General features: G+C 34.7%; 49 protein-coding genes and 1 pseudogene (1 of these 50 running past the window's edge). 24 read left to right on the top strand and 26 right to left on the bottom strand.

Features of this window, described 5'->3' with window-relative positions; genetic code table 11:
• Window positions 1-24, top strand: partial view of a GTP cyclohydrolase I FolE gene (gene folE / locus H599_RS19530; protein ID WP_081810546.1) — the 3' portion only. Its footprint begins 525 nt before the window's first position; 24 of the gene's 549 nt are visible here — the last part of the coding sequence; its start codon lies off the left edge, out of view; the stop codon is at window positions 22-24.
• 96 nt (window positions 25-120) lie between these two features.
• Here the strand turns inward: folE and H599_RS0110925 are convergent, their stop codons facing one another.
• From H599_RS0110925 to H599_RS0110885, 8 genes are all read right to left on the bottom strand, one after another.
• Complete coding sequence (locus H599_RS0110925; RefSeq protein WP_026714175.1) at window positions 121-876, bottom strand: GDSL-type esterase/lipase family protein; 756 nt, start codon at window positions 874-876, stop codon at window positions 121-123.
• A 501-nt stretch (window positions 877-1377) separates the two neighbouring features.
• Window positions 1378-1884: a 5'-methylthioadenosine/S-adenosylhomocysteine nucleosidase family protein gene (locus H599_RS19525; RefSeq protein WP_245600514.1), complete on the bottom strand. Its 507-nt coding sequence runs from the start codon at window positions 1882-1884 to the stop codon at window positions 1378-1380.
• A 285-nt stretch (window positions 1885-2169) separates the two neighbouring features.
• On the bottom strand, window positions 2170-2355 hold the full coding sequence (locus tag H599_RS0110910; RefSeq protein WP_026714174.1) for a YgaP family membrane protein: 186 nt from the start codon (window positions 2353-2355) through the stop codon (window positions 2170-2172).
• A gap of 137 nt (window positions 2356-2492) precedes the next feature.
• Window positions 2493-2795, bottom strand: coding sequence for a hypothetical protein (locus H599_RS0110905; protein WP_026714173.1), 303 nt, complete (start codon window positions 2793-2795; stop codon window positions 2493-2495).
• A gap of 78 nt (window positions 2796-2873) precedes the next feature.
• A complete protein-coding gene (locus H599_RS0110900; RefSeq protein WP_026714172.1) occupies window positions 2874-6065 on the bottom strand; it encodes an efflux RND transporter permease subunit in 3192 nt (1063 codons plus the stop codon).
• A gap of 79 nt (window positions 6066-6144) precedes the next feature.
• Window positions 6145-7236: an efflux RND transporter periplasmic adaptor subunit gene (locus tag H599_RS0110895; RefSeq protein WP_026714171.1), complete on the bottom strand. Its 1092-nt coding sequence runs from the start codon at window positions 7234-7236 to the stop codon at window positions 6145-6147.
• 55 nt (window positions 7237-7291) lie between these two features.
• Window positions 7292-8605 carry a TolC family protein gene (locus tag H599_RS0110890; RefSeq protein WP_026714170.1) on the bottom strand — a complete coding sequence of 438 codons (1314 nt, stop codon included), beginning with the start codon at window positions 8603-8605 and terminating at the stop codon, window positions 7292-7294.
• Between the two features lie 151 nt (window positions 8606-8756).
• On the bottom strand, window positions 8757-9398 hold the full coding sequence (locus tag H599_RS0110885; RefSeq protein WP_035141468.1) for a Crp/Fnr family transcriptional regulator: 642 nt from the start codon (window positions 9396-9398) through the stop codon (window positions 8757-8759).
• A gap of 560 nt (window positions 9399-9958) precedes the next feature.
• Between H599_RS0110885 and H599_RS0110875 the strand changes: the two genes are divergently transcribed.
• The 6 genes from H599_RS0110875 (at window position 9959) to H599_RS0110850 (ending at window position 17283) form a co-directional block, all read left to right on the top strand.
• Window positions 9959-10576: a TetR/AcrR family transcriptional regulator gene (locus tag H599_RS0110875; protein WP_026714167.1), complete on the top strand. Its 618-nt coding sequence runs from the start codon at window positions 9959-9961 to the stop codon at window positions 10574-10576.
• A gap of 52 nt (window positions 10577-10628) precedes the next feature.
• Complete coding sequence (locus tag H599_RS0110870) at window positions 10629-11963, top strand: TolC family protein (RefSeq protein WP_026714166.1); 1335 nt, start codon at window positions 10629-10631, stop codon at window positions 11961-11963.
• A gap of 19 nt (window positions 11964-11982) precedes the next feature.
• Window positions 11983-13107 carry an efflux RND transporter periplasmic adaptor subunit gene (locus tag H599_RS0110865; RefSeq protein ID WP_081810549.1) on the top strand — a complete coding sequence of 375 codons (1125 nt, stop codon included), beginning with the start codon at window positions 11983-11985 and terminating at the stop codon, window positions 13105-13107.
• 7 nt (window positions 13108-13114) lie between these two features.
• Window positions 13115-16180, top strand: a complete 3066-nt coding sequence (locus tag H599_RS0110860; RefSeq protein ID WP_026714164.1) for an efflux RND transporter permease subunit — start codon at window positions 13115-13117, stop codon at window positions 16178-16180.
• Window positions 16181-16243: 63 nt separating this feature from the next.
• Window positions 16244-17014: an SDR family NAD(P)-dependent oxidoreductase gene (locus H599_RS0110855; protein WP_026714163.1), complete on the top strand. Its 771-nt coding sequence runs from the start codon at window positions 16244-16246 to the stop codon at window positions 17012-17014.
• A gap of 89 nt (window positions 17015-17103) precedes the next feature.
• Window positions 17104-17283 carry a hypothetical protein gene (locus H599_RS0110850; protein ID WP_026714162.1) on the top strand — a complete coding sequence of 60 codons (180 nt, stop codon included), beginning with the start codon at window positions 17104-17106 and terminating at the stop codon, window positions 17281-17283.
• 104 nt (window positions 17284-17387) lie between these two features.
• Here H599_RS0110850 and H599_RS0110845 read toward each other — a convergent pair whose 3' ends face one another.
• A complete protein-coding gene (locus H599_RS0110845) occupies window positions 17388-18263 on the bottom strand; it encodes a hypothetical protein (RefSeq protein ID WP_026714161.1) in 876 nt (291 codons plus the stop codon).
• A 108-nt stretch (window positions 18264-18371) separates the two neighbouring features.
• Here H599_RS0110845 and H599_RS0110840 point away from each other — a divergent pair, with 108 nt between their 5' ends.
• On the top strand, window positions 18372-19415 hold the full coding sequence (locus H599_RS0110840; RefSeq protein WP_026714160.1) for a formimidoylglutamase: 1044 nt from the start codon (window positions 18372-18374) through the stop codon (window positions 19413-19415).
• 129 nt (window positions 19416-19544) lie between these two features.
• Complete coding sequence (locus H599_RS0110835) at window positions 19545-20795, top strand: DEAD/DEAH box helicase (protein WP_026714159.1); 1251 nt, start codon at window positions 19545-19547, stop codon at window positions 20793-20795.
• A gap of 25 nt (window positions 20796-20820) precedes the next feature.
• Here H599_RS0110835 and H599_RS0110830 read toward each other — a convergent pair whose 3' ends face one another.
• Both H599_RS0110830 and aroC read right to left on the bottom strand, forming a co-directional pair.
• A complete protein-coding gene (locus H599_RS0110830) occupies window positions 20821-22101 on the bottom strand; it encodes a dicarboxylate/amino acid:cation symporter (protein ID WP_026714158.1) in 1281 nt (426 codons plus the stop codon).
• 163 nt (window positions 22102-22264) lie between these two features.
• Window positions 22265-23329: a chorismate synthase gene (gene aroC / locus H599_RS0110825; RefSeq protein ID WP_026714157.1), complete on the bottom strand. Its 1065-nt coding sequence runs from the start codon at window positions 23327-23329 to the stop codon at window positions 22265-22267.
• Window positions 23330-23515: 186 nt separating this feature from the next.
• Here aroC and H599_RS0110820 point away from each other — a divergent pair, with 186 nt between their 5' ends.
• Window positions 23516-24340, top strand: a complete 825-nt coding sequence (locus H599_RS0110820; protein WP_026714156.1) for a UDP-2,3-diacylglucosamine diphosphatase — start codon at window positions 23516-23518, stop codon at window positions 24338-24340.
• Window positions 24341-24456: 116 nt separating this feature from the next.
• Window positions 24457-24939, top strand: coding sequence for a hypothetical protein (locus tag H599_RS0110815; protein WP_026714155.1), 483 nt, complete (start codon window positions 24457-24459; stop codon window positions 24937-24939).
• A gap of 50 nt (window positions 24940-24989) precedes the next feature.
• Here H599_RS0110815 and H599_RS0110810 read toward each other — a convergent pair whose 3' ends face one another.
• The 9 genes from H599_RS0110810 to H599_RS0110770 all read right to left on the bottom strand — a co-directional run bounded on the left by H599_RS0110810 (window position 24990) and on the right by H599_RS0110770 (window position 34085).
• Window positions 24990-25418: a protease complex subunit PrcB family protein gene (locus H599_RS0110810; protein WP_026714154.1), complete on the bottom strand. Its 429-nt coding sequence runs from the start codon at window positions 25416-25418 to the stop codon at window positions 24990-24992.
• A 31-nt stretch (window positions 25419-25449) separates the two neighbouring features.
• Window positions 25450-26598: an N-acetyl-alpha-D-glucosaminyl L-malate synthase BshA gene (gene bshA / locus H599_RS0110805; RefSeq protein WP_026714153.1), complete on the bottom strand. Its 1149-nt coding sequence runs from the start codon at window positions 26596-26598 to the stop codon at window positions 25450-25452.
• A gap of 94 nt (window positions 26599-26692) precedes the next feature.
• The gene (locus H599_RS19520; RefSeq protein ID WP_051590712.1) at window positions 26693-28642 is read right to left on the bottom strand and encodes a serine hydrolase domain-containing protein; all 1950 of its coding nucleotides are present in this window, start codon (window positions 28640-28642) and stop codon (window positions 26693-26695) included.
• Window positions 28643-28662: 20 nt separating this feature from the next.
• Window positions 28663-29145 (bottom strand): hypothetical protein, encoded by a 483-nt coding sequence (locus tag H599_RS0110795; RefSeq protein WP_026714152.1) that lies wholly within the window; start codon window positions 29143-29145, stop codon window positions 28663-28665.
• 16 nt (window positions 29146-29161) lie between these two features.
• Window positions 29162-29707 carry a cysteine hydrolase family protein gene (locus tag H599_RS0110790; protein ID WP_026714151.1) on the bottom strand — a complete coding sequence of 182 codons (546 nt, stop codon included), beginning with the start codon at window positions 29705-29707 and terminating at the stop codon, window positions 29162-29164.
• 13 nt (window positions 29708-29720) lie between these two features.
• Window positions 29721-30512, bottom strand: a complete 792-nt coding sequence (locus H599_RS0110785) for a (Fe-S)-binding protein (RefSeq protein ID WP_026714150.1) — start codon at window positions 30510-30512, stop codon at window positions 29721-29723.
• Window positions 30513-30582: 70 nt separating this feature from the next.
• Window positions 30583-31917, bottom strand: a complete 1335-nt coding sequence (locus tag H599_RS0110780) for a (Fe-S)-binding protein (RefSeq protein ID WP_026714149.1) — start codon at window positions 31915-31917, stop codon at window positions 30583-30585.
• A gap of 6 nt (window positions 31918-31923) precedes the next feature.
• Window positions 31924-32886, bottom strand: a complete 963-nt coding sequence (locus H599_RS0110775; protein ID WP_026714148.1) for an MlaD family protein — start codon at window positions 32884-32886, stop codon at window positions 31924-31926.
• A 47-nt stretch (window positions 32887-32933) separates the two neighbouring features.
• Window positions 32934-34085, bottom strand: coding sequence for an N-acetylmuramoyl-L-alanine amidase family protein (locus H599_RS0110770; protein ID WP_026714147.1), 1152 nt, complete (start codon window positions 34083-34085; stop codon window positions 32934-32936).
• Window positions 34086-34166: 81 nt separating this feature from the next.
• Between H599_RS0110770 and H599_RS0110765 the strand changes: the two genes are divergently transcribed.
• Complete coding sequence (locus H599_RS0110765; RefSeq protein ID WP_026714146.1) at window positions 34167-36902, top strand: putative LPS assembly protein LptD; 2736 nt, start codon at window positions 34167-34169, stop codon at window positions 36900-36902.
• A gap of 44 nt (window positions 36903-36946) precedes the next feature.
• On the top strand, window positions 36947-37327 hold the full coding sequence (locus tag H599_RS0110760; protein ID WP_026714145.1) for a RidA family protein: 381 nt from the start codon (window positions 36947-36949) through the stop codon (window positions 37325-37327).
• Here the strand turns inward: H599_RS0110760 and H599_RS0110755 are convergent.
• From H599_RS0110755 to H599_RS0110735, 5 genes are all read right to left on the bottom strand, one after another.
• Window positions 37317-37691, bottom strand: coding sequence for a methylglyoxal synthase (locus H599_RS0110755; RefSeq protein WP_026714144.1), 375 nt, complete (start codon window positions 37689-37691; stop codon window positions 37317-37319). The two genes, H599_RS0110760 and H599_RS0110755, sit on opposite strands and share 11 nt — an antisense overlap.
• A gap of 6 nt (window positions 37692-37697) precedes the next feature.
• Window positions 37698-38549: an N-acetylglucosamine kinase gene (locus H599_RS0110750; protein ID WP_026714143.1), complete on the bottom strand. Its 852-nt coding sequence runs from the start codon at window positions 38547-38549 to the stop codon at window positions 37698-37700.
• Between the two features lie 138 nt (window positions 38550-38687).
• Window positions 38688-39692, bottom strand: a complete 1005-nt coding sequence (gene gap / locus H599_RS0110745; RefSeq protein ID WP_026714142.1) for a type I glyceraldehyde-3-phosphate dehydrogenase — start codon at window positions 39690-39692, stop codon at window positions 38688-38690.
• Between the two features lie 83 nt (window positions 39693-39775).
• Window positions 39776-40762, bottom strand: a complete 987-nt coding sequence (pfkA, locus tag H599_RS0110740) for a 6-phosphofructokinase (RefSeq protein WP_026714141.1) — start codon at window positions 40760-40762, stop codon at window positions 39776-39778.
• Window positions 40763-41009: 247 nt separating this feature from the next.
• A complete protein-coding gene (locus tag H599_RS0110735; RefSeq protein ID WP_081810545.1) occupies window positions 41010-45386 on the bottom strand; it encodes a translocation/assembly module TamB domain-containing protein in 4377 nt (1458 codons plus the stop codon).
• 264 nt (window positions 45387-45650) lie between these two features.
• Between H599_RS0110735 and tsaD the strand changes: the two genes are divergently transcribed.
• The 11 genes from tsaD (at window position 45651) to cap12 (ending at window position 57316) form a co-directional block, all read left to right on the top strand.
• Entirely contained in the window at window positions 45651-46673 is a 1023-nt protein-coding gene (gene tsaD / locus H599_RS0110725) for a tRNA (adenosine(37)-N6)-threonylcarbamoyltransferase complex transferase subunit TsaD (protein WP_026714139.1), read from the top strand.
• A 3-nt stretch (window positions 46674-46676) separates the two neighbouring features.
• On the top strand, window positions 46677-47384 hold the full coding sequence (locus tag H599_RS0110720) for a 16S rRNA (uracil(1498)-N(3))-methyltransferase (protein WP_026714138.1): 708 nt from the start codon (window positions 46677-46679) through the stop codon (window positions 47382-47384).
• 147 nt (window positions 47385-47531) lie between these two features.
• Window positions 47532-48170: a DUF4159 domain-containing protein gene (locus H599_RS0110715; RefSeq protein WP_026714137.1), complete on the top strand. Its 639-nt coding sequence runs from the start codon at window positions 47532-47534 to the stop codon at window positions 48168-48170.
• Window positions 48171-48180: 10 nt separating this feature from the next.
• A complete protein-coding gene (locus H599_RS0110710; protein WP_026714136.1) occupies window positions 48181-48684 on the top strand; it encodes a TrmH family RNA methyltransferase in 504 nt (167 codons plus the stop codon).
• A gap of 33 nt (window positions 48685-48717) precedes the next feature.
• Window positions 48718-49809, top strand: coding sequence for an AI-2E family transporter (locus tag H599_RS0110705; RefSeq protein ID WP_026714135.1), 1092 nt, complete (start codon window positions 48718-48720; stop codon window positions 49807-49809).
• 1 nt (window position 49810) lies between these two features.
• A complete protein-coding gene (locus H599_RS0110700) occupies window positions 49811-50992 on the top strand; it encodes a class I SAM-dependent methyltransferase (protein ID WP_026714134.1) in 1182 nt (393 codons plus the stop codon).
• A gap of 15 nt (window positions 50993-51007) precedes the next feature.
• Window positions 51008-51577: a hypothetical protein gene (locus tag H599_RS0110695; protein WP_026714133.1), complete on the top strand. Its 570-nt coding sequence runs from the start codon at window positions 51008-51010 to the stop codon at window positions 51575-51577.
• A gap of 509 nt (window positions 51578-52086) precedes the next feature.
• On the top strand, window positions 52087-53130 hold the full coding sequence (gene xerA / locus H599_RS0110685; protein ID WP_026714131.1) for a site-specific tyrosine recombinase/integron integrase: 1044 nt from the start codon (window positions 52087-52089) through the stop codon (window positions 53128-53130).
• Window positions 53131-53244: 114 nt separating this feature from the next.
• Complete coding sequence (locus H599_RS0110680; RefSeq protein ID WP_026714130.1) at window positions 53245-55173, top strand: ATP-dependent DNA helicase; 1929 nt, start codon at window positions 53245-53247, stop codon at window positions 55171-55173.
• A gap of 176 nt (window positions 55174-55349) precedes the next feature.
• Complete coding sequence (locus tag H599_RS0110675; protein WP_026714129.1) at window positions 55350-56381, top strand: nucleotidyltransferase family protein; 1032 nt, start codon at window positions 55350-55352, stop codon at window positions 56379-56381.
• Window positions 56381-57316 carry a CBASS system CD-NTase-associated NAD(+) hydrolase Cap12 gene (gene cap12, locus H599_RS0110670; protein WP_026714128.1) on the top strand — a complete coding sequence of 312 codons (936 nt, stop codon included), beginning with the start codon at window positions 56381-56383 and terminating at the stop codon, window positions 57314-57316. Before H599_RS0110675 ends, cap12 begins: the two co-directional genes overlap by 1 nt.
• Before the next feature lie 238 nt (window positions 57317-57554).
• Here the strand turns inward: cap12 and H599_RS21475 are convergent.
• Window positions 57555-57671, bottom strand: a pseudogene (locus H599_RS21475) (IS91 family transposase); the annotation flags it as partial.

The following is a 57671-nucleotide window of genomic DNA, read 5'->3' as shown; positions in this document are numbered from 1 at the left end:
AGTAAATCGCATCTAATTTTATAACAAACATCAAAATTAGAACACAAAATAATTCAAACAGTCCTCACGAAGTCCCAATAGAGATAAAACTAGATCTTAAGAAAGATATTTCTATTTTTCTCACAATCTTTCAATTATTGATTTCTCAAAATTAATCCATTTCTCATACCCTTCATCATTTAAATGCACACCGTCTTTAGTTAATTCCTTAATCAATTCTCCATTAGTATCTATAAATTGTGCATATAAATCAATAACTTCGTAATAAGCTTTAGTCTCATTTTTTTTAATGATTTTATTTACCTCAAGAATATCTTTTTTCACATATTCTCTTCGACTGGGCAAAAGTGTACGCACATAAATTTTTGTAGCAGGTGATTTACGATGAATTTTTTTGGCAATCTTCAATATGTTTTTGGCTATATATCCGGTTGAGGGAACAATTTTATCATACTTTAAAGAACGATTGTCTTCATTGTGATGAAGGTTAAACAGATCATTAATTCCAATGAGGATAAATACCGCTTTAGGTTTTGAATAAATAATTTCATCCAAGCGCTGCAATACACCATCGGTAAGATCTCCGGCAATTCCGCGATTGCGGATATGATTTATTCCAAATCTTGCACTCCAATCCTTTCCTCCTTCTGTAATACTATTGCCAATAAATACAATTTCGCCAAATTCCAGCGGCTCCTTTTTAAACTCCTGAATACGCTTTGGATAATATTTTTGTGTCCAGTCATTATGATAACGGCTTACGATTTTTTGATTTGGATATAATTTTTCCAAACTTTCTGTTGGAAGCGACAAAGATTGTCCAAAAATACCGTTGCTTAATGCAATAAAAAATAAGGGTAAAAATATTTTTTTCATGATTTTCAATTTATTCTATTTTAACAAAATAGTAATTTTTTAGAATGACCAAAAGTCCTGTTATATTTTCAAACTACTTTCTTAATAAGAGGGTCAATAGCTGTAAAAAGGCCAAATTACGAATGTTTTCTTATATAATTTTTGTTTTTTCTATTCTCCAAATTAAAACTATTTTGATATGACAATCAATTATTTAAAAAATAATTTTAAAAAAAATGAACGTTGTTCAAAAATAAAACATATCTTTGCAGAAGAAATTATTACTTATGAGTGTAGCAGACAGAAAAGCAAGGAAAAAAGAAGCTAATACCATTTCTGTTACCTTTTTTCCAAAAAATAAAAACCTCCAAAATCATTTGACTTTGGAGGTTTTTTATTGGTTCTAAAAATACTTTCTGATTTTTAAAGTTTATCAGAGCTGCACTTATTTATTCCCAAAAGATTTCCATAAGCATAGCTGCTTTATGAACCTGAATAGTCCAGTCTTCAGCAGCGTTATCGTCAGCGCCATCCGAGATGTATTTCAGACACAAAAATGGAATTTGCTCTTTCATGGCAATCCATCGCCAAGGCATAGGCTTCCATATCTACGACATTATATAACACTTCTGAATGTTCCATCTCAAAACTATCGCCCGTTCCGCAGATTCCTTCCTGTAAACCGTCCATTTTTAAACCATATTCTAAAATAGGAGGTAAGCCCGATAGAGGCGTTTCATACAACTGAAAACCTAAACCGCGTACATCCATATCTCTTTGTATGAATTTGGTACAGCAGACAATATCTCCTTTCTGAAAAAAGTTACTTCCAGCCGATCCTAAGTTAACAATTAATGAAGGTCTTTTATTTTGAATGATTTTTGTTAATTCATAAGCGGCATTTACTTTGCCTATTCCTGTTATAATAGTGTTGCACTCTTCAAAAACATCGGCAGCCTCGGAGGTTAAGGCAAAAGAGAATAAAGTATTTTTTATTGAAAATGAGTGATCGGTATTTATATTTATCATCGGTTTTTTTGTTTTTTTGAATATGCAAAAATATTCATTTTTGATCTGTATTCTATTGACCTAATCATAAAACTACGCATTTCCCGATTTATCATTGGCTTCAAAAATTTTCCTTGGATATTTTTCAATTATGTATTTTTAACTTAACTATATGAATAATAAAAGCCTGAATATTTAAGTATTCAGGCTTTTGTTTTTTGGCTTGTTTTTTCAAATAAAAAGCTATTCTAAAAAAAATAAGAGATCTAATCTGCGTTGAAAACTTAAGAATTAAGAATTTAAAAATTAGTCTTTGACACCAAGTTTAGTCAGTATATCTTCAAGTAAACACCATTTGGTAATTGAAGATTGCAATAAGTTGGCTCCAACAAATGCGGTAAACCAAAGGAAATTTTGGTTGACATAAATAGCCAGAAGTAAACTCAACAAGATAAAACTCCCCGCAACGGCTCTAATAATTCTATTTTTCATATGTAAATAATATTTGTTTTTTTATTGGTCATATGTAATTGCTTCGCCTGTTCGTCCCGATAATTATCGGGACTCGAGCCGCATATCTTCATTGGTGGTTTAAACCAATTCCAAGTCATGCTCATTTCATATTTAATTTATTTTTCGATGTTTAATACGGCTATGTGGATTTTTGAAGCAATATCCTGCTTGGAATTCAGTTTTTCTACTTCTTCAAAAACAGTTTCCATTTGTTGGCTTGGTACAAAAGCATAGAACAGGGTTGAGTCGGTTTCTACTGCCTCACCTGCAAACCAGTTGTTTTCGATTTCTTCTGATTCGGTCAAATTCTTATGTCCTTTTACTTCTGTATAAGTAAATGTGTTTACTTTTGTTTTCTTAAGTATTGCTTTAACCTCAGAATCAAAAGCAGTAATGGCGGTTATTAGTACTAATTTCATTTTTAATCAGTTTAAATTTTAAAAAAAATCAGAGTCTGAATTTCAAGTTTTAGATTTCCAAGCCCTGAAAAATATTCATTATTTCTCCCACTTTTTGCGTTCGGTGATGTAATAAATTATCGGCACTACAATAAGCGTTAGTATAGTTGAAATAATGGCTCCAAACACTAGCGAAATTGCCAACCCTTGAAAAATAGGATCAAAAAGGATAATGGATGCACCTATTACAACCGCACCTGTAGTCAGTAAAATAGGGGTCGTACGCACCGCGCCCGCCTCGATAATGGCTTGTTTGAGATTAATACCCTCGTTGAGCCTAATTTCAATAAAGTCAATCAGCAATACCGAGTTTCGAACCATAACACCGGCCAAAGCAATCATCCCGATGAAAGAAGTTGCCGTAAAGTAAGCCCCCAATAACCAATGTCCCAACACGATTCCGATAAGTGACAGCGGAATGGCAAGCATCATCACAATAGGCGTTTTAAAATTTTGGAACCACCCCACAATCAGCATATATATGATGACGATAACCACCATGAATGCCACGCCCAAATCGCGGAATACTTCGAGTGTAATTTGCCATTCTCCATCCCATTTTACCGTGAAATCACTTTCATCGGTGGGTTGTTCCATATATAATTCGTTTACTTTATAGCCTTTTGGCAAAGTTATTTTGGCAAGTTTTTCGTTCATTCCCAAAATCGCATACACCGGACTTTCCAATGTTCCTGCCATATCGGCCGTTACGTAAACTACACGTTTTTGGTCTTTACGATAGATGGTTTTCTGTAAAGTGTCATTTTTTACTTTTACCAAATCACTGACCGGAACCATATTTCCTTGATTCCCTTTGATTTTCAGGTTTTCAATTTCCTGAAGGCTGGTTTTGTCTTTATCGTCAAGCGAAAGGACGATTGCTACATTATCATTTGATTTTTCGTCATACAGATTCGAAACCGGATATTCTTTCAGCAAATAAGTAAGGTTACCAACTACTTGCTGATGAGCAATGCCGTTTAGCATTGCTTTTTCCTTGTCAACTTCCAATTTGTATTCAGTTTGGTTGTCTTCGGTCATCCAGTCAACATCCACGATATCGGGAGTGTTTTTCAAAATAGTTTTCACCTGATCCGCCACTTTAATCTGCTCTTTGTAATCAGGCCCATAAATCTCGGCTACCAAAGTTGACAATACCGGTGGCCCCGGAGGCACTTCAATCAGTTTTACATTTGCGCCATATTTTTTGGCAATTTTCTGAATTTCAGGACGCATTCCTTTGGCAATTTCGTGGCTCTGCGCTTTTCTTTCTTCTTTGTGCAATAGATTCACCTGAATATCGGCCATATTGCTTCCGCCACGCATATCATAATGGCGAACCAAACCGTTGAAGGTAATCGGAGCCGAAGTTCCTATGTAGTTTTGGTAATTCACCACTTCGGGACGTGTTGACAGATAGTGTGCAATTTCCCTTGTCACCGCCGAAGTACGTTCCAATGTAGTTCCCTCAGGCATATCGATAACCACCTGAAATTCATTTTTGTTGTCAAACGGCAGCATTTTTACCAATACCGATTTGGTAAAGAACATTAGTATGGAACCCAATAATAAAATCACTGTTACAACCATCAATATCTTTCTTTTTCCTGAATTTTCAAGAAACGGACGCTCAAATTTGTTGTAAAAACGGTATATCCAACTCGTTTCAAGACCGTGGGTTTCCTTGTGCTGCTGTTCTTCTTTTTCCTGAAGGAAATGATATCCTAAATATGGCGTCACAGTCAATGCAACAAACAAAGAAAGTATCATCGCTATAGAAGCCCCGATTGGCATCGGACTCATATAAGGTCCCATCATTCCTGACACGAAAGCCATTGGTAAAATTGCCGCAATTACAGTGAAAGTTGCCAAAATAGTTGGATTCCCTACCTCATTGATGGCATAAATGGCCGCTTGCTTAAACGGTAGTCGCTTCATTTTGAAATGACGGTGCATATTCTCGGCAATAATAATGCTGTCGTCAACTACAATTCCCACTACAAACACCAGGGCAAAAAGGGTGATTCGGTTTAGGGTATATCCAAGCAGATAGTAAGCAAATAAGGTCAAAGCAAAAGTCAAAGGTACTGAAAGAAAAACCACCAAACCGCCTCGCCATCCCATGGCGAGCATAACCAAAACGGTCACGGCAATAATCGCAATTCCAAGGTGCATCAGCAGTTCGCCTACTTTATCAGATGCGGTTTCTCCGTAATTTCGGGTTACTTCTACATGAACGTCATTTGGAACCAACGATTTTTTAAGCTGTTCTACTTTGTCCAAAATTTTGGCTGAAATTTTCATTGCATCGGCACCTTTTACTTTGCCAATAGAAATCGTGACAGCAGGATATTCGGATTTTGCAGTTTTAAATTTTTCATTGGTTTTTCCATATCCGAAAGACACATAACTTTTTGGTGTTGATGGTCCGTCCTGAACGGTAGCAACTTGTTTCAAATAAACCGGCATGTTTTTGTTTATTCCAACGACAAGATTTTCTACATCTTCAGTATTTGACAAAAACTGACCTGTCGTTAACAAATACTCCTGATCGTTTTTCACAAAACTTCCGGATTGCGAACTCCCGTTATTGGCTTGGATCATTTGCATAATGCTCAAAGGATCCACACCGTTTTCAGCCATTTTATCTTTATCCAAAATCACTTTTACCTCGCGGTTTTGTCCTCCGATTTCTTTGGTGATTGCCACGTCCTTAACTTTCTCTATTTCCGAAGTCAATTCTTCGGCAATTTGGCGTAACTGAAATTCATCTTGTTTTTCGCTCCATAAGGTCAGTGCCAACATGGGTACATCGTCAATAGAACGGGTTTTTACCATTGGTTTATAAACGCCGGTTGGGAACATATTTTCATGTTTTTCCAATTCGTCGTATAATTTCACATACGAACGCTCAACATCCTGTCCCACATAAAATTGGACAATCATCATGGCCTGACCGTTCATGGCCATACTGTGGACGTGTTCAACCCCTTTGATGTTCGAAATTATTTTTTCCAATGGTTTCACTACTCGGCTTTCTACTTCTGCCGGACTTGCTCCCGGATAGCCTACCATGATGTCGGCCATAGGAACGTTAATTTGCGGTTCTTCCTCCCTTGGGATCAGAAACGAACTGTAAACCCCAATAATCATCAACGCTACCATCAATAAGACAGTCAATTTTGAGTTGATAAAAAAATGGGCTATTCTGCCTGAAATTCCTTCTTGCATATTTTTTTTGTTTAAAGTTTATGGTTTATAAGTTTAAAATTGCTGTTCAACTAAACTTAAAACTGCTACTAATTACTGTTTACTGAATACTGATTTTAGCTCCGTTATACAACTTTCCATCGGCCGAAACGATGTATTGCTCTCCTGCCGAAAGCCCTGACAAAACTTCTGCTTCATTACCAAAAGTTTTTCCGATGCGAAGCCATCTCAAAATAGCAACATTTCCTGCACCCACAGTATAAACTCCCGTCAATTGTCCTTGATGAATCAATGCTGATTGAGGTATCAAGACTTTATCGGATGTTTGTGTCGTACTATTTTTATTGGCTACCGGAAATTGCACATTTGCGAACATCCCTGATAAAACTGTTTTATCAGCTCCTTCCAAGTTAATTTTTACCAAATATTGACCTCCGGTATTTTTGGCTGACAAACTCACTTCACTCACTTTTCCGTTCAATGTTTTATTGGTTGATTTGACCAAAACTTTGACCAACATTCCGCTTGTTATCGATGCAATGTCGCTTTCGGCAACCATCGCGGTTACTTGTAGTTTTGAATTTCCTTCAACACTTACTAAAGGCATTCCTGGATTTGCCATATCTCCTTCTTTTACAAAAGTATTCGTCACAATTCCTGAAAATGGTGCCGTGATATTGGAGTAGGCAAACTGTGCCATTACTTCGTTACGCATTTGTTTGGCACCTTCTAATCCGGCTTTTGCCATTTCATAACGGGCAGTCATGTCATCCAATTCTTTTTGCGAAGCGCTTTGTTGTTTAAATAGAACCGTAAAGCGGTCGTAGTCTTTCTTGGCATTGTTGTACCCGGCCGTAGCCTGAAGGATGTTGGCGTCTACTTGAGCTTTTTTGGCCTGTAAATCGGTATTGTTGATGCTCACCAAAAGCTGTCCAACAGTTACTTTTTGACCAACTTTCACGTGAAGCTTGGTCACATATCCCATCATACGAGTGCTTAGGTTAGCGCTGTTTTGGGCTTCAATTTTTCCGCTTGCCGTTATAAATGGGCTGTTGCTGTTTGTGTCCGTGCCGCTTACTTTTACGACGATGGCAGGTTCATTAGCAATAACGTCTTTTTTCTCTCCGTTGCAGGAAGACAGCAAAACCAAAAACGAAATCGTTAGTGTTGATTTTAAAAAGAAGTTCTTCATTATAATATTTTTAAAATTGATATTGATTCTTGTAATTGTCATTGATATTGGCTTTTTATTTGGTTAAAAATTGAATATATTCTTGTGTGAATCGATATTCAAAAATGGCTTGCAGGTTTTCTAATTCCTTTTGGGACTGCAAGGTTTCGGATTGCAGTAAATCTGTTGTTTTTTCCAATCCCTGGGCAAAACGGTTGCTTCTGATTTTGTAGGCTTCCTGTGCTTGCTTAAAAGCCAGTTGAGTTAGCTTTACGTTGTTTTCTGCATCCGAAAGCTGCCGGACTGCTTGGTTTAACTCCATCTGACTTTTGGCTTTATACTGTTCGGTTTCTGTTTGGGCTTTGCTGTAGTCTGCTTTTGTTTTTTCCAATTTTCCAATGGATTTATAACCATCAAAAACATTCCATAATAATTGCGCTCCAACCAAATATCCTTTGGCATTAGTTCCAAATAAATTGTCATCATACATTTCATAACTTCCAAAAGCATTCAATCTTGGGAGTAAATTCATTTTGCTCGACATTACCATCTTTTCATACGCTTCAGATGATTTATCCAATGCCTGAATATCTTTTCTGTTTGTTGGTAATACTGTGTTTACGCTGATAACCGAAAATTCACTTTCAAATTCTTCTGTCGGTTTATACACTTTTTTGGACTGTTCGTCATTTAAAAGAAAACCTAAATAATCCGAAGCATTTTGAACATTTGATTTGGCATACTGCAGTTGATTACTAATTTCGTTTACACGAACCTGTACGTTCAATACATCTGTTTTTTGTAGCATTCCCTGTTTAAAATAGTTTTCAACCAATTTTAAATTGGCTTTGCCTGTGTTTTCAGCCTTTTGCAAAACTTTAACTGCTTTGTACGCCAGTTGCAACTGCATAAATGCTTTGTTTACTTCCAGTTCTAAATATTCTTTGGTACGCTCGGTTTGCAAAGCAAAAGCATCCATTTTTGATTTGGCCGCCTGACGTCCATACAAACCGTCAAGATTGATTAATGGCTGCTGCACTTCGATTTTGGTGGCAAAATTTTTAGTTTGTGAAGGATGGTTCAAAACGTTGGGATTAAAGTCCTCAGGACTAACGATAGCCTGATTTAATTTTGAACCAAAAGCCATCAGCGGATTTGTGGTCAGCATAGCGGTGTGAGACAAATTCACATTGGGAAGAAACAAAGAGTTTGACTGATGATAATCTGCCATAGCCGACTCATAATTTTTCTCGGCAATTTTGATTTGCAGATTTTTTTCGGACATTCTCGGAATCAGGTCTTTTTTTGAAATACGCAAAGTATCCTGACCGAAAGCGGTCCATGATAAGGCTAAGAGCCCGAAGAGAGTAAATATATTTTTATTTTTCATCGTTACTGTTGTTTCATTAATTTGAAGCAAAAGTAAGAGAGAGGGGAAAGGTAGTTTGTAACAATAGTTACATAGGGAACCCATAAAATTTAAAAAGTCCCAAAAAGGGACTTTTACTATAAAATAGATAACTTGTTTGTGAATTAAAATTTTACAATAATTCTATAATATTTCGGTTGAGTTTTATTTTTCCTTCGTCTTCAAGCACCTTAAGCAATCTTGAAATGACCACGCGTGAAGTATTGAGTTCATCAGCAATTTCCTGATGGGTAATTTGCATGATGTTTGTTTGGTTTACTTTTGCTTTTTCATTCAGATGTTTAATCAAACGCTCGTTCATATTCATAAAAGCAAGAGTATCAATCGCATTAAGCATCTCTTTCATACGGTTAGTATAGCTGTCAAAAACAAAGCTTCGCCAGCTTTTGTATTTACCCAGCCATTCTTCCATTTTTTCTACAGGTAACATAAGTACGATGCCGTCTGTTTCGGCAACAGCCCTGATTTCGCTTTTAGTTTTTCCCATGCAGCAGGCCATAGACATGGCACAGGTATCTCCTTTTTCTAAAAAATATAGAAATAACTCTCCCTGATCTGGAGCTTCCCTCAAAATTTTAATGGCACCTTCCAGTAACAATGGCATTTTAAAAATAGTACTTCCTATTTCTATTAAAATATCCCCTTCTTTGAATTTTTTTGTTACTGCCACCGTTGCAATTTCATCAATGAGGGCTTCTTCGAAAATATAACTGTAGTGTTTTTGTATTACTGATTTTAATTCTTGGTGGGTCAATGTATGTTGGTTTATTTCAAATCAATATTTAAGTTTTGACGTGTAATTTGTCGGTCTAATCGGAATTAAAAGTAGAGAAAATTTTGGAAAAAAAGACAGTAATCAAAATTTAGTGAGGACATCTTTCTGTTTTTTTTTTGGGAAGTTTTTTGATATTTGACTTTTGTATGATTTTTTGATTGTTGCAAATTCCTGTAGTTGATCACCTAATTTCAATTCAGGTTGTCTGGACATGTAAACAAAAAATTGAGCAAAAGTTAAGATGTTTTTTTTCTTTCTCATTCTGTAGTTTTTGTTTGCACATCCAAACCAATGATGCTATGGCATATGTAGAAACGGGACGAGTAAAAGGTAAAGTTGTCATTAAAATCAAATAATTATGCCATTTGCGAAAATTATATGTAAATCACTCTCAAAGGACACTATTGATTTATACGGATTTAAAGTTAATAATGGAAGTAATTTAATCTCAAAAAAGTTTAAATCACTTCATTAAAATAATTAAAAAAATGAACGTTGTTCAAAAATAAAACATATCTTTGCAGAAGAAATTATTACTTATGAGTGTAGCAGACAGAAAAGCAAGGGAAAAAGAAGCGTTAAAAATGCTTATTCTGAAAGGAGCAAAAAAGCTTTTTATAGAAAAAGGAATTGAGCAAACAACTATAAGAAACATTGCAGACGAAATTGACTATAGCGTTGGTACTGTTTATGTTTATTTTAAAGATAAAAATGCCATTTTACATGATTTGCATTCTATTGGATTTCAGGAATTAGGAGGTTATTTTAAAGAGCTGTTTAGTATTGAAGATCCAATGGAACGTCTCCGAAAAATGGGTTTTATCTACATTAAATTTGCCCTTGAAAATCAGGAAATGTATGATTTAATGTTCAACCTTAAAGCACCTATTGAATTTCTGACAAACTGCGATAATGAAGATTGGGATGAAGGTGCAACAACCTTTGGTGCTTTAAAAGAAACGGTTCATCAATGTATACAAAAAGAACATTTTAAAGGACATACATTAGAACCATTGACTTTTATGATTTGGAGTTTAGTACACGGTATGTGCTGTTTAGAAATACGCCAAAGAACTAAAGGAGTAAAATTCACAAATCCAGATACTATCCTATATGATGGTTACAATGAGTTTTTAAAAATAATAGATAGATTATAATTTTTTTTATTCAAAAAAATGAACGTAGTTCAATTAATAAACAATGTATAAAATGAAAAATAAAACATTAACACTGCTATTGGTCATTTGTGGATATCTGGGATATTCACAAAGTAAACTAGACGGTTATATTAAAACCGGATTAAAAAACAATGAGGTAATCAAGCAACATAATTTTGACATAAACAAAAGTATGTATGCTTTAAAAGAAGCACGTTCGTTATTCTACCCTAGCGTTTCATTAAATGGAACATATACCAAGGCCGAAGGCGGAAGAACGATTGATATTCCTGTAGGTGATATGCTAAATCCGGTATATAATACTTTAAATCAAATTACAAATTCTAATGCTTTCCCTACGCTACAAAACCAATCGGTATTAATCAATCCCGATAATTTTTATGACGCTAAAATTCATACCACAATGCCGTTGTTGAATTTTGAAATCATTTATAACAAAAGAATTAAGGCTCAACAAACAACTTTACAAAAAATTGAATTGGAAATCTATCAGCGAGAATTGGTTAAGGATATAAAAATTGCCTATTACAAATATTTACAATCGTTAGAAGGGATTAAGATTTATGAAGATGCTTTGGCTCTGGTTAAAGAGAACCAAAGGGTAAACCATTCCTTATTTAAAAATGACAAAATAAACCGTACGGCTGTTTTGCGAAGTGATAATGAAGTCATTCGCATCCAGGCCAACTTAGAAACAGCAAAACAAACCAGTAAAAATGCACAGGCTTATTTCAATTTTTTATTGAATAAAAAACTGGATTCGCCCATTGAAACTGATCTAAACGTAACATTCCCAAGCGATTTGGCTGCAGATAATACAACTAACAGAGAAGAGTTAAAAAAACTTAACGAAGTAAAAGAAATAAATAACAATATCAGTAAACTCACAGAGTCGCACTGGTTGCCAACTTTAGGCGGTTTTGCTGATTTTGGATTTCAGGATTTTGATTTTGATGTAAATAAAGACTCTCGCTATTATTTTGCAGGTTTATCTCTTGAGTGGAACATTTTCTCCGGAAACAAAAACAAATATAAACTTAAACAAGTTGAAGAAGACAATAAAAAAATAAATTCCCAAATAGATAATGTAAAACAACAACTGTTGCTTCAATTTCAAGTTTCACAAAACAACCTTAAATCTGCACTGGAACAATTCAATGCTGATAATAACCAAAAAGCATCTGCCAAAAAATATAATGATGATATAACGAAGCTTTATAAAGAAGGTCAGACTATCTACATTGAACTTTTGGATGCTCAAAATCAGTGGGTAAATGCCCAACTTAATGCAAATATTTCTCTTTATAATTCCTGGATTGCTTTCGCTGAAATGGAAAGAGCTAACGCAACATTTACTTTTAAATAATTCACAAAAACATAAAATTATGAAATCAACGATTATTACATCCGGTCATCTTTCAGGCTCGGGTCACGAATACAAAAAAAATAATTTTACACTTATGAGTAAAAGAACAACAATACTAGTTTCCCTTTTAACTTTACCACTTTTTTTCTCTTGCAAAGACGATAAAAAGGTAAGCCATCCTTTTGAAACTACGGACGTTATTTCAATAAAAACAGCTACAGTTGAATCTTTAGCATTAACAAATAATATAAGTGCATCAGGATTGGTAACTACAGAAAACCAAGCGAATTACTCATTCAAAATTGGTGGTGTTGTTCGTAAAATTTATGTTGAAGAAGGGCAGTTTTTCAAAAAAGGGCAACTTTTAGCAACATTGGATGCTACAGAAATTAGTGCCGGTTTAAATCAGGCTGATTTAAATGTTAAGAAATATGAACGCGATTATACACGAGCTGTTAATTTGTATAAAGACAGTGTTTATACTTTGGAACAGCTTCAAAACACAAAGACAGGTTTAGACATTGCCAAAAAGCAAAAAGAAGCTGTAGCGTTTAATTCTCGTTACTCTAAAATATATGCTACTTCCGATGGTTTTATCGCTAATAAGATAGCAAATGAAGGCGAAGTAGTTGGTCCAGGGTCTCCAATTTTGGCAATAAATGAAACAAAACAAAACAATAATTATCTGCTGAAAGTGGGATTAACTGATAAAGAATGGGCTTCGGTTAAACTAGGTCAGAAAGCTAAAGTATTTCTTGACGGATTTCCTGATGAAGCATTTGAAGCTACCGTTTTTAGAAAATCACAAGCGGCAGATGCAGCTCTTGGGTCTTTTCAAGTTGAACTAAAACTGGACATGAAAAATCAAAAACCAGCTGTAGGAATGTTTGGAAAAGCAGAAATACAAACCGATAAAGCCGAAGATTTTATAGCTATCCCTTATAATTCACTTATTGAAGCCGATGGCAACAAAGCTTTTGTTTTTGTAGTCGAAAACAACAAAGTGAAACGTCAACCCATTACGATTTTCAAATTTGACAATGATCAGGTTTTTGTAAAAGACGGGCTTCAAAAAACAGACCAGATAGTCATTTCTAATAGTGCTTATCTAAACGAACAATCGACTATCAAAATAATTAAATAACAACGTCATGAAGATTACAAACTTTTCAGTTAAGAATTATCAGTTCACACTGATTCTCGCTCTTTTAGTGGCTGTGGTAGGAGTTCTTACTTTATTCACGATGCCAAGGTCAGAAGACCCTGGAACACATCCTCCGCAATATTTAATTACCGTTATTTACCCTGGTACAAGTCCGAAAGACATGGAAGAACAAGTCGTAAAACCTATTGAAAACAAGATTTACGGCTTAGAAAATATCGAAAAAATATTAACAACCGTAGAAGACGGAGTTGCTGCCTTTCAAGTAAAATTCAAATACGGAGTGGATGTTGATAATAAATATCAGGAAATCTCTACCGAAATGAATGCTCTTAAAAGTAGCGAATTACCAAAAGATATTTATCAGATTAAAACGGAGAAAATTTCATCTTCGGATGTAAAAATTCTTCAGGTAGCTTTGGTTTCCGAAAATGCATCTGACAAGAAACTACGTGATGAAGCAGATAAACTAAAGACAAAAATTGAAAAAATAACCAATCTTAAAGATGTAAAATACAGCGGAATTCCGGAACAGGAAATCCGCGTGGATTTGAATTTGGAAAAATTGGCACAATTGAGAATTCCATTGAATGTGGTAATGGGAAGTTTGCAAAGTGAAGCTGCTGACATTCCCGGAGGAAGTATTGATTTAGATACCAAAGTATTCAATGTAAAAACAAGTGGAAAATTCAAAAATGCTGATGACGTAGCCAATACGGTTATTTTCAATGCTAATGGCAAAATCATCTATATGAAAGATGTGGCTGATGTAAATTACAAGTCTGAAGTAGCCTATCATATTACAAGAATTAATGGACATCGATGCGTTTTGGTTACTGCCGGAATGAAGGATAATGTTAACATTAGTGATGTTCAGAAAGAATACCTGCCTATAGTAAATGCATTCTCTAAAGACTTGCCTGCAAACATCAAACTCATTAAAAACTTTGACCAGGCCGATATGGTATCAAAACGCTTAGGGCATTTAGGTTTTGACTTTGGATTGGCAATTCTTTTGGTAGTCATTACATTAATTCCATTAGGAGGAAGAGCATCGCTTATAGTGATGATTTCCATACCTTTATCTTTGGCTTTAGGATTAATTGCCATGAATGCTTTAGGCTATTCTTTAAACCAATTGAGTATTGTGGGCTTGGTGGTTGCTCTAGGACTATTGGTCGATGACAGTATTGTAGTTGTTGAAAATATTGAACGTTGGCTACGTGAAGGACATTCTAAAATGGATGCTGTTTTAAAAGGTACAAAACAAATAGGCATAGCCGTTGTAGGTACTACAGCTACTTTGGTTATAGCCTTTATACCACTGGCTTTTCTTCCTGATATGGCAGGTGAATTCATCCGAAGTTTACCAATGGCGGTAATCACGAGTGTATTAGCATCTATGATAGTGGCTTTAACATTGGTTCCGTTTTTAAGCAGTCGATTCTTAAAAACACATGAACATGAAGGAGGAAACATATTTCTTCAGTATTTGCAAAAGTTCCTTACAAACGCATACAAAAATATTATGCCTAAAGCATTGAAATTTCCAAAAATCACGATTGCCATTTCTATATTTTTAAGTGTAATCGCTTTTGGACTGTTTTCTGTAGCCGGATTTAAGTTATTCCCAACTTCGGAAAAACCAATGTTTTTGATAAATATAAAAATGCCTCTTCAAGCCAATATTTCAGAAAGTGACAGGGTAACTAAAATTGTGGAATCCGAATTGAAAAACCATAAAGAAATTGTGTATTTCACTTCAAATGTAGGACACGGTAATCCACAAATATATTACAATGTGCATCCACAAGATAGAAAATCTGATTTTGCTCAAATTTTTGTGCAATTGGAAGATGAGGCAAAACCTTCAGAAAAAACGATTCTTATACAAGAATTACGTGAAAAATTTAAAAAGCTGCCTGATGCTAAAGTAGAAGTAAAAGATTTTGAACAAGGCACACCATTGGAAGCCAATATCGTTGTACGTTTATTCGGTGAAGACCAGGAAGTTTTACGCAAATTATCTTCTCAGGTAGAAACTATTTTGCGAAATCAGGAAGGTACAGTTTACATCAACAACGAGTTAAACACCTATAAAACGGATGTTAAAGTAAAAATTAATAAAGAAAAAGCAAGAACATTAGGCGTATTAACTAGTGAAATTGATAAAGTAATTCGTCTTGCTGTGGCTGGTCTAAAAATTGGAGATTATATAGATGACCGTGGTGATGCCAGAAACGTGACCATTACTTTACCAAGAGAGAAATTTTCTAATCTTGATGCACTGAAAAATTTATATGTAAATAATGTTCAGGGAACTCCAATAGCACTCAATCAGATTGCAACAGTATCTTTTGAAACTGCACCTACGGCAATCAATCATTTTAACAAATCGCCTTTTTCAAAAGTTAGTGCCATGACAAAAGATGGTTATTTAGCCAATGACCTGCTGGTAGCTATTATACCGAAATTAGATAAACTTGAAATACCAAAAGGATATTACTACAAACTATCCGGAGAAAAAGAATCAGAAGGTGATGCATTAGGAGGTAATTTTCTTGCTGTAATTATATTAAGTACGTTTTTATTCATTGCTGTTTTATTGCTACAATTCAAAACATTTAAAGGAATTATCATCGTACTATCTATCATTCCACTTGGAGTTCTTGGAGGTGTAATATTTTTGATAGCATCAGGAAATCCAATGTCATTGGTTTCTATTATTGGTTTCATAGGTTTGTCTGGAATTCAAGTCAAAAACTCACTGCTACTAGTTGATTTTACAAATCAGTTAAGACAAGAAGGAAAGTCTATTGACGAAGCGATTGCTATTGCTGGTGAAACTCGTTTCCTACCAGTGGTTTTAACATCAGTTACCGCAATCTGTGGGCTGATTCCGCTGGCAGTAAATCCCAATCCTCAAATATCTCCATTGGCGATTGTATTGATTGGAGGACTTATAAGTTCAACAATTTTGGCAAGAATTGTAACACCTGTAATGTATAAATTGATTCCTCCATCTTTGGAAAAATTTAACAATAGCATTAACTAAACCAAGAGCCAGACTTATGATGAGTCTCTTTCTTGAATTACTAACAAAATAAAATTAAAAAACATGAAATTAAAAGATAAAAAAGTATTAATTACAGGTGCCAGTGGAGGCATCGGATTAGAAGTAGCCAAATTGATGGCTGAAAAAAATTATGCAGTAACACTTTTAGCAAGAAGTGAGAATAAATTAAATCAAGCCAAAGCGATACTTCATGGAAATAACCACACAGTACTAGTAGCCGATCTAAACAACTCAAAAGATTTGGTTAGGCTGTCTGAACACATTAAATCAGAACGTTATGATGTCCTAATTAATAATGCAGGTGTTGGAATGTACGGGCAATTTATCAACATGCCGCTTCAGGAACAAATAAATGGTATGCACCTTAATATGGATGCATTGGTAACACTGTCTTACGCTTTCCTGCAAAACGCAAAAAAAGGAGACAGTCTGGTAAATGTGGCTTCACTTTTAGGACATTCTTCTTTTCCGGGAGCAGCTGTTTATGCAGCAACTAAAAGCTTTGTTGCTAATTTTTCCGAATCCTTGTGGTTTGAATTTAAAAAGAAAGGTATTTATGTAATGGGTTTTAATCCTGGAGCAACTAAATCAGATTTTCATTCAAATGCTGGTAAGGAAACCAATTCATATCCCGAATTTGTACTATCCACAATTCATGACGTTGCACAAGATTTAATTACCAGTTTGGAAAGAAGAAGTAAACCAAGAGTAATATCAGGCTGGAAAAACCGCTTAATGTTATTCAACTTCAAGTTTCTTAGCCGTGCTATGGCTATTAAAATAATGGGGCAAATAAGTCCAGGAATGAAATAGCTAATTAACACCCTGGTTCCATATTTCAAAGTCACGGAGATTTTGTAAAAAAGACATTAGAATTTTTGGAAATATAAATAGAAAATAAAATGAAAAACAAAAGACTTCAGTTACTTCAAAGTTTTATTGGAAAACCATTTTCAGGAAGTCCGTCCCCATTCGCCAAATGGCTAAATGGGACGGTGATTGCTGTTGATGAAAATTCAGTTGAATTTCAATTTGAATATAACTCAATTGTAATCTCCTCTACTCCACAAAAAAGCCTGTAAACTCAATATTTAAGGGCTTTTTCATTACAATTTACGGAAATTTAGACACAAAAAAAAAGAGGAGCTTTAAACACTCCTCTTTTTTATATTTGATTGTTATTAAATTATTTCAATTCGAAACTTGACTTAGAAACTAAATCTCCTTTATCAAAAACATTTACATAATAAGTTCCTTTTTGGAAATCTTTTCCTGGTAAATTTTCAGAAACCTGAACTGTTTTGTTTTCATATTTTACAGTACTGGTAAAACTATAAGTCAAATCTTTTCCGTCAAAACTAATGTTTTTCTTTTCACCCAAAACATTATTTTTACTGTCAATCACCTGTACATAATAGGTTTTATCACCAGATTGTGCAATTTCATTTCCGGCAATTGTAAAGCTAATTTTAAGCATATTAGTTCTTCTTGCTTTTTCCGTTTCGATTTCTTTTCCTGAGCTTCTTACTTTATAAGCTGAACTTTGGATGTTTAAAACCGTTAATTTAGAACCTTTTTCAACAACTTTAGCTAATTCGTCATTTTGACCAACTAAGGCTTCATTGAACTTTTTAGATTCGTTCAAAACCACAGCGGTACTATCGCGTTGAGCTTTTACAACAGAGTTTTCATTTTTTAAACCTTCATTTTCGGCCATTAAAGCTTTTAACTTATTTTGTAAAAGGTTCATTTTGGTTTTAAAAGCTGAAAGATCTCCTTTGGATTTTTTCACTTCAGCCATTAAACTTACCACTTTGTCTCTTTCCTGAATTAACTCATCAGACATTGAAGTATTTTCAGCAATTGCAGCATCATAAGTCGCTTTTAATTCTTCTAAATCTTTCAATACCGATTCTTTTTCGCTAACAGTCGTGGTTAATACTGTTTGTACTTTTTCGGTGTCAGAAGATAATTTAAAAATATAAACTAAACTCCCAACTAATAAAACCGCCAATACAGCAATAACTGCTTTAAGACTTGTACTACTTTGCTTGTTTTCCATTTTTTTAACTTTTTTTCAATTTTAATAATATCAAATTTAACAATATAATTTTTAACCTATAACGTAAGTAGAGAAATTATATTATTTTTGAGAAAAAATTTTCTTTTTATGGATAAATTTCTGCCGTTTACAATCAATGATCTTGCTAAAGTAACGAACCATAGAAGTGGCGAAATCAAATTTGGAGAAAAAATGCTTACGGTTCCCATTGGCGAAAATCCAATTTCTTACATCAAAAATACCGAAGCAAAATATATTTTATTAGGAATTCCGGAAGATATTGGTATCAGAGCTAATTTTGGAAGACCCGGAGCGGCTTCAGCCTGGAATGAAGCCATTAAAAGCATCGCTAATATTCAGCACAATCGCTTTTGCAAAGGCAATCAAATACTGGTTTTAGGACAAATTAATGTTTCGGAAGAAATGGCCGAAGTAGAAAATTTAGATTTTAATACTATTGACGACCGCGTAAAACTGAGTCAGTTAGTCAAAAAAATTGACAAAGATGTTTCTCATATTATTTTTAGCATTGTCAAATTAGGCAAAATTCCCATTATTATTGGCGGCGGACACAACAATGCCTACGGAAACATTAAAGGAACCGCTTTAGCAAAAGGAAAACCCGTTAATGCCATCAATTTTGATTCGCATTCCGACTTTAGAATTTTAGAAGGTCGCCATAGCGGAAATGGTTTTTCTTATGCTTACGAAGAGGGTTTTTTAAAAAAATATTTTGTTTTTGGGCTGCACGAAAATTATACTTCTAAAAGTGTTTTAGACTTTATCAAAAAAACCGAAGACCGAATTCGCTTTAACACCTACGACAGCATCAATATCCGAAAAGAAAAAAACTTCACTCAGGAAATGAATGATGCCTTAGAATTTATCAAAAATGATTTTTTTGGTATTGAAGTCGATTTGGGTGCCATTCCTAATATTGCCAGTAATGCCATGACTTTAAGCGGTTTTTCAGTCGAAGAATTACGCCAGTTTATTACTTTTTTTGCTAAAAACAAAAACGCTTCTTATTTACACATTTGTGAAGGTGCTCCTGATTTGGATGTCGATAAAAACAACCATCTCGTTGGAAAATTAATCGGTTATCTGGTTACTGATTTTATCAAATCCAGAACAAGCAAAAACATCCTTTAAAACAAATGGCTTTTAGAATCCTTAATTTAAAACTTCGAAACCGCATTACGCAATAAGCATCCGGAATAATAATACTATCTTTGCAGCACTTATCACTGTAACGCTTACAGGATAATTAACACCAAACTTATGTTATTCGAAGATTTATCACTTTCAAAAAGTATTCAAAAAGCGGTTTTTGAAGAAGGTTACACCAAACCTACCCCTATTCAGGAACAAGCGATTCCCCTTATATTAGCCGGAACTGATTTGATTGGTTGCGCCCAAACCGGAACCGGAAAAACGGCTGCTTTTGCTATTCCGATCATTCATCAATTGCACCGAATAGTTGGTTCTTCCAAAAAATCAAAACAAATCCGCGCATTGGTCATCACTCCTACTCGGGAATTAGCGGTGCAAATTGGTCAAAGTTTTAATACTTATGCCAAATATACGAACCTTACACAGCTGACTATTTTTGGAGGAGTTTCCCAAAATCCTCAGGTAGATGAATTAAAAAAAGGAATCGACATTCTAATTGCAACTCCCGGACGATTGTTGGATTTACACAAACAAGGCTTTGTAAACTTAGATCATTTACACACCTTAGTTTTAGATGAAGCCGATCAAATGCTCGACATGGGATTTGTAAACGATGTAAAAAAAATCGTAAAACTGACTCCTAAAAACCGTCAAACCTTATTCTTTTCGGCCACGATGCCAATTGCCATCAGGGAATTAGCCGAAATGTTCTTAACCGATCCGGAAACAGTTACAGTTTCTCCGGTTTCTTCCACAGCCGAAAAAGTAGAACAACGTATTTATTTTGTTGAAAAAGGCGAAAAAAGAAACCTGCTTCACAGTTTGCTGCACAATGAAAATCTGACAGATGTTTTAGTATTTGCCCGAACCAAACATGGTGCCGATAATATTGTAAAAGCGCTGCGCAAAAAAAATGTAGCCGCCGAAGCCATTCACGGTGATAAATCACAAAGCGCCCGACAACGCGTTTTAGATGCTTTTAAAAATAAAGAAATTGGTGTACTTATCGCTACTGATATTGCAGCACGAGGAATTGACATCGATCAGTTACCTTATGTAATTAACTTTGATTTACCGAATATTCCCGAAACTTATGTCCATCGAATAGGAAGAACCGGACGTGCCGGGAATGGCGGAATTGCAATTTCTTTTTGCGGAAAAGACGAACATGTTTATTGGAAAGATATTCAACGACTCATAAAAGTTGATGTAAAAACCATCACTGATCATCCGTATCAATGGCATTCCGGAAGTCCTGAACAAACGGAAAGCAAACCCAAAAACAATAACCGAAGCGGAAAATCGACTAAATCCAGAAAATCAGATGCTTCTAAGAAAAACAAAAAACGTTGGTACTAAACCAACGTTTTTTGTTTTATATAAATTAAGACTTACTGTTTAGTTTCCCCACCGATTTAGCAACAATCGTCGCCACAGTAGCATCGCTGGTAATATTCACCACTGTTCTGCACATATCCAAAGGCCGGTCGATAGCAAAAATTAAAGCCAATCCGGCCTCAGGAATTCCAGCCTGTCCTAAAACAATTACCAGCATTACCATTCCGGCACTTGGCACAGCTGCCGAACCAATTGATGCTAAAGTAGCTGTAATTACAATCATAGCCTGTGTAGAGAAATCCAATGAATAAGGAAGCATGGCCTGAGCAATAAAAATAGCAGCCACCGCCTGATACAAACTGGTTCCGTCCATATTTACCGTAGCTCCCAAAGGCAAAACAAAACTGGAAACCTCTTCATCAACACCCAAATTATCTGTTACACATTCCATTGTTACCGGAAGTGTAGCGGCACTGGAACTGGTTGAAAAAGCTAATAATTGAGCCGGAGCCATCGCTTTAAAAAACCGTTTAGGACTTACTTTGGCCAATAACATTAGTAAAGTAGGATAAAATAAGAAAGTCATTATTATCAAACCTAATAAAACAGTCAAACCATAAATAGCCAGTGCTTCTAAGGTTGAAAATCCCGGGATTTCAACCATTAAAGCTGCCATTAAGGCAAAAACTCCATAAGGTGAAAACAACATAATAATGTCTATTATTTTCAAAATGACATCATTCATTCCTTTGAAAAAATCAACAACCGGTTTTGCTTTTTCTTCTTCAATTAAAATCAAACCAATACCAATAAGAACCACAAATAGAATAACCTGCAACATACTGGAATTATCTCCCATAGCTGTAAAAATATTATCCGGCACAATATCTACCAATGGCTGAAGAGGACCACTTTCTTTAGCTTTTTGTGCCAACTCAATTTTTTGCGAAGCATCACCGGCAAAATTTGACAACAAACTCTCCCTTGCTTCCTGATTAATATAACTTCCCGGTTTTACAATATTGGCCAAAACCAATCCTAAAGAAACTGCAAAAAAAGTAGTTCCTAAATAAAACAATACCGTTCTCCCTCCTAATCTTGATAGTTTGGAAATATCTTTCAAATCGGCTAAACCCACAATTAAAGAAACAATAATCAAGGGAACGGCAATCATTTTTAATAAATTAATAAAAACAGTTCCAAATGGTTTTATCCAATCCACCACAAAATCTTTCAACTCAAAATTTTTCATTAGGAATCCAAACAACAATCCCAGAACGATTCCTAAAACTATTTTCCAATGCAAAGCCAGGCCTTTTTTCTTCATCCTTAATTTATGTTAGTTTAAATTTTACTAATAAAAAACTCCTCTGTTCTCAGAGGAGTTTTTAACAGTTTCACTGAAAAATTATAATATTTTATCTAGAAACCAAAAGAATATCTCAACAAATCACCTCTTATAGGCAAAAATAAAAAAAATCCTTAGCTTGCTATTTTGCGTAAGTTTTATTTATCAAATAAAAATCAGCCAAAACAATGGCTGCCATGGCTTCCACAATTGGCACTGCACGTGGCACCACACAAGGATCGTGACGCCCTTTTCCCGTCATCTCGGTAATTTCACCTTTATTATTCAATGAATCCTGTTTTTGCATAATAGTCGCCACAGGTTTAAAAGCTACTCTGAAATAAATATCCATTCCGTTACTTATTCCTCCCTGAATTCCACCTGAAAGATTCGTTTTAGTAGTTCCGTCAGCATTGTACAAATCATTATGCTGACTTCCTTTCATTTTTGAACCTTCAAATCCGCTGCCAAATTCAAAACCTTTTACAGCATTGATAGAAAGCATTGCTTTTCCTAATTCAGCGTGCAATTTATCAAAAACCGGTTCTCCTAAACCAACAGGTACATTTTGGATTACACAAGTCACCACACCACCTACTGTATCTCCTTCTTTACGAATTTGTTTGATATAATCTTCCATTGTGGCCGCCATTGCTTCATCCGGACAACGCACCGGATTGCTCTCAATTTTAGAAAAATCTAATTCCTCATAGGATTTATCCAAAGACAACGGACCAACAGCAGAAACATAAGCCTGAATTTTAATATCAGACAACATTTGTTTAGCAATAGCACCGGCTACTACTCTGCTGGCTGTTTCACGGGCAGAGCTTCTTCCTCCTCCGCGATAATCTCTGAAACCGTATTTTTGATCATACACATAATCTGCATGACTAGGACGGTAATTATCTTTTATATGCGAATAATCGTCTGATTTTTGATTGGTATTGGGAATAATAAACCCAATAGGTGTTCCGGTTGTTTTTCCTTCGAAAATTCCGGATAAAAATTGTACGGCATCCGGTTCTTTACGTTGGGTAACTATCGCTGACTGTCCCGGTTTTCTTCTTGACATTTCTAATTCAATTGCATCAAAATCTAATGCAATTCCTGATGGACATCCATCAATAATTCCTCCTAAAGCTTCTCCGTGTGATTCTCCAAAAGTTGTGATTCTAAATAGGGTTCCGTAGCTATTTCCTGCCATTATAAAAAATTTTGAACAAATGTAATATTTTAGTTTTAGCTTTAAAAATTAAAGATTTAAAGATTTCAAAACTTAGACCTAAAACAAAGTCTTCATTTACAATAAGAAACTTTTTTATTAACCTTAACTTTAAATTGAATTCATATTGGCAATGTTAATTTGCATAACAACAAATTAATAAATCAATTGAAAAAAAGAAAAGTTGAAGTAGTTGTAATCTCCGATGTTCACCTGGGAACTTACGGAAGTCATGCTAAAGAATTGCACAACTACCTTTCGTCAATAAAACCGGAAATTTTGGTATTAAACGGCGATATTATTGATATCTGGCAATTTAGAAAATCTTATTTCCCAAAATCACATTTAAAAGTCATCCAAAAAATAATAAGCTTTGCTTCCAAAGGTACTAAAGTGTATTACATCACAGGAAATCATGATGAGATGCTTCGGAAATTTACCGAAATGAACATGGGGAATTTTATACTGGCGGATAAACTTGTTTTAGAACTAAATGATAAAAAGGCATGGATTTTTCACGGTGATGTTTTTGACGCTTCGGTAAATCATGCCAAATGGATTGCTAAATTAGGCGGTTTAGGATATGATTATCTGATTCTGATGAATCGTTTTATCAATTGGTGTCTCAAAAAAATAGGTCAGGAACCTTATTCTTTTTCAAAAAAAATCAAAGCCAGCGTTAAAAAGGCAGTCAAACATATTTCGGATTTTGAAGAAACCGCAACCGAATTAGCCATTGAAAACCATTATGACTATGTAATTTGCGGTCATATTCACGAGCCAAAAATTTTGAAAAAAAACAATAAAAATGGCTCAACAATGTATTTAAACTCCGGAGATTGGGTTGAAAATCTGACTGCTTTAGAATACAACCGAAAAAAATGGAAATTATTTCGTTACGAAGAATCCAAATACGCCGAAACAGAAATCAGCATAGAAAAAGAGGAACTTACTGAGGAACAACTTATTGCATCTATTATTCTTCCCAAATAACGTTTTGTATATAGATTCCGATTAAAAAAAAATGGGAATTCTGTAAAAGATTATAATTATATAATAAATGTCACGTTTAAGAATAATTGTAGATTTGTAATATCAAAACTTAAATTATGAAAAAAATCATTTTATCAGCTTTTATGCTAATGGGATTAGCATTCAGCACACAAGCACAGGAAATTTCAAAAAACGCTCTGGGTTTACGTTTAGGAGACAACGATGGTTTTGGTGGTGAGATATCCTACCAAAGAGGTTTGTCTGACAATAACCGTTTAGAGTTAGACTTAGGATGGAGAAACAACAACAATGTTGATGCTTTCAAATTAACAGGTATTTACCAATGGGTTTGGAACATTGATGGTGGTTTTAACTGGTACGCCGGTGTTGGTGGTGGTGTTGGTAACTGGAATGCTAAAAATGCCGATTACAACAAAACTTTCGTTTTTGTAGCCGGAGATCTTGGTATTGAATATGGTTTTGACGAAGTGCCAATTCAACTTTCTTTAGACATCAGACCTGAATTATATTTTTCTGATAATGTTAGCGGAGATAATTTTGGTCCGGACATCGCTTTAGGTATCAGATACCAATTCTAATCCTAAAAAAAATACACATAAAAATGCCACCCGTTTAAGGTGGCATTTTTTTATTGGACTACTATCGGTTTTTTTGAGTTTATTTTCACTACCGTATAAGGATAAGTTATACTTTGTGTGAGCATTGCTCCGGGTTCCGGATGGTGTTCTTTAACTTTAATCACAATATTTGTATCGGTTTCTGTGACCTTATCTACTGTAATAGAATAACCTCCGGTGGGTTTTTTACCCATATTCAGAATAATAAAATTAGATTCCTGCACATCATTGGCACTAATTTTTCCTATCAGCTTTTCGTCGCCTAACAGCATTTTAATCTCTTTGGGTTCGGTTAAAATTTCATAGAAATTAATATTTCCTCCGCCGTCATTTTGCTGTAGCAAAACTTCATATAAAGCTTTCTTTTCGGGAACTTTTACAGTCGTTTTACAGGAAAATAAAGTTATCATTAAAACTAATACCAGAATACTTTTTTTCATTTCTAATCTTTTAATCATTATCCGGTTTAGATTATTGCTTGCATTTTTTAGAATATTTTTTGATGGCTTTCTCGTAAATATCAATATACAAAGGCAAAATTAATTTGATATCAAATTTCTTTGCCACCGACAAAGCATTTTCCTTAAACTGAGTTAAAACCGAATCCTCTTTTAAAATTTTCAAAGCATTTTCGGCCATTTCCTCAACGTTACCCACATCACTCAAATAACCTGAAACCCCTTCGAAATTCACCTCAGGCAAACCACCGGAATTACTGGAAATTACCGGAACACCCCAGGCCATGGCTTCCAGAGCTGCTAATCCGAAACTTTCGGTTTCTGAAGGCAGTAAAAACAAATCTGAATTACTTAAAATTTTATCTATTTCATTACTGTTTCCAAAAAAGATTACTTTCTCTAAAATACCTAATTCCTGACATAATAATTCAGCTTTTTCCTTTTCCGGACCATCTCCTACCATTAACAATTTGGCTGGAATCTCCTGTTGAATTTTATAAAATATTTGAATAATATCCGGAATGCATTTTACTTTTCTGAAATTGGAAATATGCGTAATAATGCGTTCTTCGGGCTTTGCAATCAAAGAACGTCGGCAGGGAACATTGTATTCGTTATTGTTTTTATCCAATTCAATAAAATTAGGAATCACATGAATATCCCTTTTAATTTTGAACAAATTATACGTGTCGTCTTTTAGACTTTGAGAAACAGAAGTCACCACATCCGATTTATTGATACTGAAACTTACCGCCGGTTTATAGTGCGGATGATTCCCCACCAGGGTAATATCGGTTCCGTGCAAAGTAGTAATCATCGGAATTTCGATTCCTTCATTTTTCAACATTTGCTTAGCCATATAACCGGCATAAGCGTGAGGAATAGCATAATGTACATGCAACACATCTATTTTATAAAGTTTCACCATATCGACCAATTTACTCGAAAGGGCTAATTCATATGGCTGATAATGAAACAAAGGATATTCCGGTACATTTACTTCATGATAATGCACATTAGGACTCAACAAGGCTAATCGAACCGGCTGACTGTAGGTTATAAAATGAACTTCATGACCTAAACGTGCTAATTCCAACCCTAATTCGGTAGCGACAACACCACTTCCTCCAAAGGTTGGATAACAAACTATTGCTATTTTCATCTGTAATTTTTAATACGCCTAAATTAATAAAAATAAGCCTTTTATTTCATAAAAGAAGGCTAAAACTGCCCAAGGTAATCTCAGGGTTTTCTAACTACTTTTCAATAGCCTGATAAATAACCGATTGAATATCTTCGCGAATATTTTCTCGGGAAAGTTTATTCATCGATTCGTTCGGATAAGTTCTGTTAGACAGAAAAACATAAACAATTTCTTCAGCTGGGTCAGCCCAGGCCATTGTTCCGGTAAACCCCGTATGCCCAAAACTAGTCATCGAAACACAACCGCAAGTGGGACCTGAATCACCTAGTTGCGGTTTGTCAAAACCAATTCCCCTTCTGTTTCCTTGCGGACAATAGTAACAACTGTTAAAGTCATTGAATGTTTTTTCCGAGAAATAACGCTTTCCGCCATAACTCCCTTTTTGTAGATACAACTGCATCATTTTAGCCACATCCAAACTACTCGAAAACAATCCGGCATGACCGCCTACTCCGCCCTGCATTGCTGCACTTATATCATGCACATATCCCTGAACGGTCTGATTTCTAAAATAAGTATCTACTTCTGTTGGAACAATTCGGTTTTTATCTATTTTCCCAATGGGATTATACATTGAATTATTCAAACCTAAAGGTTGAAAAAAGTTTTCCATACTTAAAACATCTAATTTCTTTCCGGTTGCATTTTCCAAATAGGCTTTTAAAATCATAAAAGTAAAATCGCTGTATTTACATTCCCTCTTTGGCAATAATTTGCTGTTTACAATAATTTTCAAAATCGTATCCTCATAATCACTTCTTAAATATAGATTTTCGGCAATTTTTATAGAAAATTCTTCGCTTGCTACGTTTCTGTAATATTGAGGCAAAGGATTTCCTTTTTTGTCAACGGTATTTTTATAGAATGGATACCAGGGTTGCAAACGTGCATAATGAGACAATAATTCTTTAAATGTGATGTCTTTTTTATTCGAATTTTTAAAAACCGGCAACATCATATCTAAAGTCGTTTCCATATTTATTTTTCCCTGATCGTATTGCTGCATCACATTGGGTAAAGTAGCAATAATTTTGGTCAAAGAAGCCAAATCATAAACATCCGAATTTGAAACTTTAATATCTTTCTCGTAAGTATGATAGCCGAAAGCTTTTTGATAAATGACTTTTCCTTTTCGGGCGACTAAAATTTGCATTCCCGGTGTCATTTTGCCATCAATTGCTTTTTGAGCAAAACCATCAATTTTAGATAAAATGGCGGTATTCATACCTACATTTTCCGGAGTCGAAAAACCTAAAACATTAAGTTTTTCAGATAATAAACCTAAATTTTCCGTGAAAGATGAGGATATATTGATTGGTAATTTTCCTTGCGAACTTATAGCGCCAAAAATTAATTCGGCAGAAACCGTTTGAGCTATTGGTGAATTTTGATAAGAAACAATTAAACCTTTAATATTGCTAAAATCCGGAATGGATTGTAATACTGCCGGAGAAGCAAAAACATCTAAAATAACCGAATTATGCTGTGCTAAAGTATTAAGCATCGTCAATTCAGCAGCGGAAAACTGAATCGTTTCAATATTAGTTTCCAATGGATGATAACCAATAATAACTTTTGAAAATCCTGTTAATTTTGCTTGTAAACTTACCAGATTTGTATCGGTAATTTCCGTTACTTCTGTATAATTACCTAATGTAGTTAAGAAAGTATCATGGGAAGCATTACCCAATTTCACATAAGCAATCTTTTGATTTTCCAGATTTTTAATAGGCAAAACGGCTTCTTCATTTTTCAAAACAGTGATGTTTTTTTCAAAGGAAGAATATTGTGCCGCTTCAGTTTTTGAAGCATCTAAATTTTGATAAAACTGTCGTAGTTTTACTGTATCCAAAGCTATTTCTCTAACCGTTGAAATCTCTTTTGGCTGCGTTATTGTTTCTGACGAAGTTGTCTCAGACTTATTCTTTTTTGTCGGACTACAGGCAGCTACAAAAAAAAATAAGACATAAAGAATTAAAATCTTGATGTCTCTATTTTTCATAATAATTTGTTTTAGTCTTTTTAAAAGAAACGGCTATGCCAGCTATCTATTGCAGGCACTTCCCAAACTTCGTTAAATTCCTGAATAGTATTAATCAAATTATTAAAAACAACGGTGTTTTGAGTAACCGCTTTATCTTTCACCATTTTTTTGAAATCCAGCAATGGTTTGTGAGCAATATATTCTCCTAATTTGAAAGTCACATTCATCTTATCCAACAAATCTACATCGTATTTTTGCTCCAATTTTTGAATAAAAGCAACTGATGCATCAATAGAACAACCCGTTGCTGCCTGAATTTCCTGATTCACCGCAATGATTATAAAACGGTTGTATTTTATTTGATAAGAAGCTTCTAAACTAGTGCCATGTGCAGCCCAGCCATTTAAAAACAACTCCAAATCATTTGCTATTTCAGAAATTTCGGCATCCGAAAATTTTCTGTTCGATTGATAAATCCAAATTCTGGATTCTTCCGGTAAATTTTCAAACGGTATATACATTTTTTTTATTTTTAAATTATTCCAATAGAAATTTTTCTGTATCGATTATCTTGGCATAGAAATAATTTAATGCAGATAAAAATGCAGTCTGAACTTCATTGGCTTTTACTTTTTTGTTATTTACTTCAAGATCTTTTGTTGCACAAGCATCCTCAATAATTATACAATTAAACCCAAAATCTTTTGCTGCTCGTGTAGTAGCATCAATACACATGTGTGTCATCATACCAACAATTACTAAATCTGTAATCTCTTGTACTTGCAAATATTTTAAAAGGTCTGTTTCCCTAAAACTATTAGGAAACGTCTTTTCAATAACAATCTCTTCTTTCAAAGGTTTAACGTAGTCATGAATTTCGACGCCATTTGTTCCTTTTATAAAAAAAGTTGCATCTGTCCTAGTTGCAATGTGCTGAATGTGAAATACTGGCAAATTCTCCGATCTAAATTTTTCCAGTATTAATTTTGCTTTTTTTCCTGCTTCTTCAGAATTAAAAAGTTGCATCTTTCCATTTACAAAATAATCATTTTGAATATCTACAATCAAAAGCGCCTTCTTCATTTTTCTTATACTATTATAAATCCTGCGCATTGGCAATCAGTTCGGCAATATCCATTACCTTTACCTCTGCCTCTTTTTCTTTATGCTTAATCCCGTCAGTCATCATCGTATTACAAAACGGGCATCCGGTTGCTATAATATCCGGAGAAGTTTCTAAAGCATCATCCGTTCTTTCGATATTGATTTCTTTATTTCCTTTTTCGGCATCTTTAAACATCTGCGCTCCTCCGGCACCACAACACAAACCATTGGATTTTGAACGTTTCATTTCGACCAGTTCGGCATCTAATTTTTCAATTAAATTACGTGGCGCTTCATATACTTTATTCGCTCTGCCCAAATAACAAGGATCGTGGAACGTAATTTTTTTACCTTTAAACTGCCCGCCTTCAATAGTCAACCTTCCGTTATTCAACAAAGATTTCAAATACTCTGTATGATGAAGTACTTCAAATTCGCCTCCTAATTCCGGATACTCATTTTTTAAAGTATTGAAACAATGCGGACAGGCGGTTACGATTTTTTTGGTTTCATAGCCTTTCAGCACTTCGATATTCATCATGGCCTGCATTTGAAACAAAAATTCGTTTCCTGCTCTTTTGGCCGGATCTCCGGTACAACTTTCTTCCGTTCCAAGAACAGCAAAAGAAACATTAGCACTATTTAAAATACGTACAAAAGCCTTAGTAATCTTTTTGGCTCTATCGTCAAAACTTCCTGCACAACCTACCCAAAACAACACTTCCGGTTGTTTTCCCTGAGCCAGCATTTCGGCCATTGTAGGTACTATCAAATTTTCTGACATTCTTTTTTTGTTTAATCGTTGATGAGTTAATAGTTTAATCGGATAAACATTTACCGATTAATCCATTAAACTATATTTCATTTTTCCAATTCAACCTGTCCTGTTGATTGTATGGCCATGGAGCACCATTGTTTTCAACATTAGTCATCATGGAATTTAAAGCAGCCGGTGCAGCACTTTGTTCCATAACTAAATAACGACGCATATCCATAATAATAGACAACGGACTAATATTTACCGGACATTCTTCCACACAGGCATTGCAGGAAGTACATGCCCAAAGTTCTTCGGGAGAAATATAATCGTTTAATAACGACTTATTATCCGGTACAAAAACGCCTTTGTTAGCATCAATATTTCTTCCCACTTCTTCCATTCGGTCGCGGGTATCCATCATAATTTTACGAGGCGACAATTTCTTTCCGGTAATGTTAGCCGGACAAACGGAGGTACAGCGACCACATTCGGTACAAGTGTAGGCATTTAATAATTGAACCCAGTTTAAATCCTGAATATCACTGGATCCAAATTTTGCCGGAGCTTCTCCTTCAGCAGCAGCCGGAGCGGCAAACGGATCGGCATTAGGATCCATCATCAATTTTACCTCTTTGGTAACTGCCTCTAAATTATCAAATTCTCCTAACGGATTCAAATTAGCAAAATACGTATTTGGGAAAGCCAAAAGAATATGAAGGTGTTTAGAAAAATATAGATAATTCATAAACAACAAAATCCCAACAATATGCAACCACCAGAATATATCATAAAGCATGGCAACCGCATTGCTGTTTACTCCGTCAAATAAAGGTGCTAAAAACTGACTTACAGGAAAAGAACCTGCTTTGATAAAATGAGAATAACCTCCGGGAATATTTTGCAAATGCAAATCGGAAGCATTCATAAACAGGAACAAAAACATTAAAATAGTTTCGAAATACAGGATGTAATTCGCATCATTTTTAGGAAAACCTTTCAAATCCGGGTTTGCAAAACGTTTTAGTCTGATGATATTTCTTCTAATCCAAAAAACCGTTACCGAAACAATAACTAAAAGTGCTAAAATTTCGAAAGAAGCGATTAGAAAATTATAAACAGCACCCAAAGAAGCAAATATTCGGTGTGTTCCAAACAATCCGTCAATAATAATTTCTAATAACTCAATATTGATGATAATAAACCCTACATAAACAATAATGTGCAAAATTCCGGCAATAGGTCTTTTTACCATTTTTGACTGCCCTAAAGCAATCATCGCCATATTCTTCCATCTTTCTTTAGGATTGTCTTTGCGGTTTACATCAATACCCAAATTAATATTACGATAGATTTTTTTGATATTTGAAATAAAATATCCAAAACCAATAATTAAGACGATGGCAAATAATATATTGTCTAAATAACTCATAATTTGTTATTTTTTTGCTTTGGAAATAGTATCATTTGGTCCTACATAAGGCTTATTTTTCTTTCCAAAAAGAGAAATATTTACATAACGGGTTGGATACAAACGAAGATCCTGAAGCAATAATTCTAATTCCTTAGAAGTATTTGACAAATTATTATAAAAAGCTTCGTCTTTAAGTAATTTACCCATACTTCCGTCACCGGCTTCTAAACCAGCCATAATTCCGTTCACTTTAGCCAAAGTAGAGTTTAAACTTTTAACCGTTTTCCCTAAATCGGCTTTACTTAGAGAATCAGAGATTTTAGAAAAATTACCGGAAATTTTATTAAAATTAGTAACCATTCCGCTGATTTGGGTTTTATTTTCAGCCACTAAAGAATTCACTCCCACTGATGCCTGATGAAATTGCTCCATCGTTTTGCTTAATTCAGCTAAACTTTTCTTTAAATTTTCCTGTGTGTTTTTGTCCAAAACATTATTGATTCCGGCAATCAGATTATCAGCATTTACCAATAATTTTTCAATCTTATCCTGAAGCGGAACTAATTTTTTACTCAACGACTCAGTCATTCCTAAACGAACGCTTCCATTTAGCTTATCCCCGTTTTCAATTTCTGTTTTATTCGAAAAATCAGGTTCAATAGCAATTTGTTTTCCACCGATAAATCCCGGTTCGTAAATTGTTGCCAAACTGGTTTTTGAAATTGGAAAATCAGTTTTAATTTGCATTTCAACTAATAATTTTCCATTCGAAGGATTGATGGTAATTTGTTCAATTTTACCAATTACCAAACCATTTATGGTTACTGCCGCTGAAGGAGCTAAACCTTCCACGCTGTCGTATTCAGCATATAATGTAGTATAACTATTAAAAAGATCGCGCCCTTTTAAAAAACTATAACCCCAAATAAATATCAATATTGCTGCAATTACTAAAATTGCTGTCTTAATTTCTCTAGTTAATTTCAAAATAATAGGTTTTAGTGCAAATTTAAAACAAATAATAGAACTTGACGTTATTTTATTGCATCCTGAATATCGATTTGATTCCCGTTCTTGTAAGCAACCACAAAAGCCGAATTAAATCCTTTTTCTTTAGCTTCGCTCAAAAGCTTTCTGGAATCTTCATAATCAGCCGTTTGTCCGTAAAAATATTTGTAATTTTTCCCTATGCGTTCCATGGTAACACTGCGAAGTCCTTTAAAATTTTTAGGCGCTAATTCTAATTTTCTTCCCGAAACAGCCAGTTGAACCTTAAAAATCACATCTGAATTCGACTGAGAAACTGTTTTTTTGGCCACAACAGAATCTGATTTACTCTTTTCAGGAGTAGCGGTATCAGGCATTCTTTCGTTCATTCTTTGAGAAGGTTTCACTCCAACTTCCGATTCACCGCCGCCAAAATATTCGTTTTTATAACTAATAATAGCATTAGCAATCGCTCGGGCTATATCGTTTTGTCCTTCTTCCGAATCTAAAACATTTCCTTCTGTATAATTAGAAACAAATCCCGTCTCGATTAAAACCCTAGGCATATACGCTTTATGCAACACCATAAAAGGTGCCTGTTTTACTCCCCCGGCTCTGATTTTTTTGCCTAAAGCAGCAAAACCATTTTGTATTTTACTTGCCAAAGAAATACTATTATCTAAATATTCTTCCTGCATTAAGGTAAAACCAATCATCGTTTCCGGCGAATTCGGGTCAAAACCTTCGTATTTTCTTTTATAATCTTTTTCTAAAGTGATTACCGAGTTCTCTTTTTTAGCCGCTTCCAGATTGGAAGCAATTTTACTCATACCCATCACATAGGTTTCCGTTCCATCGGCAGCTGTATTTCTATTAGCATTACAGTGAATGGAAACAAATATATTCGCATTGGCTCTGTTAGCAATATTAGCTCTTTCAACCAAATCAATAAAAACATCGGTTTTTCGGGTATAAATCACATCTATTTTAGGATGAGACTCTAATATTTTACCTACTTTAAGAACAATAGCCAGGTTTATTTTTTTCTCTACGTGACCATTATAAGATGCCCCAAAATCATGGTCACCATGACCTGCATCCAGAGTTACTTTAAAATTACCCGACTGGCTATAATTAGTAAAAGAAAGAAAGAGAAGTAAAAAAGTTAGTACAACTTTTGTTTTAGTAATTACAAACATAAATCTAAAGTTAATTTTAATTAAACACTACGGCTAGAATTTGATTATTTGACTATTTTTGACGAAAAATAATCTGTAAGTTTGACACTTCAAAAAACAAGCCATAATTTTACAAAAATAGTATTTATCCCTTTGCATACAAACTTATTTCATATCGTTTTATTATCATTTTTCTTAACATTTGGGGCGTCTGACGTCTATTCTCAGGATATTTCTAAGAAAACGAAAGCCATCTCTGCGAAACAAACAAAAAAATCAGCGGAAACCAAAACCACCGTTAAAGACACTATTCGTAAAGAAACCGACAGCATTAAAAAGGATAGCATCAATCCAAAAAAAGCTTTTTTGGAAGGAAAAGTAAAATACAAAGCCGATAAATATGCTAAAATTGATCAGAAGCGAAAATTAATCACGCTCTATGACAATGCTGAACTTTATTATCAGGATATCGAATTGAAATCCGGAATAATTATAATGGATTATGAAAAAAATGAAGTTTATGCCGGAAGAATCAAAGATTCTTTAGGAAAATATACCCAATACCCCAACTTTAAACAAGGTTCTAATGTGGTAGAACCCGATTCTATCCGCTTTAATTTTAAAACCAAGAAAGCTTTAATTTGGAATTCTAAAACCGATCAGGGCGAATTTAACGTAAAAGCAGCCATTACGAAAAAAGAAAACGATTCAGTCTATTTTTTAAAAGGCGCACGCTTCACCACTTCTACGAATAAAGAAAATCCCGAATATTATTTCAGAACTTCTAAAGTAAAATTCATTCCCGGAAAAAAGGTCATCACCGGACTAACAAACTTAGTTATTGCCGATGTACCAACCCCAATTGCTTTGCCTTTTGCTTATTTTCCAATGAGTAAAGAAACCAGCGTTTCGGGAATTATTTTACCAAGTTACAACAATTCCAATACCCGCGGATTCTCTTTGCAAAACGGAGGATATTATTTTGCCCTGAGCAATCATTATGATTTAACTGTTTTGGGAGATTATTACACTAATGGAAGTTACGGTATGCGATTTGAGTCTTCTTATGCTAAAAGATACAAATTCAGAGGAAATATTAACGTTCGTTTTGAAAACCTGATTAACAGTGAAAGAGGTTATCCGGATTATTCCAAACAAAATATTTACAACATCCAATGGTCGCACTCCCGGGATTCTAAAGCAAACCCGAATTCCTCTTTCTCGGCATCGGTAAACTTAGGAAGTAGTAAATATTTCCAACAATCCATTAACCAATCCAACACCGGTTCGACCTTAAACAATACACTGAGTTCTTCGATTTCTTATTCAAAGACTTTTAACATTGTTCCTCAGGCCCGATTGTCGCTAACCGCGACACATTCGCAAAATACGCAAACGGAATCTATCAATATGACACTGCCAACTTTGCAATTTAGCTTGGACAGAATGTATCCTTTTGTTGGAAAAGACGGAGTTAAAAAAGGTTTTTTCAAAAATATTAACTTACAATACAACCTTAACGGTCGAAACTATATCAATACTACAGATTCTTTATTCTTTAAACCGGAAATGTTTAAAGATGCTAAAATTGGTTTCCAACACAGTATTCCTTTGAGTACAAACTTTAAATTATTCAAATATTTTAGTGCCACCACCACCGCTAACTACGAAGAAGTTTGGTACACTAAAACGATTCGAAAAGAATACAACACAGAACAAAGTGCCGTTGTTACTAATACCGTTAACGGATTTGATGCTTTCAGAACTTATAATTTTTCAGCCAGTTTAGGAACCACTATTTACGGAACTTTTAAATTTGGTGACGATAAAAAAATTCAGGCTATCCGACACGTAATTCGCCCTTCTTTCTCCTATTCCTACACACCTAGTTTTGAAAAATATTACGATACCTATTCTTCTGATGCCAGCGGAAGAATGGATCAACGATACACCCGTTTTGAAGGCGGAATTTTCGGAGCGCCGGGATTAAGTAATTCAAACATATTAGGAATCAGTATCAGTAATACTTTTGAAGCAAAAGTAAGAGACAAAGACTCTACCAAAACAGAACCTAAAAAAGTAATGCTGCTGAACAACCTGAATCTTTCTACCAGTTATAACTTAGATGCCGACGGTGTAACCGCTCTGGCCTGGTCTCCGGTTCGTGTAAGCACAGGAGCACAGTTTTTTGAAAACAAATTAAACGCCAACTTAGCCGCTACTTTAGATCCTTATGCGATTGATAATTCCGGTCAAAGAATTAACAAATACAACATTGAAAACGGCGGTAGTTTGTTTAGAATGACCAGTGCCAATATTACCTTAAATTATGCTCTGTCAAGCAGGGATAAAAAAGACAACAAAGACAACAAAGATGCTCAAACCACCCGAAACGGTGGACGTGAAGACGACCTTTTTGGAACCGCTACCGATTTGAACGACAACCGAAAAAGTATGTTTGACGGCAGCGAAGAAGAAGGCGAAGATACTATTTCGGAGTTTTTTAATTCTAAAATTCCGTGGGATATGACTTTTGCTTATTCCTTTACCTATAGCAACAATAATCGGGAAAACAGAATTTCAGGAAACTCCTTAATGATTTCCGCCAATACTGATTTAACACCAAAATGGAAAGTTGGGGTTTCTACAGGATACGATTTTGTTCAAAAAGGAGTAACTTACACACAATTACGCTTTGAACGTGATTTATCAAGTTGGCGAATGAGTTTCAACTGGACTCCTTTTGGTACTAATGCCAACTGGAATTTCTTTATCGGAATCAAATCCGGTATCCTGAGTGATATTAAATGGGAAAAACGAAACTATTCGAATCGTTAATTCTTTAGTTTAAATACAACAAATCATTTTAAATCAATAATGTCATGAAAAAAATAATTTTCACCGAAAAAGCACCTGCTCCAATCGGTCCTTACAACCAGGCTGTTTTAATCGGAAACATGCTTTATACTTCAGGACAAATTGCCATTAACCCTGCCGACGGAAATCTGGTAACTTCCAGCATTGAAGCCGAAACGAAACAGGTTATGGAAAACATAAAAGCCATTCTGGATGCTGCCGGAATGACTTTTGAAAATGTGATTAAATCAACTATATTTATTATGAATATGAATGATTTTGCTACAATTAATACCGTTTATGGTTCCTATTTTAACGAAGTAACCGCTCCAGCACGTGAAACGGTTCAGGTGGCATGTTTGCCAAAAAATGTTAATATTGAAATTTCGGTAATTGCTACAATCTAGTTGCAATTGCATCCAATAACAATTGTGCAGTAGCTTCATTAGTAGCTAACGGCACATTATGCACATCACATACACGAACCAGCATATTTACATCCGGTTCGTGTGGGTGACTTGCCAAAGGATCTTTAAAAAAGAAAACCATATTAGTTTTCCCTTCCGCTACTCTGGCTGCAATTTGCGCATCACCTCCCACAGGTCCCGAAAGCATTTTCATTACCTTAAAACCTGCTTTTTCAGCTCTTCCTCCCGTTGTTCCGGTAGCAATCAACTGAATACTCTCTTTTGACAATACCTCTTTATTTTTGTTTAAAAATTGAACCATGTCAACTTTTTTTCCATCATGTGAAATTATAGCGATTTCCATATTTTTTTATTGATTCGTTACATGATATGAAATTAATCCGTCAATAGGTCTTCTCAACACATTACCTAATTCTAAATTGTATTTATCAAATGCCTGTTGCAATTCTTCTCTTAAATAATAAGCGATAGAACCTACAAAATGCACCGGTACTTCATGACAATTTTCGTATTGCATTACATAATTCTTGATAAAAGACTTCATCCCTTTACGAATGATTTTTTGACAAAATTCCGTATCTTTATGCTGAATTAAAAATTTAGCAAAAGTCGCTAAATACGCATTCGGATTTTCCTCTTTATATAATTTGTTTTTAATAAAATCAGGATCAACATTGAACTCTTTTTCAAATTCAACCGCTAAATCCTTTGGCATTTTATTGAAATAATATTTTCTGATTAATTCTTTTCCATAAACATTACCACTGGAATCATCCATAACAATGTAGCCTAAAGATTGTACTTTTTGATGCAAAACAGTTCCGTCAAAATAACTACAGTTAGACCCCGTCCCTAAGATACACACGATGGCTTTTTGATCCTTAGGAGTCGTTGCATAAACAGCGGCATAAGTATCTTCTTCCACCACAATTTCAGCATTTGGAAAATACTCCTGAAAAACGCCCTTCAATGTAATTTTCATTCGATCCGTTCCGCAACCTGCTCCATAGAAATACAAATGAGACACTAACTTTTTACTTTGCTGTATATCAAAACGATCGTCTAATCGGGCTATAATCTGGTCTCCTTCTAAGATTTCCGGATTTAATCCTAAAGTTTGGGTGGTAAATAATATTTTTCCCTGGTCGTCTATGGCAATCCAATCGGCTTTGGTAGAACCGCTGTCAACTATTAATTTCATTTGTTTGTTTTTGGTGTGTTAGTTTTTTGTTTTTAGCCTTCAGATTGTAATTGAAATAAATTCCGCTGCAATCTCTTGTTTTTAGAAAATAAAAATCCCGTTAATTTTAAATAACGGGATTTTATATTGATTTGAATATTATTTCAATCCAGAAATGTGAACTGATAAATCTAATAATTTACTTGAATATCCGTACTCATTATCGTACCAAGAAACTAATTTGAAGAAAGTAGAATTCAATCCGATTCCGGCAGTAGCATCAACGATAGAAGTTCTTTTGTCAGAGATGAAATCCTGAGAAACAACTGCGTCTTCAGTATATCCTAAAATACCTTTCATGTTAGTTTCAGAAGCTTCTTTTAAAACTTTCATGATTTCTTCATAAGAAGTTTCTTTAGCTAATTTTACAGTTAAATCTACTGTAGAAACGTCAGCAGTAGGAACACGGAAAGCCATACCTGTTAATTTTCCATTCAAAGAAGGAATTACTTTTCCAACAGCTTTAGCAGCTCCTGTAGAAGAAGGAATGATGTTGATTGCAGCAGCACGTCCACCTCTCCAGTCTTTTCTTGAAGGTCCGTCAGCAGTCATTTGAGTTGAAGTTGTAGCGTGAACTGTAGTCATTAAACCTTCAACAATTCCGAAGTTATCATTGATAACTTTAGCTAAAGGAGCTAAACAGTTAGTAGTACAAGAAGCATTAGAAACAACTAAATCAGAAGCTGTTGCAGTTTCGTGGTTTACTCCCATTACAAACATTGGAGCGTCAGCAGAAGGAGCAGAAATAATTACTTTTTTAGCACCACCTTTTAAGTGTTCACTTGCAGTATCAATAGTTGTAAAGATACCTGTACATTCAGCAACTACATCTACATCAACTTCGTTCCATTTCAAATCAGCCGGGTTTCTTTCAGCAGTGATACGAATGTTTCTTCCATTTACATATAATTTACCATCTTTTACTTCAACTGTTCCGTTAAATTGACCGTGAACAGAATCGTATTTTAATAAGTAAGCTAAGTGATCTACATCTAACAAGTCGTTGATAGCAACTACTTCTACATTGTCTCTGTTAAAAGACTCTCTGAAAACAATTCTACCGATTCTTCCGAAACCGTTTATTCCTAATTTTACTTTTGACATTTCTTTTTTATTTATTTATTGTTTATTATGTGATTTGTTTTTTGCGTGTGCAAATTTAAGGATTAATTCTGCTACAATTTTTTTTAAGTTGTGATAATATCAGAAACGCGCAACAATTCACGATCAATTTCCGACTTCCCTTTAATCGCTAATGATAGCGGCGTAAGATTTACAGTATCATTTTTCAATCCTACCATAAAGTTTGAAACCCCTTCCAATAAAGATTCTACCGCTTTAACACCCAAACGGCTTGCTAAAACACGGTCAAAACAAGAAGGCGAACCACCTCTTTGCATGTGTCCTAAAACAGAAACACGCACATCATATTCCGGTAAATTAGCATCCACGTAATCTTTTAATTCAAATACGTTTTTACCAATTTTATCTCCTTCAGCAATAACTACAATACTGGATGATTTTCCGGAAGCTTTACTTTTTTGAAGCGATTCTAATAAACGCTCTAAACCTAAATCTTCTTCAGGGATTAAAATTTCTTCGGCTCCACCGGCAATACCCGCATTCAAAGCAATATGTCCGGCATCTCTTCCCATTACCTCTACAAAGAATAAACGGTTATGAGAACTCGCTGTATCTCTAATTTTATCGATAGCTTCTACAACGGTATTTAAAGCTGTATCATAACCTAAAGTATGACTGGTACCATAAATATCATTATCAATAGTTCCCGGAATTCCCATAACAGGGAAGTTATATTCGGAATTAAAAATTAAAGCTCCGGTAAAAGTTCCGTCTCCTCCAATAACTACTAAAGCTTCGATTCCTGCTTTAATCAAATTTTCATGGGCTTTTTTCCTTCCTTCCGGAGTTCTGAATTCTGACGAACGCGCCGATTTCAAAATTGTTCCTCCTTTATTAATAATGTTATTTACACTACGAGGTCCCATTTCTTCGAAGTCGCCTTCAATCATTCCCTGATAACCTCTGTAAATCCCAACACATTCAATATTATGGTACGCACAAGTTCGAACCACTGAACGTATGGCGGCATTCATTCCAGGCGAATCTCCACCTGAAGTTAAAACACCTATTTTTTTAATTGTTTTTAGCATAGTTTTAGTTTTGAAAGGTAAAAATAAGAAACATAAATTACTTTAAAAGCTTCTGTTTTATTATTTTAACTATTTATTACAAATTCAAACGTTTTCGTTAATAAGTTTTAAGAAAAACAAAAAAAGCCTTATTTTTTTTAAAAGAAAACGATTTTTATAGATTTTATATAAGAATAACCTATTATTTACAACTTTTTAACATCAATTACGAAATTAGATTTTTTACAAAAAAATAAAATCACTTTTATTAGTCTTCATCCGTTCGAACGGCCTCCGAATTATTCTTAGACTCTTCTTTTTTAGGTTCTTTACTATTGTTAAAATTAATATATTCCGGAGTTACATTAGAATCTTCAAAATATTCGTTAGTAGTTTTTACTTTTTGAATTTTATATTTTTTGAAAATTTTACTCACTAACTCTCTGAATGTATCAAAATCAACTTCATAGGTTAACCCCAGACCTTGCGTATAACCAATACCCTGCCCGATGTAATTAATATCATTTTCCCGGTTAAATAATCGCAGATTCATCGTTCCATCCTGATTTACCCTGTATTGCACTTCCACATCCCCTACAACAGCTGATTCATTAATTCCTCCAAAAGGAACCCCTACCTTTCCGTTAATCGAAATACGTTCGTTGATTTTAGAAGAAATCGTTGCCACTACTCGCCCATCCGTTTCTTTACCAATTCTTCGATCGGGAGATACATAATTTAAACCTACTTTAAATTTATCATTATCGGTTTTCAAAATATCTCCCAGCAAACTGGAAGCTGTTTCAAACAAACTTCCGGAGAAATCCGACTGATTTACTCCTTCCGGACTCAGGAATCCTCCCGAAGAAAGCAAGTACAAAGCCTGTGTTTGACGCACATCTTTATCGTATAATTTATACTGTATTTCCGATTTCAAGACATTACTTACCGTTGGGAACTCGATATTAAATTCCGGATCCGGACTCGCCAGATCTCCCTGAATACCAATCACTACATCAACCGGAACTTTTCGGTTAAATGAGGAATTATCCAACAACACCGCAGGATTTGCAATCGTTTTATAAACCGCCTGAAGATTTAACTGTGCACGCATCGGGTTTCCTTCCCAAATAATCGAACCTCCTTTTCTAACCGCAAACTTTTTATCGATTAAACCACCGTATTTAAAATTATACGTTCCTTCATAAGCCTGGAAATCGCCCCACATTTGAAATTTCCCCAAAGTATTTATTTTAAACAACAACGAACCATACCCTTTTCCGCGCATTCCATGACCGGAATTACGGTCTAAAATCACTTCAATATCAGCATCAGGCGTAATATCCAAATCAAACTCCAGTTCGAGTCCGTTGTATTTTCGACTATTTTCAACGATACCCATTTTGTTATTGTACTTTTCTTTAGGAGTTACAAAATGAATAAAGGAATTTTCACCTACACTTTCGGCATAATTAATCGGAATCTTAACATCTGATCCTTTTTCTGATTTGGCTGCAATTTTAATAAACAAAGCATCCGTAGGTCCTTTTATCGAAGCATTTCCGTTAATAAATGCGGTTCCGTAATAAGCCGCATCTTCAGAATCTTTAGTATCCAAAACCACTAATTTTTTAGAACTAATATCAAAATCCAGTTTCCAATCGGAAAAATTACGATGTTCGATACTTCCGTTCAACAAACCTTTGGTATTGAATTTTGAATCGGTAATCGTATTATTTCGAAATAAAAAAGTTTCATCAACCAAATCCACAATCGAGCGATCGTTCAGCTGATAATCAACATTCAGATACGGAATAGTCATCCCGGCTTTATCTACAAACAAACGTCCGCTAATTTTTGGTTTATTAACATCGCCTGTAACCACCGAATTTCCGGTAACAAAACCTCTTATATTAGACAAAACCTCACCACCCAGAGAACTAAAAACCCCAAGATTAAATTTATCCAGCTTAACTTTCAGGTCTAAAATGGTTTTCTTATTTACAATTTCAAAACTTCCGTTTGCATTGAACGATTCAATATTATCATTAGTTAAATAGGAATCAATAGTAAACTTTTCCAGATTTTGATCACCTTCAATATTAAATTTCAAAACACCCAAATCGGTTTTATTAATATTCAGTCGATTGACCACTAAAGAAGCCGTTGGTTTGTACATTTGATTGTTTTGCTTAAAATGTACCTCGCCGTTAACATTTCCGTTAAAGACAAATTTGCTGCTCAAAGGCGTGACTTTGTACAAATCGATGTCTTTAAAATTTAATTCTAAATCCTTATGCAATCGATCGTCAATGGTTCCGTTTAAAGAAACCGACTGTCCTTCGTGAGATAAAATAATATTGTCGAAAACAAAATTCTTAAATGACTTATCAAAAACAATTTTGTTATCCGAATGGTCTTTTTGATTCAGATACCAAAGATTTTCTTTGAATTTCATCTCCGATTTACTAATCCCGACCACATTATTATTTTCCTTATCAATAGTGTGATATAAGTTCAAATTAAAATAATCCTCTCCTTTTTCACCGCCTTTAAATTCCGAACGGAACAACAAAGTATCTTTAGTCGTAATGTTAATCAAACTAAAATCACGCATTTTATAATAAGGCGTTTTGATGCTGTCTAATTCGACATAAGCATTGTACAACGGGTTTTTATTATCAACCGCCACACGGATATTATCAAAAGTATTTTTAGCATAAGTAATTTTAGGTGAATTAAAATTCATCTTAAATTCCTGACTGTCGGCTTTAATAAATCCTTTCAAAACCGTATTAGTTGCTAATCCCACTTCGGGATACAAAATCTCTACAATTTTATTATAAACCGTGAAATTAAATCGCAGAAATTGTCCTTTATCTACTTTTTCAGGCTTGAAATTCGTGTATAAACTTCCCAACGAATTTCGGGTGAGCTTCCCTAATTGTTTAAACTGAAAATGTCCCACCATCTGACCTTCTACAATATCGGGCGAATTAATGGTAAGTGTTCGGATTCCTTTTTCATCAAAATTAGAACTCACATTAAAATCATCAAAAACATAAGTATCCTTTACATTTTGATAAGAAGTTTGTTTGATAAAAACATTTCCCTGTAAATTTTCGATGGTATTTCCGGTAAGTTGCACCACTACATCTCCTTTGAAATTGGAAATGCTGTCATTTACAAATTTGAGTCTGTGCAAATCAGCTTTAGTAACATTAATATGAAAATCATACTTGTTTTCTTTAGCACTTAAATCAACTAATCCATCGAAATCCATCGCCAAATTTGGATCGGCAACAGTAATTTGTCCTTTATAGTATGGCAGTTTGAAATTCCCGTTAACCGTTATATTATTATATGTATAACCTTTATAATCCAAAGTATTAATCGCTCCTTTTACCTGCGTATTCAAATATTTCTCCGTAAAACCTTTCCCGTCAGCATTGACGTCCATCGTTACTTTTCCTAAATCTTCCCGATTTAAAAAAGTTCCCACATCAAAATTTTCAAAAACTACATTTCCGTTATAAGCCGCTTTGTCAATGAAATCAATATCTGTCATCGAAAAAACCGATTGCACCCTTCCAATTTCTGTTTTCATATTCAAAGCTGCATCAACGGTTGAAGCTGTCAACTGAATATTTCCTTCCATCCAGCAATTTCCAAGCGTTTTGATTTCCAAAGGCAATTTTTCACCTAAAACTTTTGGCATCAAATGAACCAAATGATCATAACTGGTTGCAACCTGACTAAAATCGCCATCCATATAAAAACGCTGCTGCTCTTTTCCGAAAATATTTTTAAAACGAATATCTCCATCCATTTTAGAACCATTGGAATCAACCATTCGCAAACGACTTACGTACAAATCGTTTAAAGTTCCCCTCAAATCAGTTCTTTTGAGATAAAAAAACTGATTTTTAGCTAAACCGTCGTAAAAACATCTCACATCATTTGTTCCAACGGTAGCCGAATGGATTTTCAAATCCCATTTTACTTTATCATTAAAATGAGTAAAATCTTCAATTTTATAATTAAGTGCTAATTCGCCTTTAATTTTCGAATATGGTGTTTTTAAATCAAAATTTCGAAGTTGAATTTTTTTCTTGGTATAACTAAAAACCGTACATAAATCTTCAACAAACAAACCACGATGATCTAAAAAAGACAATTTATCAATTTTAATATCCACATCGGGACCGTAAAGTTTAAAATCAGTTAATTCAGCATTGACTTTTGTAAAATCAACATCTTTAGGATTAACCCGGTTATAATCATACAATCTAAAATGCGCATTTCTGATAGAAGCCTTATCAGAAATAAAAAGGGTATGTTTTCCGGATGGCGGTGCTCCCGAATCGAAAGATTCGATAAAAACATCCATATTGGTTTTCTTTTCGTTTTTATAGGTTTTCATATCAAACAAAACCCCGTCCAAACGAATCGTTTTAAAAATCAAATCACCCTCCATCACCGCATTTAAATCCAAAAGATTGGTGTTTAAAATTCTGGAATAAATCAAAGTATCTTTGTGATGGTCCAAAATCAATACATTTTGAATTTTAACCCCGCCAAAAACCGAAATTTTAACCTTATCAATAGCGATATGAGTACCAAAATCATTATTAATGCGATTCATCAAATATTTCCCCACTTTGGTTTGAACCGTCGGTAAGGTCAATGCGATACCCAGCAACAACAATAGAATGATGAGCCCAAGAATTATATTTGAAGTTATTTTGATCGCTTTTTTGATATGCTTTGCTGTTATGTTGATGAAAAATGATTTTGCCCAAGGAAAGAGCGAAACCTTTAATAAAAATTCTTTAATTTTGGCTGCGCCGTAAAATTATGAAAAATAAAATCGGTTTCTAAAAAGATAACCCAAAAATTGTACCTTTTTATGCTCAATCCTGAGGTTTACATTCTTGCTATTGAAAGTTCCTGCGACGACACTGCCGCTGCTGTTTTATGTAACGACAAAGTGCTCTCAAATGTTGTAGCCAATCAATTGGTTCACACCCAATACGGAGGGGTGGTTCCTGAACTGGCTTCGCGTGCGCACCAGCAAAACATTGTTCCGGTAATTGACGCCGCTTTAAAGAAAGCCAACATTTCTAAAGAACAATTATCGGCCATTGCTTTTACACAAGGTCCGGGATTAATGGGCTCTTTATTAGTTGGAAGTTCTTTTGCCAAATCAATGGCTTTAGCGCTGAATATTCCGCTGATTGCCGTAAACCACATGCAGGCACATATTTTGGCTCATTTTATCGATGAAGCAGGTTATGACAAACCCGAATTCCCTTTTATCGCTCTGACTATTAGCGGGGGGCACACTCAAATTGTGCGTGTGGGCAATTATTTTGACATGACCATCATTGGTGAAACCACCGATGACGCAGTAGGAGAAGCTTTTGATAAAACCGCAAAAATCCTTGGCTTACCTTATCCGGGAGGCCCTTTGGTAGATAAAAATGCGCAATTAGGAAATCCAAAAGCTTTTAAGTTTACCAAACCAAAAGTACCGGGATTAGATTTTAGTTTCTCCGGTTTAAAAACTGCTATTTTATATTTTATCCAAAAAAATAAAGCCGAGAATCCTAATTTCATTGACGAGAACATCAACGATATTTGTGCTTCCATTCAATATACTATTATTGAAATTTTGATGGACAAATTAAAAATGGCCGTCAAAGAAACCGGCATTAAACAAATCGCGATTGGCGGTGGCGTTTCTGCCAATTCCGGAATTAGAAATACGCTGAAAGAAGCCTACGCAAAATACGGTTGGAAAACTTTTGTTCCTAAATTTGAATACACAACTGACAATGCCGCAATGATAGGAATTGTAGGTTATCAAAAGTTTTTATCTCAAAATTTCGAAAATGCTTCAGTAGTTTCTAAAGCGCGAATTCAATTCTAAACTATGCAATTATTTTACAATCCAAATATTGACGAGCTAACGGAATCTTTCATTTTTGACAAAGAAGAAAGCAAACACATCATTAAAGTATTACGAAAAAAAGACGGCGATATTTTATATGTAACCAATGGCGCAGGATATTTATTTGAATGCGAAATTACCTTAGCTTCTGACAATAAATGCACGGTAAAAATTAACTCTTTAGAGAAAAAAGAAACTTCTAAATTTCATTTGCATTTAGCGGTTGCTCCTACCAAAATGAACGACCGTTTTGAATGGTTTTTAGAAAAAGTAACCGAAATTGGTATTCAGGAAATCACACCAATTATCTGCGATCGTTCGGAAAGAAAAGTGATTAACAAAGAACGTTTTGATAAAATCGTTTTATCCGCTTTGAAACAATGCAACGAAAGCTATTTACCAAAACTAAACGAAGCGGTTACTTTCAAGGAATTCATCAGCAAACAACAAAATAAGGGTTTACAATTGATTGCCCATTGCGAGGAAACCGATAAAAAAACACTGAAATCAGTTTTAAAACCCAACGAAGACGTTACTTTGTTAATCGGCCCTGAAGGCGATTTTTCGACCAAAGAAATTGCTTTGGCTTTAGAAAATAATTACACTCCGGTATCTTTAGGAAATACCAGATTACGCACTGAAACGGCAGCTGTAGTTGCCTGTCATAGTGTGGTGTTTTTTAATGAATAAGTTCATTGCGAGCGATAGCGAAGCAATCACATTAATACAAGTAAATCCTGCATATAAAAATTAAATCAAAAAAAGTAGTGAGATTGCTTCGTTCCGATAGCTATCGGAACCCGCAATGACCAGACTAACAACTAAGGACTAAAAAAAATGAAAAAAATCTATCTTATCTTATTATTGATTTCATTCGCTTCTTTTTCTCAGGAGATTGCCTTGGTAAAATACAGTGGCGGCGGCGATTGGTATGCCAATCCTACTTCTCTGCCTAATCTGATTCGTTTTTGCAACAGCCATATCAACACGACCATTAGTCCAAAACCAGCTACAGTAGAACCAAGCAGTCCTGATTTATTTTCGTATCCTTTCCTTCACATGACCGGACATGGAAATGTTATTTTCAGTCCTTCTGACGTACAAAACCTTCAAAAATATTTAAGTGGCGGCGGCTTTTTGCACATAGATGACAATTATGGGATGGACGAATACATCCGAAAAGAAATCAAAAAAATATTCCCCGATAAAGCCTTAGTCGAAATTCCTGCAACACATCCTATTTTTCAAAAACCTTTTGTTTTTGCTAATGGTCTGCCTAAAATTCACGAACACGATGGCAAACGTCCTCAGGCTTTTGGAATCTTCATCAACAACCGTTTAGCTTTACTTTATACTTTCGAATGCGATTTAGGCGATGGCTGGGAAGACGCCGAAGTTCACAACGACCCGGTTGCTGTGCGTGAAAAAGCCCTGAAAATGGGCGCCAACATTATCAATTACATCTTTAACAACTAATTATTTTCCCGTGCAACTCACTCACGAAGAAACCCAATTTGAATCCTCACAATTTCCGATCACCCTGATTTGTGACCACATTTATTTTCAGCAAAATATCGGCTCACTTTTTCGAATCGGGGAAGCTTTCGGAATTGAAAAAATCATCTTTTTAGGAAAAGATATTCCGTTAAATCCCAGAAAAATAAATAAAACCAGCCGAAGCACTCATTTACATCTTCCGTATCTTGTTTTTGAAGAAGAAAACACTTTAATTGAACATTTAAAAGAACAGGATTACGAAATCATTTCTTTAGAAATCACCTCTAACAGTAAAGCACTTAAAGATGTTCTTTTGCCAACCAACAAAAAAATTGCTCTGATTATCGGAAGCGAAATCAACGGCGTTAGTGAGGAACTTTTAGCGCTTTCCAACCAAATTGTACACATCAATATGTTTGGTAAAAACAGCAGTATGAATGTCGTTCAGGCCGCAAGTATTGCACTTTATGAATTTACTTCTAAATTGATTTGATATTTTTTATCTTTATCAGCTAAACAAAGAGCAATGATTACATCAAGAACTATTTCCAGAGGTATTTTAAGAGCCTTAGCAACGACTATTTTAGTCGGTTTACTATTGTTTTTTATCTATAAAATCAGCACTGTACTTACTTATTTAGTAATCTCCATAATTCTAACCATGATAGGGCAGCCTATCTCCCATTTTTTTAAAAAACGTTTAAAATTCAACCATATCCTCGCTACTACCACTACGGTATTTATTTTTATATTACTTATTCTGGGGTTTATTTTAATGTTTATTCCTTTAATCTCTTCGCAAGGACAAAACTTATCACTGCTTAATACTGCCGAAATTGAAAAAAACATCATCGAACTTCAAAATCAAATTACTTCTTTTTTAGACGCTCATAATATCGATTCGGCAAAAGTTTTAAAAGAAGCCAATTTGACTTCGAACATCAACTTTACCGTAATTCCTAATTTTTTAAACGGCCTTCTTGGAACGATTAGTAGTTTGGGTGTTGGATTTGGTTCGGTATTATTCATTACTTTTTTCCTTTTAAAAGACAGAATACTCTTTCTCAGAGGAGCTAAAAAACTCATCCCTGACAGCCACGAAGAGCAATTTTTAAACTCTTTCGAAAAAATAAACAATTTACTTTCCCGCTATTTTATTGGATTATTATTTCAATTATTCATCGTTTTTCTTTTATACCTGATTGTTTTAGTCATTTTTGGAATACCTAATGCTTTAATTATTGCTTTTTTATGCGCTGTTTTAAACATCATCCCTTATGTTGGCCCGCTAATCGCATCAATATTAGCCGCCATTTTAACGATGTTAAGCCACTTAGGAAATGATTTTCAATCTGAAATTTTACCGGTAACCATCTATGTTTTAATCGGGTTCTGGATTGTACAACTGATAGATAATAATGTTTCCCAACCACTTATTTTTTCCAAAAGTGTCAGTTCTCATCCTTTGGAAATATTCCTTGTTATTTTAATTGCCGGTTTTCTTTTTGGAATTTTGGGAATGATTTTCGCTGTTCCTTTATATACCATCATAAAAGTAATTGGTAAAGAATTCTTTCCGGAATACAAAATCATCAAATTGCTAACCAAAGACATTTAAATTGAATATCAATATTTTACAGTCCGAAATTCAGGAGTTTATAAACAAAAATAGTAATACTTCGATTTCCAAATTGGCTTTGCAAAAAAATCCTTTTCCGGAAGTGGACTGGAAATTGATTTTGAACCAAATTGAAGCCAAAGCAAAAGCCAAAGACAAATTACCAAGCTGGTTTAACACCCAAAATATTCTTTTTCCGGGCAAAATTTCGGTCGAACAAACTTCTTCCGAAGCCACCGCTATATACAAAAGTAATTTGATTTCCGGCGAAAATCTGATTGATTTAACAGGCGGTTTTGGTGTGGACGATTATTATTTTGCCAAAAAAGTAAAATCTGTAGTTCATTGCGAAATCAACCCGGAACTTTCGGAAATTGTACAACATAATTTTGAACAGTTTCAAGTTAGAAATATCGAATGTTGTTCAGGCGACAGTCTGGAAATCCTGAAAAAAAGCACCCAGAAATGGGATTGGATTTACATTGATCCTTCCCGAAGAAGCGATATAAAAGGCAAGGTTTTTATGCTCAAAGACTGCCTGCCCAACGTTCCTGAAAATCTGGATTTCTATTTCGAAAAATCGGCTGCTATTTTGATTAAAACCGCTCCTTTACTGGATATTTCAGCCGGATTATCTGAGTTGAAAAATGTCAAAACCATTCACATTATTGCTTTAGAAAACGAAGTCAAAGAACTTTTATGGGAATTACATCGCGATTATTCGGGCATTATTTCCGTAAAAACAGCCAATATAACCAAAGGTTCCGTTGATACTTTTGACTTTGAAATGCGGCAAAATCAAAGTCTTCCCAACTACGGATTGCCTCAAAAATACCTCTATGAAGCCAACAGTGCCATTATGAAATCGGGGGCTTTTGACGAAGTTGCCATTCAATTTAGACTTGACAAACTACACCGGCATTCGCACCTTTATACTTCGGAAGAATTAGTAGATTTTCCGGGACGAATTTTTGAAATCAAAGCCGTTTTCCCATACAACAAACCCGAAATCAAAACCCATCTGAGCGGCAAACCATGCAACATCACCACCCGAAATTTTCCTGAAACCGTGGAAAACATTCGTAAAAAATGGAAAATTAAAGACGGCGGCAATCACTATTCTTTTTTCACCACTGATGTGAATACTAACAAAATAATAGTATTTTGCGCCAAAATAAAATAACAAGAAACAATCCTAATGAAACAACTAGTACTCTCTGCCTTATTTTTTATTAGCCTGAATGCTTTGGCACAAAAATTCCCCTGCGAATATTCCAGTAACGTCAAGGATTCCATAGGTACTTACAAGCAAACGAAAGAATACCTGATGTCCGAAAAAAACTTTGCCGGAACTTCCAGTTATATTTTTTGCACGCTGGCAACTACTGACGGACTGCCAACCCTGAACGTTCAGCTTATTCAAAAAAGCAAAGGATTCATCAAAGCCAATTGTTTTGACAAAAATTCCAAACTCTATTTGCAGTTAAACAACGGAAAAGTCATTACGCTGTTACACATTAATATGGAATATTGCGGCAGCATGCTGCGCGACGAAAAAGGCTTTGACAACCGCGTGATTGTAGGGACTTTTATGTTTATGAAAGGGACTATGGAAGATTTAAAATCCTCTCCGGTTTCCCTGATGCGCATCAAATACCTGACCGACACCGAAGATTACATCATCAAAAAAGAATTGGTTTCTGAACTCAACGGCAAAACCTACCAGCCCGAAACCTATTTTATGGATAATTTACACTGTATCGAATAGTAAAACCCCAATCCGATTGTCACAAGCAGTCGGATTTTTTTATGTTGTCCCGAAACGTCGGGATGTTTCAGAATCTCTTTTTTTTTGGGCGTGCCCCTGCTTCCTCCCGAAGCTTCGGGACGTTCCACCAGGGGAGAGCTGTACGCTCCCGCTTCCCGATGAAAAATAGGGAGAGCTCCGCTGCCATCCCCCACACAATCCCTGCATCAAACAATAATATTCTTTGCAATTGAAATTGCCATTCCAATTGTTATTTCAACCCGTTGGGTGAAATTAGTTTTTAATGAAATTTTTCGTCAGTTCGAGTGATTTTCTCCCGAAGCCTCGGGAAGAAAATCGTATCGGGAACAAGAAAAATTCCATTAAAAACGGTTCTCGTCCCGATAATTATCGGGACATTTTTTGTTCCGTCCCGAAGTGTCGGGATTATACAAAAAATCGAACTGACGTTTTTAATAATTCACCCAACGGGTTATTTCATTATATTTATATAAGAAAATCAATTCATTATGAAATGGTCCGCTAAAGCTATCAAACACAAAGGAGAAAATAGAATTGCTGTTTATTTTGAAAAAAATGCGGACTTGATTGAACGCATCAAAAAAATTGACGGCGCCCGATGGAGTCAGACACATACAGCATGGCATATTCCTGATACCGAAGAAAACAGAGTCCGATTCAAAATAACCCCATTATCACATACCATTCCTTCGGAAGAAGCACAAGTACAAATAGAAAAATTCAAACAATGGATGCGTTCCAAACGTTATAGCGAAAATACTATTTCAACATATAGCGATGCGTTAAAATCGTTTTTGATTTTTTATAGAGAGAAAGCCATTTCCGAAATAACTAACGAAGATGTTATTGTATTTAATAATGAGTATATTTTGAAAAATAAACTATCAGCTTCCTACCAGAATCAAATTGTGAATGCTATCAAATTGTTTTTTGTTACCATTTTGAAAACCAAGATTGATGTGGATAAAATTCACCGTCCCAAGCGAGCCAAAGTTTTGCCGAATGTTTTGAGTAAAGAAGAAGTGAAAGCAATATTAGAAGCCCATAGTAATTTAAAACACAAAACCATGCTGAGTATAATTTATAGTTGTGGTTTGCGAAGAAGCGAACTTTTAAATTTGAAACCAACGGATATTGATTCTAAAAGAGGTATTGTTATAATCAGGCAAAGTAAAGGTAAAAAAGACAGAATCACTCCTTTATCATCCAAAATTTTGATATTATTAAGAGCCTATTATGAAGAATACAGACCAAGCACTTGGCTTTTTGAAGGTCAAAGAAAAAATAACAAATATTCTGACAGAAGTTTGGAAGAAGTATTGAAAAAAAGTATTAAATTGGCGGGTATAAATAAACCTGTTACGCTACATTGGCTTCGACACAGTTATGCTACACATTTGCTAGAAAGCGGAACAGATTTGCGATACATACAAAAATTATTAGGGCATAATAGCAGTAAAACTACAGAGATTTATACTCATGTAAGTACAAAAAACATACAACAAATTAAAAGTCCTTTTGATGATTTATGAAAAATAAAACTCAACTACAGTTGAGCATATCTAACCAAAAAGATAGGTATATGCTCAACTTTAGTATTAAAAACTGAGCATATAAACAAGTTAGGCACAAGCTAAAAACCGACAATGACAGAAACAGTAGACAACATAGAACTTGACAAGGAAAACATTGAATTTAACAACGCTGCTGAATTTGTCCGACACACAGATAAATTAGTTTACCTAACAGGGAAAGCAGGAACAGGTAAAACAACATTTCTCAAATACATAAAAGACACTACAAATAAGAGCACAGTAATTCTTGCGCCAACAGGAGTTGCCGCAATAAATGCAGGTGGTGTTACTATTCATTCCTTTTTTCAAATACCTTTTGGACCTTTCGTTCCTGACGATTCAAGATTGAGAACAACAGCAACGGGAACAGAAAATAGGGAGACAATTTATACTACTTTCAGGTACCGAGAAGATAAGCGTGAAATAATTGAGAATTTGGAACTGCTAATCATTGATGAAATTTCAATGGTAAGAGCAGATATGTTAGATGTAATTGACAGAATTTTAAAAGTTTTTCGCAAAAAACCCTATTTACCCTTTGGTGGTGTTCAAGTTATATTAATTGGAGATACTTTTCAATTGCCACCAATTGCAGATAATGAACAATGGTCAATTCTATCGCAGTTCTACAAAACCCCTTTTTTCTTTAGTTCAAAAATCATAGAACAGAACACACCTCTTTATATTGAGTTAAAGAAAATCTACAGGCAGAACGAACAAGAATTTATTGATTTATTGAATAGGGTTCGAGTAAGTCAAGTAAATACAAATGATTTTAGTGTTCTTAATGCAAAATACAATCCGACATTTTCAGGAAACGGGAGTGATTATATAATTCTTGCCACCCACAATAACATTGTAAACGAAACGAACCTTACAAAGCTAAATCAACTCACAACTGAATTATTTACTTATGAAGCGAATGTAACGGGCACTTTTCCAGATAAACATAAACCGACAGACCATTACTTAAAATTAAAAGTTGGTGCTCAAATAATGTTTATCAAAAATGACACAGGCGAGTACAAAAGATTTTACAACGGTAAAATTGGAAAGATAAAAGAACTTGAAGAAGCTACTATCACAGTTGTATTTGATGATGAATCCGAAGTTGAAGTTGAAAGAGCAGTTTGGGATAATATTCAGTATTCATACAACAGAGAGCAAAAAAAGATTGTAGAAGAAATTGTAGGAACATTTGAACAATTCCCTATTCGTTTGGCTTGGGCAATTACCGTACATAAGAGCCAAGGTTTAACGTTTGAGAAAGTAATTGCTGATTTAGGAAGAGCATTTGCTCCAGGACAGGTTTATGTCGCTTTAAGTCGTTGTACTTCCTTTAGTGGTTTAATGCTTAAAACTCAACTTAACAGTTATGCTATAAAAACCGACCCTAGAGTTATCGAATTTGCCCAAAATGAAACACCCGGAACATTAATAACGGAACAACTTAATACAGGCAAAGCGGATTTCTACTACAAAAAAGCAAGAGAAGATTTTGGAAAAGGGAAAATCAAATCGGCATTTGACTTTTTCAAAAGAGCTTTAAAGTTCCGTAATGATATTGAGACGGATATTTTTAAGAAATTCATTGAAGTACAGGGAAAACGTCTTTTGGACTTCAAACACAAGAATTCTTCGCTTATTGAGCAACTTGAATTAACCAAGAATGAACTTTCAGAGGCAAAAGAAAATATTGAATTGCAAAAACAAGAACTTACAGAGAAATCAACTAAAATATCAGAACAGAACTCTTCCATTGAACTGCTTTTAGGAAAAACTTCCGAGTTTGAAAATGAAATCGAACGATTGAAAAAAGCATTAAAACAAACCGAGAAAAAACTATCTGACTCACAAATTCACTCGGACGGACTTGAAACTAAACTTCAGAAAATTGAATCAGATTTACGGAATAAGAATAAAGAAAACCAAACCAATAAAGCAGAAATAGAACGACTTAAAAACTTGAAATGGTACGACAAACTAATAGGGAAAAAATAGAAAGCCAGTGCCTAACAATGTATATAAAAAATAGGCGAAACAGTAGTGAAATCAAGTCTTTTGGCTCGTATCAATCTTTATGCTTAACTGAAAATTTCGTGCTTCGAAATCGCCTACTTTTCATATACTAGACCGTTACCAGCAAGGCTAGACGCGACAATCATAAAAATTAAACAATGAAAAAAAACTACACTCAAAGACTTGAGAAATTAAAAAAGAGACGACTTGATGACCAGCTACAAAAAGCTGTGTTATCGGAATCATTCTCAGACATCAGAATTAGTGAAAGTGTAAAATATGCACTTGAATCTATGAGTCCAATAGACCCTAGTTACACAAATAACACATATGTAGCTTCTGAAAACATTCGGAACAACTTAACTAAAGGATTAAATAATAAGGGACTAACTGTTGAATATCGCCATCAAGGTTCTGTGGAGACTGACACACATATCAAGCTACACAGCGACATTGACATACTTGTATTTACTGAAAAGTATCATAGTATGGAACCCCCATTGACACCAATAAGCCCATATCAAGGTGACCCTTTGGCTGACCTAAAGGAATTGAGACAGGAGTGTTACAATGCCCTAAATGCAATTTATAACCAAGTTGACAATTCTAAAGCTAAATCAATTCAAGTCTTTCCGACTAACCCAAAAAGAAAGGTTGATGTTGTTCCTGCAAATTGGGTAAATACACAAGACTATCAATCCACTTCCAACGAGAAGTATCGTGGTGTTCACATTTACGATAAAGACAACCATTCAAGACAAAAGGACTTCCCATTTTTGCATATCGCTAATGTTAAGGCAAAGAACTCCTTGGTAAACGGTGGGCTTGCTAAATTGGTGAGACTTTTAAAAACTCTCAAAGTTGATGCTGATTATGAAATTAACCTATCAAGTTTTGAGATTACAAGTATTGTATTCGCTATGGAAAATCACTCATTGAACAAACCCAAATATCAAGAATTACTTTTGCTTAATGAAGGCTCTAGACAACTTGATAAGGTTATCACAGACAAATTATATAGAGAGAGCTTAATGTCTCCAAACGGCAAAGAGAGAGTCTTTGAAACAAGCGAAATCAAAATCGTTGAGCTTAAAAAATTAAAACTCGAACTTGACGAGCTTATTGAAGACATCACTGAAGAGCTTGGAAAGCAATTTAAACGCATTGATGAAAACATAATCTACGGATAATGAAAACAAGAATATTTATTGGCTCTTCTAAAGAAGGTCTTGAAATTGCAGAATATATAAAGTTGCAATTAGGAACAAAATACGAATGTTACCTTTGGACAGATGATATTTTCAAATTTAACGAGAGTTTTCTTTACACGTTATTGAAAGAAGCTAGTTTGTTTGATTTTGGAATTCTTGTTGCAACCAAGGACGATTTATCAACCATTAGAGATAAATCTTTTGACACACCAAGGGACAATGTAATTTTTGAGTTTGGACTTTTTCTTGGTCGGCTTGGACCTTCTAGAGCATTTGTTATTCAGGAAAGTGGTGCTAAACTTCCAACAGACTTACTTGGAATTACCGTTCCACAATTTGAAAAAACTATTCCCCTTGCCAATTCAACTAGCTTGAATAATGAAATTGAGAGAATATCGAAAACAATTGATGAGAAAATCACACTTGGAGAATTAGGACTGCTACCTTCTACAGTTCTTGCTATTGGATACTTTTACAATTTTGTTTCTATTGTTTGCGAATCAATACACACAAAATCGGACATTAAAGTTGATGATGCAATATTCAAAAAATTTGAACTTAACATAGTAATACCCAAAGACCTTGATGCCGACATTAAGAAAAGAGCAACTGTATATTTTAAATCCAAAACTTTAAAAGAAATTCAATTTGAAACTTCGAGTAGAAATTTTCCGGTTTTTGTAACTTACGACAATCAAAGCAAGGACGTTTTGAAACTTTATGATATGCCAACAACTTTAGGCGGAATTGATAAAGCAATTGAAATGTTTATGCGAAAAGGACATATTGGAAAGACTTCACAGCAGAAACTACTTGAAGAAAGAGAGTTAAGAAATTTTCAAACGACACTTCAGAATCTTATTGACAATGACGCATTTTGCAGAAACATTGTGAAAATTATACAGGAAGAATGACCAACGAAAGAAGAAGCCCAGCTGGTAACAGCTAGAGTTTCGTTGCGGCTGTAAGCCGAACAATGAAACTCGTGTTGAACGGAACCGCTGAAATTCCGCCAGCACTATGGATTTATCGAAAAGTTTTGAGAGAGAATAGCAAGAGTATTAAGTGTCCTCTTTTTTTTGTGGTGTATTTGGGGTGGTTTTTTGGCGTGTTTTCCTTCACTTATGGACACAAGTTCCCTTACCCATAAAATTAACTTTCATAGGGACTGGAATTTTGGCTACTGCCAAGATACCAAGCAGGCGGACCGCGCTGGTCAAAAACCGCTATTCGGTGTAAATTGCCTATTTTACAACAGGGACATTTAGG

This window comes from Flavobacterium daejeonense DSM 17708, from assembly GCF_000425425.1.
Taxonomy (GTDB): Bacteria; Bacteroidota; Bacteroidia; order Flavobacteriales; family Flavobacteriaceae; genus Flavobacterium; species Flavobacterium daejeonense.
The sequence above is the reverse complement of the archived record's forward strand: the minus strand, read 5'-3'. Positions and strand labels throughout refer to the sequence as shown.

Excerpts from the sequence above, each read along its gene's own strand:
- H599_RS0110735 (WP_081810545.1), bottom strand. The coding sequence starts at position 45,386 with ATGAATCGCATTAATAATGATTTTGGTACTCATATCGCTATTGATAAG.
- H599_RS0110705 (WP_026714135.1), top strand. The coding sequence starts at position 48,718 with ATGATTACATCAAGAACTATTTCCAGAGGTATTTTAAGAGCCTTAGCA.
- H599_RS0110780 (WP_026714149.1), bottom strand. The coding sequence starts at position 31,917 with ATGAGTTATTTAGACAATATATTATTTGCCATCGTCTTAATTATTGGT.
- H599_RS0110870 (WP_026714166.1), top strand. The coding sequence starts at position 10,629 with ATGAAAAATAAAACATTAACACTGCTATTGGTCATTTGTGGATATCTG.
- H599_RS0110910 (WP_026714174.1), bottom strand. The coding sequence starts at position 2,355 with ATGAAAAATAGAATTATTAGAGCCGTTGCGGGGAGTTTTATCTTGTTG.
- cap12 (WP_026714128.1), top strand. The coding sequence starts at position 56,381 with ATGAAAACAAGAATATTTATTGGCTCTTCTAAAGAAGGTCTTGAAATT.
- H599_RS0110900 (WP_026714172.1), bottom strand. The coding sequence starts at position 6,065 with ATGCAAGAAGGAATTTCAGGCAGAATAGCCCATTTTTTTATCAACTCA.
- H599_RS0110845 (WP_026714161.1), bottom strand. The coding sequence starts at position 18,263 with ATGGAAAACAAGCAAAGTAGTACAAGTCTTAAAGCAGTTATTGCTGTA.
- H599_RS0110755 (WP_026714144.1), bottom strand. The coding sequence starts at position 37,691 with ATGGAAATCGCTATAATTTCACATGATGGAAAAAAAGTTGACATGGTT.
- H599_RS0110675 (WP_026714129.1), top strand. The coding sequence starts at position 55,350 with ATGAAAAAAAACTACACTCAAAGACTTGAGAAATTAAAAAAGAGACGA.
- H599_RS0110770 (WP_026714147.1), bottom strand. The coding sequence starts at position 34,085 with ATGTTTGTAATTACTAAAACAAAAGTTGTACTAACTTTTTTACTTCTC.
- H599_RS0110695 (WP_026714133.1), top strand. The coding sequence starts at position 51,008 with ATGAAACAACTAGTACTCTCTGCCTTATTTTTTATTAGCCTGAATGCT.
- H599_RS19520 (WP_051590712.1), bottom strand. The coding sequence starts at position 28,642 with ATGAAAAATAGAGACATCAAGATTTTAATTCTTTATGTCTTATTTTTT.
- H599_RS0110815 (WP_026714155.1), top strand. The coding sequence starts at position 24,457 with ATGAAAAAAATCATTTTATCAGCTTTTATGCTAATGGGATTAGCATTC.
- aroC (WP_026714157.1), bottom strand. The coding sequence starts at position 23,329 with ATGGCAGGAAATAGCTACGGAACCCTATTTAGAATCACAACTTTTGGA.
- pfkA (WP_026714141.1), bottom strand. The coding sequence starts at position 40,762 with ATGCTAAAAACAATTAAAAAAATAGGTGTTTTAACTTCAGGTGGAGAT.
- H599_RS0110860 (WP_026714164.1), top strand. The coding sequence starts at position 13,115 with ATGAAGATTACAAACTTTTCAGTTAAGAATTATCAGTTCACACTGATT.
- H599_RS0110795 (WP_026714152.1), bottom strand. The coding sequence starts at position 29,145 with ATGTATATACCGTTTGAAAATTTACCGGAAGAATCCAGAATTTGGATT.
- H599_RS0110895 (WP_026714171.1), bottom strand. The coding sequence starts at position 7,236 with ATGAAGAACTTCTTTTTAAAATCAACACTAACGATTTCGTTTTTGGTT.
- H599_RS0110890 (WP_026714170.1), bottom strand. The coding sequence starts at position 8,605 with ATGAAAAATAAAAATATATTTACTCTCTTCGGGCTCTTAGCCTTATCA.
- H599_RS0110750 (WP_026714143.1), bottom strand. The coding sequence starts at position 38,549 with ATGAAATTAATAGTTGACAGCGGTTCTACCAAAGCCGATTGGATTGCC.
- bshA (WP_026714153.1), bottom strand. The coding sequence starts at position 26,598 with ATGAAAATAGCAATAGTTTGTTATCCAACCTTTGGAGGAAGTGGTGTT.
- H599_RS0110830 (WP_026714158.1), bottom strand. The coding sequence starts at position 22,101 with ATGAAGAAAAAAGGCCTGGCTTTGCATTGGAAAATAGTTTTAGGAATC.
- H599_RS0110720 (WP_026714138.1), top strand. The coding sequence starts at position 46,677 with ATGCAATTATTTTACAATCCAAATATTGACGAGCTAACGGAATCTTTC.
- H599_RS0110790 (WP_026714151.1), bottom strand. The coding sequence starts at position 29,707 with ATGAAGAAGGCGCTTTTGATTGTAGATATTCAAAATGATTATTTTGTA.
- H599_RS0110905 (WP_026714173.1), bottom strand. The coding sequence starts at position 2,795 with ATGAAATTAGTACTAATAACCGCCATTACTGCTTTTGATTCTGAGGTT.
- H599_RS0110835 (WP_026714159.1), top strand. The coding sequence starts at position 19,545 with ATGTTATTCGAAGATTTATCACTTTCAAAAAGTATTCAAAAAGCGGTT.
- H599_RS0110925 (WP_026714175.1), bottom strand. The coding sequence starts at position 876 with ATGAAAAAAATATTTTTACCCTTATTTTTTATTGCATTAAGCAACGGT.
- gap (WP_026714142.1), bottom strand. The coding sequence starts at position 39,692 with ATGTCAAAAGTAAAATTAGGAATAAACGGTTTCGGAAGAATCGGTAGA.
- H599_RS0110855 (WP_026714163.1), top strand. The coding sequence starts at position 16,244 with ATGAAATTAAAAGATAAAAAAGTATTAATTACAGGTGCCAGTGGAGGC.
- H599_RS0110785 (WP_026714150.1), bottom strand. The coding sequence starts at position 30,512 with ATGTCAGAAAATTTGATAGTACCTACAATGGCCGAAATGCTGGCTCAG.
- H599_RS0110680 (WP_026714130.1), top strand. The coding sequence starts at position 53,245 with ATGACAGAAACAGTAGACAACATAGAACTTGACAAGGAAAACATTGAA.
- H599_RS0110850 (WP_026714162.1), top strand. The coding sequence starts at position 17,104 with ATGAAAAACAAAAGACTTCAGTTACTTCAAAGTTTTATTGGAAAACCA.
- H599_RS0110840 (WP_026714160.1), top strand. The coding sequence starts at position 18,372 with ATGGATAAATTTCTGCCGTTTACAATCAATGATCTTGCTAAAGTAACG.
- xerA (WP_026714131.1), top strand. The coding sequence starts at position 52,087 with ATGAAATGGTCCGCTAAAGCTATCAAACACAAAGGAGAAAATAGAATT.
- H599_RS0110760 (WP_026714145.1), top strand. The coding sequence starts at position 36,947 with ATGAAAAAAATAATTTTCACCGAAAAAGCACCTGCTCCAATCGGTCCT.
- H599_RS0110810 (WP_026714154.1), bottom strand. The coding sequence starts at position 25,418 with ATGAAAAAAAGTATTCTGGTATTAGTTTTAATGATAACTTTATTTTCC.
- H599_RS0110715 (WP_026714137.1), top strand. The coding sequence starts at position 47,532 with ATGAAAAAAATCTATCTTATCTTATTATTGATTTCATTCGCTTCTTTT.
- H599_RS0110875 (WP_026714167.1), top strand. The coding sequence starts at position 9,959 with ATGAGTGTAGCAGACAGAAAAGCAAGGGAAAAAGAAGCGTTAAAAATG.
- H599_RS19525 (WP_245600514.1), bottom strand. The coding sequence starts at position 1,884 with ATGATAAATATAAATACCGATCACTCATTTTCAATAAAAAATACTTTA.
- tsaD (WP_026714139.1), top strand. The coding sequence starts at position 45,651 with ATGCTCAATCCTGAGGTTTACATTCTTGCTATTGAAAGTTCCTGCGAC.
- H599_RS0110865 (WP_081810549.1), top strand. The coding sequence starts at position 11,983 with ATGAAATCAACGATTATTACATCCGGTCATCTTTCAGGCTCGGGTCAC.